Genomic DNA, 47766 nt, shown 5'->3' with positions numbered 1-47766 from the left:
CTGGAAAGACATTACCAATAAGCAAACTTAAAATTTAACCATGAACATCAGTGCCTAACTTTATCTTGCTATCAGGGTGATCAATTTTCGATAATCACAACTGGTCAAATTTCGGTTGTCATATTTCTTTCCACGACCATGACAAAGCGCCGCCAGAGAGCTGAAAAATGCTCCGGCGGCAGGCTGTCTGGGGTTCGCAGTTCCAAGGTGGGACCTTTGAGATTGAGCCTGACATCGGTGAAAATCGTTGTCAGGTGAAGCAAAAAATCGGCAAAGGTAATATTTCTCATCATAAAAAAAGGCTGCCGATAACGCAGGTCCAGAGCCTTAAGGGCGTGCCTGACCATCCCGGCCAGCAGCTCATTCTCATTCGCACAGAGGTTCAGCGGTGGCAGGCCGCAACGACTTTCTTCGGTCGCGTCCCAGATTTTTCGCCGTTCCGGTCCCATCCCGAATGGGGCCTCGGCCGCAAGCTCCGCCAGGAGCCGGTATAAAGGCAACATCTCCGCCAGACAACGAATCCTGACATGAAAATGTATCGAGGCCGTCCCCTTCATCATTTCCCGGCCCCGCCCGCCATTGTCGGAAAACAGGGCATGCATATCCAAATAACGCCGGCTGACAAGGCAAAGCTTCGCCGTTTCCCGACCGGGAAGATAGGCGACACCTCGATATTTAACCCCGCAGAACGCCTCTATGCAGCGATTGGTTTCCCGAAGCTGTTCCAACAGGGCAGCCAGGGCCTCGTCATCGAAGGCAAAAAGAGGAGGAGAACCATACTCCAGCTGCCCGCCCGGCTCAAAGGTAAGATGCAGCCCGTTGAGAGCCAGAAATTCACCCTCCTTCTGGGGCCGGTAACCCAAGCGCAGTAAACATTGGGCGATTTTGTCGATCCCCTTCGGAGTCAGACGCCGCGTAGGCAGCAATTCATACTCAAATCCATAGGTCAAAGGCCCGGGGGAAATTTTCTCCACCAGCACTTTGCGCAGTTCCGTAGTAAAAGCAGAGACCAGGCTTTCAAGTCTTATCTTTCCCTGTTCATTCACGGCCGAACTCCTCAAACCATAAAGTAAAAACCAGCACCGCAAAAAGACGATCCGCCCCCGAAACCAGGGTCGCCGGACCAACGCCGGCGCTGGTGACCTGTTCCGTCAGCTCCCTGACCATGGCCGGATTTAAAATTCCATGACGCCTGATCATCTCTCCGGCCAAAGCTTCCCGAACCACCTCCGGCCACAGCCTGCGATCGGCCAACCAAACGGCCAGCGGACTGGTAAACGGCTGTTTACGCCGCCAGGCGCTCTTTTCATCCAGCAGTCCAAAACGGGAAAAAGCCCGGCGACAGATATCCTTTCCCCGGTTTCCAGACAGGTCGATCTTGTACTCAGGCGGCAGCCGGGCGGCAAACTCGGCCAGACGATAATCTAGAAAAGGGGTCCGCGTTTCCAGAGAATGGCGCATTGCCAGCTTATCAAGACGTAAAATAACGTAGTCCGGCAGGCGGCAACGAGTCTCGACGGCCAGGGCCGCGTGCAGAGGATGTTCGTGGCCGTCAAGCCTGGGCGCCGCCCCCAGAGAAACAAGACCGGCCACCCTTGGTTTCCGGGATTTATTCTGATAACCGAGAAGACGCGCCAGTTCCGCTTCGCTGAAAAGGGCCTCGCTCTGAATGTAACGGCGCAGCGGATCATCGGCCCGCACCGCCAGATAATCCGGCAGTTCAGGATAAAGATGAACCAGCTCCCGGCGCCCGGAAACCCCGAGCTGAGAATACTCGAAAGCCGCCATTTCCAGTAAGAATTTACGATAGCCGGCAAAGATCTCGTCGGCCCCCTCACCCGTGAGCACCGTCTTGACCTTTTGCGCCGCCAGGCGACAGACCTGGTCGGTAGGCAACACCGCTCCAAGAAAAATGGGTTCCTCCAAGGCCCGCAGCAGGGCCGGCAGTTCGGCCAGCTGATCCGGATAACAGAAATCAACATAATGCTTGCTGCCCGCGAAACGACCCGCCGCAGCCTTGAGAAACTCCTCGACCAGCGGCAGTTCATTGTACTGAGGTTCGGAAAAAGCAATCGTGAACAGCGACAAACCTCGCCCACCGCCGGCGGCGGCCGCAGCCACCGCACAGGAATCAATCCCGCCGCTCAAAAAACTGCCCACCTCGACATCGGAGCGTAACCGCAGCCGCACCGCATCCTGAAAAAGTTCAAACAGTTCAGCCTCGGCATCGGCCCGGGAAAGCGCAGAATCTTTTTCGGGAAAAAGATTCTGCCAATAGGAACTTATTTCATAATGACCGTGTTCAAGATCATAGGTCAGCAAGTAACCCGGCGGCAATCTTTTGATCCCGCTGAAAATCGTCTCTTCACCGGGAAGATAGCGATAGGTGAAAAGGGTGGGAAACAACTCCTGCCGAAGGCGGGCCCGATCGGTCACCGCCAGCAGAGGCTTGATCTCGGAGGCAAAGTAAAAATCACCTGCGAACTCTCGGTAGTACAACGGCTTGATGCCGAAACGATCCCGAAAGAGAATCACCTTATTTTCCCGCGGACTGAAGAAAGCGCCAGCGTACATACCGTTGAACGCTTGCAGGGCGACGGCTGGAGAATGGTGGCGGAACATTTGCAGGGCGACTTCCGCATCCCCTCGCGTCAGCCATTCGACCCCGCCCAGCCCGGCTTTCAGTTCAAGATAATTATAGAGCTGGCCGTTGCAGATCAGGGCCGACCGGTCAACCGGAGAAAACACCGGCTGCATTCCGGTTTCCAGATCGAGAATCGCCAGCCGGACAAAACCAAAACCCACCCGCCGAACGCCGTTTTGATAGACCTCGACCCGCTCGTCATCCGGCCCGCGATGACTCTGACAGTCCCCCATCCGACGCAGTTTATACTCCAGATCAGAGGCCGCCAGTCGGGCTGAGATGATTCCCGCAATACCACACATACCACTCATCTACTCGCAAAAGTTACAGCTCCAGCTTATCGGGCCGAATCCAGTAAAGCAGCAGCAGGCCGGGCAAGGCCGCCGCCGTACAGAAGATAAAAAAGAAAGACCAGCCCCCGGCGGCGACCAGATAGCCGGTCGGAGCCGCGGCCAGAACCCTGGGAATCCCCATCAAACTGGAAAGCAGGGCATATTGCGTCGCGGTAAATTTTTTATTGGTCAGCGTCGCCATGTAGGCGACATAGGCCGCCGTGCCCATGCCCGCACTCAGGTTTTCAAAAGCGATCACCCCGGTCAGAAGACAAAGTCCGCCTCCGGCCTGAGCGAGAAGCACAAACCCGGCCGTCGAAAGAGCCTGCAACAGACCAAACCACCACAGAGCCCGATAAATCCCGATTTGTAACAGGGTCAGCCCACCGACCAGGCCACCGGCCAGGGTCGCCCAGAAACCGAAAAGTTTGACCACCGTCCCGATCTCGGTTTTACTGAAACCCAGCTCCAGATAAAACGGCATGGTCAGACTGGAAGCCATCTGATCGCCGATTTTATAAAAAAGAATAAAGGCCAGCAGCAACCAGGCCCCCCGACGACTGAAATAGTCGGCAAACGGCCCCAGCACGGCCTCTCTAAAGGAGCGTGGCCGGCCGGCATCATGTCGCGGTTCCCGGCAGAAAACGGTGGTCAGAACTCCGAGAAGCAGGGATCCGGCCATGACCAGGTAAACCGCGCGAAAAGAAAGATGATCCGCCAGAATCAAGCCGCCGCTGCCGGCCAGAAGCATTCCGAGACGATAGCCGTTGACATACAGGGAAGAGCCCAGCCCCAGTTCGGCATCACTCAGATCTTCTCGTCGGTAAGCATCGACGACAATATCCTGTGAAGCAGAAAAAAAGGTCACCAGACAAGCCAGCAAGGCAACCAGGTGCGGGCTTTCAAGTGGACTGGCCAGTCCCAGACCGGCGATGGTCAGAATCAGAGCAAACTGCGCGACCAGAAGCCAGCCTCGGCGTCGCCCCAGAAACGGCAAACTATAGCGATCCAGAACCGGAGCCCAGAGAAATTTCAGGGTATAGGGCAGGCCAACCAGGGAAAAAAGCCCGATCACGCGAATGTCGACTCCGGACTCCTTCATCCAGGCCTGAAGAATCGTGATCGTCAACAACAAGGGCAGACCGCAGGCAAAACCCATCAGCAAGGCAACCAGCATCCGCGCGGTCAGAGCCAGTTCAAAAAGAGCCCGCACCTTGACGATCAGTCGCAAGAAATTGTCTCGGAAAGGTTATGGGCGGAGGGGGCCGCCGGACAACTATAGTTTTTTCCTCCTGAAGGCTGAACCGACAGCGGACGATTACTCAACATCAGTTCGATTTCATCCTTATGTTTGAGAAACACGGCGACCAGTTCGGGATCAAACTGCCGGCCCGCCCCATTTCTCAACTCGGCCAAGGCCTCATCCAAGCTCAGCGGCAAACGATAGGGACGCTGCGAGGTCATGGCGTCAAAGGCATCGGCCACGGCGATAATTCGCGCCATCAGGGGAATATCAAAACCACTCAGGCCGGCGGGGTAACCTTTGCCGTTCCAATGTTCATGATGATGATAGACCACCGCCGTCACCGTCGCCAACGAACTGATCGGAGCCAGAATATCCCGGCCCTTGCGAGGATGTTCCCGGATTTCCTGAAATTCCCCTTCGGTCAGGGGCCGGGAGAGATTCAAGATGGTATCAGAAACCCCGATTTTACCGATATCATGCAAAATCGCGGCCTGCTGCAAAGCGGCGAGTTTCTCTGAAGAGAAATCCAGTTTACGAGCGATCAAGGCCGCATAACAGGCCACCTGCCGAGAGTGTCCATGGGTATAGGAATCCTTGGTCTCCAGGGCCAGGGCGAAACTTTCGACAGTTTCGACATATTGCCTCTGCAGGTTGTCGTAGAGACGGGTGTTCTCAATGGCGCCTGCCGCCTTGGAAACCAGCATGTAAAGCAGGCGCCGCAGGCGATCGGTAAAAACAATTTCAGGACTGAGGGAAACCAGGACCAGAAAACCGGTCAGACGATTATTGGCCTTCAACGAAAACGTCATGATCGATTCATAATTAAACCTGTTCGAGTCATCCTTGAACAAGCCGCTCAGCGAGGCATCGTTTTTGCTGAATATCCGGCTGCTGCTGCAAAGAAAATATTTTTCCGCCACGACGGCCGGAAAGCGCTTGGGCAATAGATTAAGCAAATATCTATCCGCCGTCGGCAAACGACAAAACAGTTTACGCCGACAGAGACGAAAATCGGAATCGGCTTCAATCCCGCCTGAATCATCAAGATAAAGGGCGATAAAATCAGTCTGGGTAAAATAGGCTACGGAATCAAAGAGAACTTCAAGCACTTCCTTAAAAACAAAACGGGAACTGATCACCTCACTGGCCCGATACAGGGCCATCATTTCCTTCAAATTAACATTTTCGCGCTGAAGAAAATGTTTTTCCAGGGCCCGGCTGACGGCATTTTTAACTTCATCCAGAACAAAAGGCTTGGTCAGATAATCATAAACTCCGCATTTCAGGGCATCGACCGCGGACTGAATTGACGCATAGGCGGTAATCATAATCGTGGTCGGCGCCTTTTCCCGGGTCTTGATCCGTTCGACCAGTTCCATACCGTTCATTTTCGGCATGTTGATATCGGTCAGGAGCAAATCAAAATCTTTCTCGTCAAGCCGTTCCAGAGCTTCAACCCCATTGGCGGCGCAAACCACGCGATAGCCCAATTCCCGAAGATAATCATCCAAAATTTCGACGATACCTTCATCATCGTCAACCACCAGAATATTTACTTCGTGGTTTTGCCAACTATTTTCCATCTGTCATCACGATCTAATTTCGGCGGCGTTAATCTCTAACTGAGAAAACAGATCTTTGCAAACCTGCATAATTCACAAAATCATCCCGCAGTCAAGGGTTCTCAGGGTTATGAATAGGAACAACAAGCTTCCGACAAGGTCGCATTAAACTAAACCATATCAGTACACTCCAGCAGGCGCGCTGTCAAGCAGTAAACCGGGCCGCAAAGCCCCTAAATCCGATCTTTATCCCGGCATGATTACCGGGAGAAAAACTTCGCGGACAAAAAAAAGAGGGTGAAAACCGATGTTCTCACCCTCAGAAAAAAAACAACGATCATGCGCTCTGCCGTCAAACACCCGGTAATCATTCATGATTGCCTCATCGACTCGGATCGAAAGGCAGACAACCTTGCAGTTAACCCTCACAGATACTCACGAATCAGAATTTCCGCGATTTGGACCGCGTTTAACGCTGCGCCTTTACGAATATTGTCAGCGACCACCCATAAGTTGATGCCATTATCAATGGATTCATCCTCCCGAATCCGACCGACCAGGGTGTCATCCTGACCGGCGGCATCAATCGCCATGGGGTAAAGATTATGGGCCAGCTCGTCAACCAGGCGCACCCCCGGCGCCCGTTCCATCAATGCCCGAACCTCCGCCACAGAGATCTTTTCATCGGTCTCGATATTGATTGATTCGGAATGGCTGTAAAAAACCGGAACCCGCACCGCTGTCGCGGTCACCCCGATACTGTCATCGCCAAAAATTTTCTTGGTCTCCCGCACCATTTTCATTTCTTCCCGGGAATAACCGTTTTCAAGAAAGACATCGATATGAGGCAGACAGTTGAAAGCAATCTGATGCGGATAAACCTTAACCGGGAGATCGGCTTCCTGATTAAACAGCGCCAGAACCTGTTTTTCCAGCTCTTCGATCGCCTTCTTGCCGGTGCCGGAAACCGCCTGATAAGTCGAGACCACGATCCGACGAATCCCGACCGCATCATAAATCGGCTTCAAAGCGACCACCATCTGAATAGTCGAGCAATTCGGATTGGCGATAATTCCCCGGTTCCTGAAATCGGCAATCGCCCAGGAATTTACTTCAGGGACCACCAGGGGCACATCCGCCTCCATGCGAAAAGCATTGCTATTGTCGATAACTACCGCGCCGCTACGCACGGCGGCCGGAGCGAATTTTTCACTGATCGAGCCGCCGGCGGAAAACAGAGCGATATCAACTCCGGCAAAGGAGTTTTCCGTAAGCTCCTCGACCGCATATTCAACCCCTTTAAACACATAGGTTTTCCCTGCCGATCTGGCCGAAGCCAGCAATTTCAGTTCGGCAACCGGAAAATCCCGCTCTTCCAGAGTCGCCATCATCTCATTTCCGACCGCGCCGGTGGCCCCGACCACGGCCACATTATAACCTGTTTTCTTCATTTTCCTCTCCGCCTGATTCCTTTTAAAAAATATTTTAACCAGCGCGCCGCCCATGGTTCAAGGCTGCCGGCAAGGACTAGCGCACGCCTACCAAACATCTGCCGATCAATCTGCCGCCAGTCGTCTGCGCCAGTATTCCATCAAACCGCCGTCATCCAGCAGTTTGCGCATGAACTCCGGAATCGGCCGGGCCGCAAAACTTTGGCCGCTGCTCAAATCATCAATCCTTCCGGTCGCCGGATCGACCACAATTTCATGCCCCTCCTGCAGAGCCGCTGCCGCTTCCGTCGACTCCAGAATCAAAAGTCCGGTATTGAAAGCATTGCGATAAAAAATCCGGGCAAAGGTCGGAGCGATGACACAGGCTATTCCGGCGGCTTTAATTGCGATTGGAGCGTGCTCCCGCGAAGAACCGCAACCGAAATTCTTCCCGGCAACCATGATATCCCCCGGCTTCACCTTCGCAGCGAAACCGGGATCGGCGTCTTCCATGCAATGGCGGGCCAACGCCGCCGGCTCGGAGGTATTGAGATAACGGGCCGGAATGATCGCGTCGGTATCGACATCATCGCCGAATTTCCAGGCTTTCCCTTGAATTTTAGTCATGCGAAAACTCCCTTTCTACGCGAGCTCTTCCGGGGCCGCGATGCGACCGAGCACGGCGGAGGCCGCGGCCACAGCCGGGTTACTCAGATAAACTTCACTCTGCGGGTGTCCCATGCGGCCGACAAAATTGCGATTGGTGGTAGCGACCGCCCGTTCTCCGGCCGCCAGGATACCCATGTGTCCACCCAGACAGGGACCGCAGGTCGGCGGCGAAATCACCGCCTCGGCATCGAGAAAAATCTCGGTCAGCCCCTCCAGAATCATCTGGCGATAGACTTCCTGAGTCCCCGGAATAATCAACAGCCGCAAATAAGGGGCTGCTTTGCGGCCCCGCAGGATTTTTGCGGCCAACCGAAAATCCTCAATCCGACCATTGGTACAAGAACCGATAACCACCTGGTCAATCGTGAGACTATCGGCAACCGCCTGATCCACCGAACGACTTTGATCAGGCAATGGCGGATAGGCAACCTGCGGCCGAATAAGCGCGGTATCGATTTCCAGGGTCCGCACGTAACGCGCTTCAGCATCGCTGGCAAAAATCGTATAATCTCGTTTGGCCCGCGGGCGCACGTAATCAAGCGTAATTTCATCGGGAGCGATAATGCCGTTCTTGGCTCCCGCCTCAATCGCCATGTTGGCCATTGACATGCGCCCGTACATGGGCAGCGCCGAGATCGCTTCTCCCGTCATTTCCAGAGCCTGGTAAAGAGCCCCGTCCACCTTGAGCAGACCGATCGTGTATAAAATCAGATCCTTGCCCTCAACCCAGGGACCGGGACGACCATGGTAGATCACCCTGATGGTTTCCGGCACCTTGAACCAGACCCGGCCGGTGGCCATGGCCGCCGCCAGATCAGTACTCCCAACCCCGGTCGCAAACGCGCCGAGGGCGCCGTAGGTACAGGTATGGGAATCAGCCCCGACAATCAGATCTCCAGGCAGAACCAGGCCCTGTTCCGGCAGCAGAACATGTTCAATGCCCACGCGGCCGACCTCAAAATAATGTTCCAGGTTCTGACGCCGGGCAAAATCACGCACGATTTTAGCCTGTTCGGCCGATTGAATATCTTTGTTCGGCGTAAAGTGATCAGGAACCAGGATCACCCGGTCCCGTGCAAAAACCCGTTCCACGCCCAGCTTTTCAAATTCCGCGATGGCAATCGGCGCGGTGACATCGTTGGCAAGTGCAATATCGACCCGGGCCTCAATCAGCTGACCGGCCTCGACCCGATCAAGTCCGGCATGGAAGGCAAGTATCTTTTCGGTAATAGTCTGAGCCATAAAATCTCCTTATCCGGCCGCCTCATGCGACGCAGCCCGTGAAACGACCGGATCTGTACACAGTTGTATAAGGTCGGCAATCCCAACCGCTGACAAACTCACAAAGAATCGGTTTTCTTCCGGATTTCAGACCGTCACCTGGGGACGGTTACGTTTCTTGTATTCAAGCTTGTTCAGCGCATTCAGATAAGCTTTCGCGCTGGCAACCAGTACACAGGTGTGAGCTCCCTGCCCCATAACCGTCAGGCCGTCCTCGCTGATCCGGACCGTAACCTCGCCGAGAGCGTCCGTCCCCCCTGTAATTGACTTGACTTCATAAGTCAAGAGACGGCTCCGGGTGTCGGTAAGCCGCTTGATCGTCTTAAAAACCGCGTCCACCGCGCCATCGCCGAACTCCGCTCCATGCCGGACCTCACCCTCGACCTCAATCTCCAGGGTCGCGCTCGGCATGGCCACCGTACCGCTGTTGATATTAACAAAATTAAGCTTAAAATAAGACGGAATCCGGATGATTTCGTCAGCGATCAGGGCATCGATATCTTCGTCAAAAACCTCTTTTTTCTTGTCCGCCAGCTTCTTGAACGCAAAGAAAGCGGTCTCCACCTGCTGCGCGTCAAGCTCGTAACCGAGGGCATTGATTTTTTCCTGAAAAGCGTGACGCCCGGAGTGTTTGCCCATAACCAGGCTGTTTTGCGGCAGGCCGATTGATTCGGGAGTCATGATCTCGTAAGTCGCCTTGTTTTTAAGAACCCCGTCCTGGTGAATGCCGGCTTCATGAGCAAAGGCGTTGGCGCCGACGATCGCCTTGTTGGGCTGCACCCGTATACCGGTAACCTGACTGACCAAACGACTGGTGGAATAGATCTGGGTCGTGACGATTCCGGTTTCATAAGCCAGATTATCGGGTCGAGTGCGCAAAGCCATGACCAGTTCCTCCAATGAGGAATTTCCGGCCCGCTCGCCGATACCATTGATCGTGCATTCAACCTGGCGGGCCCCGGCTTCAATAGCGGCAATCGAGTTTGCCGTGGCCAGACCGAGGTCGTTGTGGCAGTGAACCGAAATCACCACCCCGTCACCACCATGCGGCAAACGCTCGCGAACCGCCTTGATCAGCGCCGCATATTCCCGGGGCACAGCGTAGCCGACGGTATCCGGAATATTGATGGTGCGCGCCCCGGCCTCTATCACGGCCGTAAAGATCCGCACCAGAAAATCAGGTTCACTGCGAGTTGCGTCCTCAGCTGAAAACTCAATGTTTGAGGTCATCGTCCGGGCATAGCGCACGGCCGCGACGGCCTGTTCCAGAACGGCGTCGGCTTCCATCTGCAGTTTATAGCGCATATGAATCGGTGAGGTTGCAATAAAGGTATGAAGACGCGGGTCGGCGCCCCCCCGTAAAGCCGCCCAGGCCCGGTCAATATCCTGCCGGTTGGCCCGAGCCAACCCAGCGACCTGACAACCGCGAATCTCGTCGCTGACCAGTTTGACCCCGGCGAAATCACCTTCGGATGCAATCGGGAAACCGGCTTCAATTACGTCAACCCCAAGTTTTTCCAATTGTCTGGCCAGCAGCAATTTCTCTTCCACATCCATGCTGGCCCCTGGTGACTGTTCTCCATCCCTTAAAGTCGTATCGAAAATTATAACTCTGTCCATAGTTCCTCTCCCTATCCACGGCTCAGCCGGCCCCGGGGTTTGGTTTTTAGTACCTTACAGGTTATTTTCTTGTTTTTTTCAACAATTTTTTCAACCATAAAAACAAGAAAATGTTCTGATAAGAGTATTTATTTGCGGGCCGTGAAGGCCCCCATTTGGGTTGCGGGATTATTCCCGCATTAGTTTATCCTTCCTACATGCGGACCATGATCAGATCAACCGAACCCCGGAAAAACGGCTCTCACGAGCCTCTTTTTCATGGCCTGCCGGCCACAGAAAAACCCCCTGAATCCGGCCAGCGAACCCAAGGGGTTTTAGTTTGACAAAAAAGGCTTTTTTAATCAGGCTAAGGTGCCACGCCCTCCTCATCGACCCCTTGAGTCCGCCCTCTTAGGAGGCCGGTCAAACCTAGAAGCGCCTTGACCGGACCGGATAAGGTGTAGATTACGGCCAGGGTGAAAAGTGAAATCTGGGGCTCGGCGGCAATCACAATGAAAATCAGGGCGACGATCACCAAGGCTCTGAAAGGGGCGCGACCCTGAAAAAGAGACTCTTTAAACGCCGGATATTTGACATTGCTGACCATCAGAAAGGCAAGTCCGTAACAGAGGAGAAGCAAAAAAACATTCCGTTCGATTCCGGTCGCGCCCAAATGCTCGGCAATCAAGACCGTGGTCGCCGCCATGCTCGCCGCGGCCGGAATCGGCAAGCCATTGAACAAACCCTTCGCCACTGTCTCGACCTGAACGTTGAAACGAGCCAGGCGCAAAGCACCGCAGGCAACAAAAAGGAAGGCCGCCAGCCAGCCGATACGACCGAAAGAGATCAGACTCCACTGAAAAATCAGCAGCGCCGGAGCCACTCCGAAAGAAACCAGGTCGGCAAGAGAGTCGAACTCCATGCCGAAACGGCTGGTGGCCTTCATCATCCGCGCCACCTTGCCATCCAGAATATCAAAGACATTGGCCACCACAATCGCCGCAGCCGCCGTCGGGTAATTGCCTTTAATCGCGGAAATGATGGCGAAAAAACCACAGAAAAGGTTGCCCATGGTAAAAAGATTGGGCAGCAGATAGATGCCGCGAATCACTTGATTATCCCCCTCCAGATTAAATGCAAACAATCTGCCAAGACGCTATAGCTGCTTGATAACACATCAAGCATGGTTTGGCAAGTAACCAATGATGGTTTCCCCGGCCTTGACATGCTGGCCCACCGAGATATCAATTTCCGTCTCCAGAGGAAGATAGAGATCAACCCGTGATCCGAAACGGATCAGACCGAAACGTTCGCCTTTTTCGAGGTGGTCATCGGGGCCGACGAAACAGACAATCCGGCGGGCAATCAGACCGGCGATCTGCATGAAAGCCAGACGATTACCCCGCTCATCCTCCATGACCACAAGATTGCGCTCATTTTCTTCCGCCGCCTTATCCAGGTTGGCGGAAAAAAACTTGCCCGGTGTATAGTGGACCGCCAGTACGCGCCCGGCACTAGGAGAGCGATTGACATGAACATTGAATACCGACATGAAAATACTGACCTTGGTGCTCTCTTCGAGACCTGCCAGTTCGGGCCCATCAACCCGGGTCACGGACAGCACCCGGCCATCCGCAGGCGAAACCAGAGTACCCTCCCGAAACGGCGGAAAACGCTGCGGGTCGCGGAAAAAAGCGCCGCAGAAAACCCCCAGCAACAAACTCAGTTTCCAGAGCCAGCCCCAGCCCAGAAACAGAAAAAAAAGGGTCGCCAGCGCCAGGCCTAAAACCCAGCGATGCCCCTCCGGATGAATTTTGTCTAACAAGGGCAAATTTTTAAAATCCACTCTTTTACTCCTTTCGCTGCGTCAGTCTGCGGACCGGCCTGCCGGCACCTTGCGGTCTGCAACCAGAGCCTCACAGTTCATTTTCGGTCTGAAAAACCAGCCCATGAACCGATGAGAGTCCTTATTTGCGACCCGCGGAAGTGGCGTCAGGTGCGGGCCGCAAACCGCCGTCTGGGTTGCGAAGCTCGCTCCCGCATTAGTTTTTGTTTTTATCGACCAGTCTCGACTGGCCGATCCAGCTCATCATGGAGCGCAACTTTTCACCGACCCGCTCAATCTCATGCTCCTCACCCTGCCGGGTCAGCGCGTTAAAAACCGGGCGATGGGCCTGATTTTCAAGAATCCATTCCCGAGCGAAGGAACCATCCTGAATCTCTTCCAGAATTTCAGCCATGGCTTCGCGACTCTCCTGGTTGATGACCCGAGGGCCCCGGGTCAGATCACCAAACTGGGCCGTATTGCTGACCGAATAGCGCATATTGCTGATCCCGCCTTCGTAGATCAGATCAACAATCAATTTCAGCTCGTGCAGGCATTCAAAATAGGCCATCTCCGGAGCGTAGCCGGCATCGACCAGGGTTTCAAAACCGGCCCGAATCAGCTCCGTCACCCCTCCGCAGAGCACCGCCTGTTCCCCGAAAAGATCGGTTTCGGTCTCCTCCCGGAAAGAGGTCTGAATAATCCCGGCCCGGCCGCCGCCGATCCCGCAGGCATAGGCCAGAGCCAGCTCCCGGGTATTACCGGACGGATCTTGATGCAGGGCAATCAGAGTCGGCACTCCCATGCCCTTGGTGTACTCATGCCGAACCAGATGACCGGGACCTTTGGGAGCCGCCATGAAGACATTGACCCCGGCCGGCGGCACGATCTGACCGTAATGGATATTGAACCCATGCGCAAAGGCCAGATAATCGCCCTTGCTGAGATGGGGGGCGATTTCATCCCGGTAAAGCGCGGCCTGAAGCTCATCGGGAACCAGAATCATGATTACCTGGGCCTGACGCACTGCCTCCACCGTAGGATAAAGCGGCAAACCTCCGGCTTCCGCCTTGCGCCAGGAAGCCCCCCCCGGACGCAAACCGACGACCACATCAAATCCGCTTTCATGCAGATTGTGCGCATGCGCATGCCCCTGACTGCCGTAACCGATAATCGCGATCTTCTTGCCTTGCAACACTGCTAAATCAGCATCTTTCTCATAATAAAGCTGCATGCTTTCCTCACTTTGCCTGAATGATTAAACTGCCTTGCCCGCACGATCGCGTCATCGCCAGGGCGATGCCTGCAGTCGGCCAGAACCTAGATAACTGCGTCATAGACCTCGACGGCCACCGTCACGAGCCAGAGCCACCATTCCGGTCCGAGACATTTCGCTCAGCCCGAAAGGCCTGAGTACCTTGAGCGCGGCCTCGATTTTAACCCGCTCCCCTGTAAGCTCGACAATCATGAAACGGGGACCAAGCTCCAAAACCCGGCCCTGATATACCTCGATCAGGCGCAATAATTCCAGACGCTTGGCGCCGCCGCCGGGGGCGAACTTCAAAAGCACCAGCTCGCGCGCCATCTGCACCGCTTCGGTAAGCTCCACGACCTTGATAACATTGATTAATTTATTGAGCTGTTTGGTTATCTGCTCAATAATCTGATTATCACCCTGGGTGACGATAGTCATGTTGGAAACCGTCGAGTCCTCGGTTTCCGCCACGGTCAGACTTTCAATATTAAAGCCACGTCCACTGAAAAGCGAGGCGATACGGGCCAGAACCCCGAACTCGTTTTCAACCTGCACATTGATGATATGTCTCATGTTCACCAACCTCCCGGTTTTCAGACCAGCAGCATATTGGAGATAGCCTCCCCGGCCGGCACCATGGGATAGACATTCTCCTCGGGAGCCACCACGATATCAACCACCACCGGACCCGAGTGGGCGAAAGCCCGGCGCAACACCGGCTCGACCTCTTCCGGCTTGACGGCCCGCAGGCCTAAAGCCCCGTAGGCCTCGGCCAGTTTGACAAAATCAGGAGCACTTTCCATCCGCGTAGAGGAATAGTTGCCCGCGAAAAAAAGCTCCTGCCACTGGCGTACCATGCCCAGAAAGCCATTGTTCAAAATAACCACCTTGATCGGAAGATTATACTGGACCGCCGTCGCCAGCTCCTGGCTGTTCATCTGGATACTGCCGTCGCCGGCGATATCGATAACCAGACGCCCGGGAAAGGCAACCTGAGCTCCGATCGCCGCCGGCAGACCGTAACCCATGGTTCCCAGTCCCCCCGAGGAGAGCCAGCTGCGAGGATGCAGAAAGGTAAAAAACTGGGCCGCCCACATCTGATTCTGGCCGACTTCGGTAGCGATAATCGGGTTCTGCGCCTGAGCCAAGGCACTGATTTGCTCAACCACAAACTGAGGCTTAATCACTTCTTTCTGTTCGTAGGCAAGTTTATGACTGTCCCGCCAGCGGGCAATTTCTCCAAGCCAATCATCATGACCGGCGGCGAAGACCGCGGCCGCAGCGGCGGCCTTCTCGGTCTGCAACAGCATTTTACGCAAGACATCGCCGACATCACCGACAATCGGAATATCGACCTCAACATTTTTTGAGATGGAGGTCGGATCGATATCGATATGAACAATTCTGGCATCAGCGGCAAATTTATCGATACGACCGGTAACCCGATCATCGAAACGGGCGCCGAAGGCGACCAACACATCGCTGCCGGTAACCGCCATGTTGGCCCGATAAGTTCCATGCATGCCGAGCATTCCCAGAGCCAGCTCGTCATTTTCGGGAAAAGCGCCGAGCCCCATCAAGGTTGTGGTCACGGGTATACGCAGGCGCCGGGCCAGAAGGGTCAGCTCGGCCGCGGCATTGGCCAGGATGACCCCGCCGCCGACATAAAAGAGCGGGCGCCGGGCGGTAAAGAGCATTCCCATGGCCCGTTCGATTTGCCCCGGATGACCGGCATAATTGGGGCTGTAACCTTTCAGGGAAAGCTCAATCCGCTCTTTTTTAACGGCCTTGCCGGCAATCACATCCTTGGGCAAGTCAACCAATACCGGCCCTGGCCGGCCGCTGGCGGCAATATGAAAAGCTTCGTTAACGATTCTTTCCAGGTCTTCGACCTTCTTGACCAGAAAATTATGTTTGGTACAGGAACGGGTGATCCCTACGATATCGGCCTCCTGAAAAGCGTCGTTACCGATCAGGGCGGTGGGAACCTGACCGGTAAACACCACCAATGGAATCGAATCCATACAAGCGGTCGCCAGTCCGGTGACGGTGTTGGTCGCCCCCGGCCCCGAGGTCACCAGGGCCACTCCGACCTTGCCGGTCGCTCGGGCGTAACCATCGGCGGCATGCACGGCGGCCTGTTCATGCCGGACCAGAATATGTCGGCAGGAGTAATCCGGCAGATGATGATAGAGATTGATCACAGCCCCCCCGGGATAGCCGAAGATCACCTCAACCCCCCGCTCCTGTAAAGTTTCAAGGAGTATTTGGGCCCCACTCATTTTTTTCATCCGCGCCTCCATAGTTTTTCATACATCTTCAATTCCACCGTGTCAACCCGCAATTCAACCGGGTTAAAAATCACGGACTCAAGGCACCAACGCGACCGTGCGTAAACCGCTGTCTTCGGGCAGACCCAGCAGCAGATTCATATTCTGCACGGCTTGCCCGGCCGCACCCTTAACCAGATTGTCGATCGCGGAAAAAAGCATCAGCTGTTTCCCATTACCGGGCAGAACGTAGCCGATATCGCAATAGTTACTGCCCCGAACCGCCGCCAGAGAAGGCAGGGCGCCGGTTTCCAGCAGGCGGATGAAGGTTTCTCCGGCATAGGCCTGGTTCAGAATCTCACCCACCTCCGCGACCGTTACAGGCCGGGCCAGAGGCACATAAATCGAGGCCAGAATCCCTCGGTTTACCGGCAGAAGATGAGGCACGAACAAAATTTCGGGCCTGATTCCCGAGGCCCGCTCCAGCTGTTCCTCCATTTCCGGCTGATGGCGGTGCGTGCCGGCCTTGTAGGGCTTGAAATTTTCATTGACCTCGCAGTACAGCGAACCAGGGCTCAGACTGCGCCCGGCACCGCTGGTACCGGATTTGGCATCGACGACGATGGTGGTTCCGGGCGCCACCAGCCCCCGCGACAAGATCGGGGCCAGAGGCAAAATCACGCTGGTCGGATAGCAGCCGGGATTGCCGATGATCCGGGATTCAGGGATCTGCCGGCGAAAAAGTTCAGGTAAACCATACACCGCCTCGGCTAGAAGCTCCGGCTGGGTATGCGTCTGGTACCATTGCTCATAAAGCGAGCGCGCAGAGAACCGATAGTCGGCACTTAAGTCAACCACCCTTTTCCCCGCCGCGCACAGGGCGGCCACGACATCAAGCGCGGTCTGGTGCGGCAAGGCGGTAAAAAAAAGTTCCGCCTGGTCAGCAATCACCTCAACCTGATGGTCAACAAAGGCAAGCTTGACGATTCCGCGCAACGAAGGGAAAAGCTCAGCGACCGGCATTCCGACATGCTGCCGCGAAGTAACCACCTTCAGCTCCACCTGAGGATGCAGAGCCAGAATCCGCATCAGCTCGACTCCGGTATAACCGCTCGCTCCGATAATCGCAACCTTTGTCCTGTTCATCAAATTTTTCCTCCCTCAAAATAAAACAGGGAGGCCGTTTTGCGGCCTCCCTGCGAGTTTCGTCTCTGAATTGCTGCGATTTAACGTTTAGAGAACTGATAGCGTGCCCGGGCACCGCGCTGGCCGTATTTTTTGCGCTCTTTAATTCGCGCATCACGGGTCAGGTAACCCGCCTTCTTCAATACAGCCCGCAGTTCAGGATCATACTCCTGCAAAACCCGACTGATACCATGCTTGATCGCACCAGCCTGACCGGCGAGGCCGCCCCCGGAAACATTGATCATGAAGTCAAATTTATTGTCGGTTCCGGTTGCCGCAAGCGGCTGAAAAACCATTTCCCGCGCATTTTCAAGAGTGAAATAGTCTTCCACCGAATGACCGTTAACCTTGATCTCACCCCGGCCTTCAGCCAGCCAGACCTTAGCTACCGCCGATTTCCGTTTGCCTGTCGCATAATATTTTGTCGCTGCCATATCCGAACCCTAGATTTTTATCGAAAAATTGAATTTTTACGACGTTATTAGTAATGCTTTAATTAACCGCCCCAGGCCCTTAGAGGGCCCTGGCTTCCGGCTGCTGCGCCTCATGCCCATGCTCGGCCCCGGCGTAGACCTTGAGCTTCTTGATAATCTGACGGCTCAGCTTATTTTTGGGCAACATGCCGCGGACCGCATTATTAATTACCTCTTCGGGATTTTTGGCGAGCAGTTCAGCGGCGCCAATGGACTTAATCCCTCCGGGATAACCGGTATAGTGATAATAAGTCTTCTGCTCAAGCTTATTACCAGTCAGACGCACTTTTGCGGCGTTGACCACGATCACATAATCACCAGTATCGACATGGGGAGTAAAGATCGCCTTATCCTTGCCCCGCAGAATGTTGGCCACAGTACTGGCCAGACGCCCCAGAACCTGTCCCCGGGCATCAATTAAATGCCACCTGCGTTCGACATCCGCAGGTTTTGCCACATAGGTTTTCATTATTTCAAGTCTCCAGAAAAAAAGATCCGGTCGCCAAATCCCACCGGACATAAATCCCTCAAAGTTCATTACCCGCTCTTGGGAGCAGCAAAATCGAAGGGCAGATTTCTAATATAAGAGACGGCACTTGTCAAGCCCTTTTTCAAAAAAAGGAGCTGCATTAGCGCCCCTGAAAATCCCGGCGTCGTTCGGCGAAGAGCTCAAGCACTAGGTCAAGATCGGAAAATTCGAGATCGGCGCTGACCGTGACCCGCAGCAAGGACTGTCCGGAAGCCACCGTCGGCGGTCTGATGCCCTGAATGAAAACCCCTCGTTCCAGAAACCAGTTGCTTAAGTCCATCGTCCGGCGCGGGTCGCCGACCGGCACCGGGATAATCGGGGTCGGATCATTGCGCAAAACGATGCCTAAAGTCGTCAGGCCCCGGCGCAGATAAGCGGCCAGCTCCCGCAGACGGGTCACCCTCCAGGGTTCTTCATCCAGAACCTCCAAGGCCGCCAGAGAAGCTCCGAGAACCGCCGGCGGCAAAGCCGTGGTATAAATAAAACTGCGGGCCTTGTTGATCAGATAATCTATCAGCGGCGCAGCGCCGGCGACATAGGCGCCACAGCTGCCCAGAGCTTTACCCAGGGTTCCCATCTGCAGATCCAGAGCACAGGAATCCAGTCCGAAATGCTCCGCCGAACCCCGTCCCCGAGTTCCCAGAACTCCAGTCGCATGGGCATCATCGACCATCACCAGCGCATCATAACGCCGTCCCAGCTCGGCTATTCCGGGCAGATCCGCCAGATCGCCGTCCATACTGAAGACACTGTCGGTAACGATCAGACGCCGCCGGCAGGGAGCGCCTTCCCGGCGAAGGAGCTCCTCAAGATGATCCAGATCATTATGACGATAGACCGCGAGACGGGCCCGACTCAGACGACAGCCGTCGACAATGCTGGCATGATTGAGAGCGTCACTGAAAATCACGTCCCCGGCTTCCGCAAAGGTTGTCAGCAAGGCCAGATTCGCTGCATAACCACTATTGAAGAGCAAAGCCCGGGGAACCTTTTTAAAGCCCGCCAGGGCCTCTTCCAGCTCCTGGTGCAGGCGCATAGTGCCCGAGATCAAACGCGACGCCCCGGCCGAAGCTCCGTCAAGCTCCGTCGCTCTTTGGGCTCCGGCCTTAAGTCGGGGATGACTGGCAAGTGCAAGATAATTATTTGAACAGAGCAATAACACCGGCCGACCGGCGAGCATGATATGGGCCTGCTGAGGCCCGTCGATGGTTCGCAGAAAACGCCGCCGGCCAGCCGCAGCCAAAGATTCCAGCTCCGCGGCAACCGCCGTGATCGCGCTTTTTACTGAAGTTCCTTCACCCATAGCCCCGCCCCTCAAACAAAATCAACCCAAGCCTCCAGCAACCGCCGATCGGCAGACCAGTCCCGACCACTGGTGGTCAGATAATTGCCGACCATCAGGCCATTGGCTCCGGCGGCGAAAATCAATCCCTGAAAATCGCCAAAGGCCTGCTGTCGGCCGCCGCAGATACGAATATCACGGGTGGGGCAAACCAGCCGGAACATGGCGATCGTCAAGAGACTCTGCCAGGGCATCAGGCCGGGTTCATCCGCCAGCGGGGTACCCTGGACCGGCTGCAGAAAATTCAGGGGAATCGAATCCACGCCCAGTTCCCGCAGGGTCAAGGCCAACTCGACCCGCTGTTCCCAGCTTTCACCCAGCCCCATGATACCACCACTGCAGACATATAATCCGGCTTCCTGAGCGATCCTGACCGTGGCCACCGCCTGTTCATAATCGTGAGTGGAGCAAATTTCCGGAAAAAAGCTACGCGCCGTCTCCAGATTATGGTGATAGTGGCGCAGACCGGCCGCCCGATAACGCCGCGCCGTCTCCACTTCGAGAAAACCGAGGGAGGCGCAGGGAGCCATGCCCAGTTCTGAAATGCGGCGCAGCATTTTCTCGATAGCCGCCTGTTCTTTACGGTCCGCAACCGCTGTGCCGCTGGTTACCACGGAAAAATTTTCCACTCCCATCGCCGCCACGATCCGGCCCCGGGCCGCCAATTCCTCGACCTCGATCAGGGGAAAGCTTTCGACTCCGGTATCATAAGAACTCGACTGGGCGCAGAAAGCGCAATCTTCCGGGCATCGTCCCGACTTGGCATTGGTAATCGCGCAGAGCGCAACCTGATCACCGCAATGCTGTTTACACACCCGGCGGCAAAGCGCCAGAAGTTCAAAAAAGGCCGCCCCCCTCAGGCTTCCCAGTCGTCGGGCCGTCTCCTCCGCCAGGCCTTCTCCGGCCAGCAGCCGAGGTAAGGAACTCCGCAGCTCGGCCAACAGCGCTTCCTCTTTCTCATTTTTCTCCAGCAACTTATTTTTCTGCAAAATATCCCTTTCTTTTTTAACTACCGCCATGCTATTTTTCAAAGCATGGCATTTAACCGAAAAGACAGCTATTATCAGAAGGCCAAACGAGAGGGCAAGCGTTCTCGCGCCAACTACAAGATCGAAGAGCTCGATCAGCGCTTTCGAGTCTTCAAAAAAGGCCAGAAAATCCTTGAGCTCGGAGCCGCCCCAGGGGGCTGGATGGAATATATTGCCAGCCGGATCGGCCCCGCCGGCACCATTCTGGGCCTGGATCTGCTACCGATCGCCGAATTGCCTTCACCACCCTGCCAAACCCTGATTGCGGACATCACGGCTCCCGAAACCGGGCCCCGGATAGATGCCCTAGTTCCGGATCGCTTCGCCGGAGCGGTCTCCGATCTGGCCCCCAACCTGACCGGAATCCGGAGCACGGATCAGGCCAACACCCTTGATATCCTGAGCAAGACCCTGAACCTGATCAAACCCCGCCTGCAGCAGAAGGGGTTCTTTATCTGCAAGGTTTTTCATGGCGACGAGCTGAAAGACTTCGAGCTTGAGCTCAAGGCCATTTTCCAGAAGGTCACCCTGGCCAAGCCCAAAGCCAGCCGTAAGACTTCAAGCGAGCTGTATCTCGTGGCCACCGGTTACGCCGGCAGCAGCAACTGCCAGTAAAGTTCAAGCAACCGAGGCCCCCAGAAAAGATAAAGCAACCCCCCGGCCGCAAGAAAGGGGCCGAAGGGAATGGCATAACGACCGTCCCGCTGCCGCCCGATGATCAAAACCAGACCAACCAACGCGCCGCTGACCGAGCTCAGCAGGATAATCGGAAGAAGCGCCCGCCAGCCCAGAAAAGCGCCGAGCAGGGCCAACAGTTTAAGATCGCCCCCACCCATGCCGTCACGGCCGGTACACTGACGGTAGGCGGCAGCCACCGTCCACAGGGAAAGCCAGCCGAAAACGGCGCCCGCGAGCGCCTCCCACCAGAACAGTCCTCCCCACCACCAGGAGCCGAGGAGACCGATAACAATCCCGCTCAGGCTCAGACAATCCGGAATAATCTGGTGATCCAGATCTATAAAGGTAATCGGCACCAGCAGGGAAATCAGCACCAGCGCCCCCAACAGGGCCGGAGAACAACCAAAACGCCAGGCGGCCGCCCCGAAAAGTAAACCGCTCAGGGCCTCAACCAAGGGGTAACGCCAGGCTACGGCCCGGCGGCAGTAAAAACAGCGCCCTCGTAAAAAGAAATAACTGAGCAGCGGCACATTAAGCCACCAGGCCAGCCGGCGACCACAGTCGGGACAATGCGACGGCGGACTGACCACCGATTGCCCTAGAGGAATCCGGTAGATACAGACATTGAAGAAGCTACCGCAGGCTAAACCCAGCAGCCCCGCCGCCAGAACCAGCCCCAAAACCATAAATTTAATCACCTTAAAAAAAATTACAATCCCAGCCGGGCCCGTTCAACCAGCGACCCGGCAAAACAACACAACTGCAAGGGGGATATCAGGCCGTGGCATAACAGGCAGTCGAATAATTAGACAGTTGAATAAATTGCGCCAACATGTTATAAGGGTTCGCAAGCAAGTTTACGCTGAACCTGTCGGCGGAGAAAAGAACCTCCCACCGGACTGGACGACCCGGAAGCGGGCTTGGCCGCCGGGGCATATCACGCCGGCGTTATTTTTGCAAAGGAAAATATATCACCCCTCTTGATAATCCTGCAACCTGCAGTTGCAATAAATCAGGCGCGGCAAACTACGGAATACGGAAAACTATGGGAAAACAGACAAGCGAAGTCTTCAGTATCGGGGACCTGGCGGTCTACCCGGGACATGGTGTCGGCCAGATCAAGTCAATTGAACAGCGTAAAGTTTGCGATGAAACTCAGGATTTCTATATCATGGTGATTCTCGGCAGCAATATCACCATCATGATTCCCAAAAACAACACGACCAATGTCGGCCTGCGGCAACTGGTCAACCATGATGAAATCAAGGAAGTCTACAGCACGCTCAAACGCCGCCGGGTTAAGTTATCCCACCAGACCTGGAACAAACGCTACAAACAATTTCACGACAAGATCAAACGCGGCTCACTTTTCGAGGTGGCCGAGGTCTATCGCGACCTTAACCTGATCAGCGTCAACAAGGAACTTTCTTTCGGCGAAAGAAAGATGATGGAAACCGCTCGCCACCTGATTGTCTCCGAGCTGGCGCGGGCCCGGGCCCTCAAGGAGTGCGAGGTGGAAAAGGAAATCAACGAGATCTTCGCCACGGAAACCAGTGACGACTGACCGGAGGCCCGACCGGAGTTTTCCGGACTTTACCGAGAAATGACGGCCATGTAACGTCGATCCACCCTTAGAAACCAAACCCCAAAACCTCGATCCCGACCGCATCCAACCAAGAGGCTTTCATTGCTCATCTTCCGCACTTTTTTCACCCTGATCACGGCCCTGCTTTCATTTCAGATAGCCCGCGCGGAATTTGGCCGCCTGGATTACGCCTTTGTGGCTTTTTTTATTTCCGCCGCTCTGATGACTTATATATTCTATCTCGTCAGCCGGCTTAAACGGATTCCCCTGCGCACGCTGATGGGGGGCTTTGTCGGCATGATTGTCGGTCTGTTTATCGCCAACCTGCTACTCCGCGGCGCCCCTTTCGTCGACCTTTTCGATAATCCTAGAACCAACTTCTCGCTCTATATCCTGGTTTATTCGCTGCTCGCCTATGTTGCGCTGGAGGTCGGACTTAAGAAAGGTGATGAATTCGACCTGATCCGCGCCCTGATCACCAAAAAACGCGACGAAAGCGAAAAGATAGTCGACACCTCAGTGATTATCGACGGCCGGATCGCCGATGTCTGCGAAACCGGCTTTATCGAAGGCATTCTGATTATTCCTCAGTTCATACTGCATGAGCTACAGATCATCGCCGACTCCCCGGACAGCCTGAAAAGAACCCGAGGACGACGCGGCCTTGACATTCTGAAGCGGATTCAAAACCAGGCTAAGATTCAGATCAACATCACCGATGAGGATTTCCCCCGCATCAAGGAGGTTGACGCCAAGCTGGTCGCCCTGGCCAAGAAAAGAGGGGCGCAGATTCTCACCAATGACTTCAACCTCAACAAGGTTGCCGACCTGCAGGGAATCGAGGTTCTCAACCTGAATCAGCTCGCCGAGGCCCTGAAACCCCTGGTTCTGCCCGGAGAAACCATGGATGTCTTGATCTCCAAGGAAGGCAAGGAATCTATGCAGGGGGTTGCCTATCTGGATGACGGCACGATGGTGGTCGTCGACCACGGACGTGACCTGATCGGCGAAGCCGCTCAGGTCACGGTCACCAGCGTTCTCCAAACCACTGCGGGACGAATGATTTTCGCCAGAAAGAAAAATGACTCCTGATTCAACCAAGGGCTTCGCCATCATTGTCGCGGCCGGCAGCGGCCGGCGTTGTCCGGGGCCCCGGAGCAAGCAGTTTCTCGAACTGGAAAGACGCCCGCTTTATCAATGGAGTCTGGCGACCTTTCAGAACAGTCCGCAAATTGCAGGGATCATCCTGGTCGGTCCAGGCGACGGCCCTCAAACCCTGGAAGATATGCGCCGGGAATGCACCGGCTTCAGCAAGCTGCTCGCGGTCGTCGCGGGCGGCGCCAGCCGCACCGCATCGGTCAGCTGCGGATTCAGCGCCCTGGCCCACCTCAAGCTACCCCCGCAAACTCCGATCCTGGTCCATGATGGCGTTCGGCCTCTGGTCACTCCGGAACTGATCGAGCGGGTTATCCAGAGAGTCGAACCTTACCGAGCGGTCATTCCCTGCACAACCCCCACCGCGACCGTCAAACAACTCTCCGGGGACACGATCACCAAAACCATCGACCGCGATAATCTCGGCCTGGCCCAGACCCCACAGGGAATTTCTTATCAGCTGCTGGGCCAAGCTCTGGACTGGTGGCGCAAGCATCCCCACCCCACGATCACCGACGAAGGTTCGCTGCTGGAAAATCTGGCTCCGGCTCAACGTTGTCGGGTGATCATCACCAAGGTGGACGGCGACCCGGACAACCTTAAAATCACGGTTCCCGGAGATCTTGAACGGGCCCGGATGATCTATCGCCGCCAGTCCGCCGCCCCACCCTACCGACCTCGGATGGCAACCGGATTCGGTTACGATGTCCATGCTTTCGCTGACGGACGCAAGCTCATTCTGGGCGGCATTGAAATAGTAGGACACCCCGGGCTGGCCGGTCATTCCGACGCCGATGTGCTGGTCCACGCTCTCGTCGATGCCCTGCTCGGGGCGGTCGGAGCCGGTGATATCGGTCACCATTTTCCCGACCTCGACCCGGCTTTCAAAAACATGTGTAGTCTTAAGTTTCTGACCCACGCCCTGACCCTGGTCCGAGAACGCGGTTTTTACCTGGAAGCTGCCGATATCACGGTCGTTGCGCAGCGACCTCGGCTGGCCCCACACATTCCCTCCATGCGGGACAACTTACGGGCCTGTATCGGACTCCCCTGCCAGATCAACATCAAGGCCACAACCACTGAAGGGCTTGGCTTTACCGGTCGTGGCGAAGGCATCGCGGCTTACGCGGTGGCCACGGTAAGCGAGCTTCCGCCCTCTACGCCATGACCTTTTTGTGCCATACTTCGCTTATCACCCGGTTTCCTGAACTTTACTCGCGCCTTGCGACCAACTCCGGAAACCGGCTCTGGTATCCGGCTCTCGGACTGTCCCTGGTTTTGCATTTGATCCTGATGCTGCCCCTGCCTGGATTCAAATCCCGGGTTTTTCTTGAACCAGACAATCTGTTCGAAATAAGCCTGATCGACCCCAAGCCAAAAGCCAAACCTGAAACCAAGCCCAAAACGCAACCAGCCCCAGAGCCTGACTTCAAGCGCAAAACCAAAGTCAATATCGATAAAAGTAAGACTCCACCTAAAAAAGAAACAAAGCCGGACAAGGAATCAGCGCTGGCGAAAAAACCGAGCCTCCCCCACAAAAAAACACCGCCGGAAGCCGACCAACTCGCTCCGATCAAAGAACGCCTGGCGCAGCAGCGGGAAGAACAACAACTCCAGCAGATTCGGGAACGCCTGCGCCGTGAGGCCGACCCCAGAAACCAAGCCAGACAAATGACCTTACTCAACGATTACAGCGCCTATCTCACCGCCTGGCTGATGCGGAACTGGCATCTGCCCGAACACCTGCTTAACAGCGGCCTGGAAGCAACCATCAGTCTGACTCTGGATGCTTCCGGTAACCTGCTGCGGCAAAAAGAGGAAAAGCTATCCGGCAACCCGCTTTTTGACTCGGCCATGCGCCAGGCCGTGACCAGGTCCAGCCCTTTTCCTCCTTTTCCAAAGGAACTGCAACTTTTACAGGAAGAATTCAGTGTCAACTTCAACCCTAAAAATCTGAGACCATGACTAGAAAAAATCGAATTCATCAGCTGCGGTCCTGCAAACTGGCTCTATTTTTCGTTTTCGTACTGCTTTGCGCCCTGGTTTTCGACGCGCGGCAAGCGGCGGAAGCCAAGATTTATCTTGAGCTGAACTCTCCCAATCTACGTCGTATTCCCCTGGCGGTCGCCCCGCTGCAACCGCTTTGCGGCTGTGAGCAAGACCAGGAGCTCGCCCACCAGGGTCGCAGGATTCTGCTTGACGACCTCGAATTCTCAACCTTTTTTGAATTGCTTGACGATGCCTCATCCTACCTTGAACCTTCTCAGAGCTGCGGTCTCGTTCCCGGCAGTTTCGATTTCCGTAACTGGTCTTTGATCGGCGCCGAGCTACTGATCAAGACCGGCTATTCTCGCAGCGGCGACCACCTGATTGTTGAATTCCACCTTTACGACACCCTGGCCGGCAAAATGATCATCGGCAAACGTTATCGCGGTCGCGTTCAAGACCTGCGCCTGCTTTTTCACAAGTTCTCCAACCAGACGGTCGAAAGCGTTACCGGCCTGCCCGGCGAGTTTACCTCAAAGATCGCTTTCTGCGGTCGCAATCAGGCAGAGGAGGCCCAGGAACTGTACAGCTGCGACTACGATGGTCATGAACGCCGGCAGATCACGCGCAATCGTTCCATCAATGTTTCCCCGGCCTGGTCCAATGATGCCAACCGCCTGGTTTTCACTTCATACCGACACGGTAATCCTGACCTTTACCTGATTGATTTCATCAAAGGTCGGGAAGAACGCCTGACCAACCGTAAAGGCCTCAACACGGCCGCCGCCTGGTCCACCGACGACCGTCACCTCACCCTGATGCAACGTTATGACGACCACTGCGAGATAACCATTATCGATGCGCTTACCGGAGAAACCCGGCGGCGCCTGACCGAAAGCCCGGCCAATCAGGCGTCTCCCTGTTGGTCCCCGGATAACCGGAAAATCGCCTTTGTCTCTGACCGCGGCGGGTCTCCGCAAATCTATATCACGGCCGTCGAAGGTGAAAATTCCTGGCAACGACTGACCCGCCAGGAGGCTTACAACGCCAGTCCGGACTGGTCGGCTCACAACGACACCATCGTTTTCACCGCCAAGATAGATGGTATCTTCCAAATCTGCACAATCAAACCGGACGGCCGCGCCTACCGACAACTTACTTTCGCCCGAAGTGACTGTGAGGCTCCCAGCTGGTCTCCGAACGGTCGCCATATTCTTTTCACCCAGAAGCTTCAGGGCTTCAGCCAGCTGATGACCATGGACCACCAAGGCCGCGATCTTCGACAACTAACCTTTGACAAGATGGAGAAAAAAAACCCGGCCTGGTCAGCCAACCGCTGAAGTCCGCTCGCCTGCAAACAGAAACCGGAAAAGAGACCACGATCCTCAAAGAAGGAATCTGAGCGGCGGCCATTTTTTTTAAAGAGTTCTCCACAAAACAGCAAATGACCGTCAAATAACCGGGAAAGGATCTTCAAATATCTGTTATTAGCTTGATTTTTTACAATAAAGGCGTTATGAAAAGCATGGATATAATTTAGGCTTGTCCCATAAAGCAACTTAAGAACCCCTATATAAAAAAGGAGTCTCCAAATGAAAGCGGCAAAAGTAGTTCTGGCCCTGGTCCTGACGGCATTTCTAATGTTTGCGGTTACCAGTTGCACCTGTAAGCCCGGCGATCTTGAAGAAGAGAAAATAAGTCAGCCGGAAACGCTCAGTACGCCATCGGTAATTTCGTCGCAAATGGAACAGTCCGAGATTGCCAGGCCAGCAACGATTGCCTCCGCGAGCATCAAGGTCGGCGATCGGGCAGTGGACCTCGGCGATCGGATCTTCCCCATCTATTTTGACTTCGATCGCTCCGAGCTCAGCGGCGAAGCCCGCGAGACCTTGAGTGAACTGGCCCAATGGTTGAAAAACAACCCGAGCATCGTCCTTCGCGTCGACGGCCACTGTGACGAACGTGGCTCGAATGAATACAACCTGGCCCTGGGCGAACGGCGGGCATCCAGCGCGAAAAAATACTTGGTCTATCTCGGCATCGCCCCGGAACGTCTGGAAACCATGAGTTACGGTGAGGAAAAACCTTCCTGCACCGAGGCGAATGAAAGCTGCTGGAGCCGGAATCGGCGCGATGATTTCACTATTATCGCGCGTTAAGCAAGCTCGCTTTGTCAGGTTGTTTTTCGCGCGAAAAACAACCTGACAAAGGCTCTGAAGAGGGCTTAAGCCCCCAAGACACCCCCACCGCATAACATATCAGTGCTGACCTGGTCTTCTCTGTATGAATCCGCCGATCAGTCTGGTTCAGATTCAAGAGCATGGAGCTTGTGCAAAGCCATTAATTTTAGAACCTTACAGGTTATTTTCTTGTTTTTTTCAACATTTTTTTCAACCACAAAAACAAGAAAATGTTAAGTTTCTTCATCGGGTTATCCCCGAAGGGGATGTCCCGATGAAGAAACTTATCCAGCTCTGCTGGGCCTGATAAGAGTACTTATTTGTGACCAAAGGAAATACCTTTAGGTACGGGCCGTGAAGGCCCCCGTTTTGGTTGCGGGATTATACCCGCATTAGATAAACTCGTAACCATACTTGAAAATCGCAACACACAGGATGGCGCAGTAACAGCTCCGCATGCGAGGCGCTCGAAAACTGAGGGCAGGTGGAGTGGTTACGAAGTCGTCAACTTTAGGTGAGCTGGTATGAAATCGTATAGCCGTCACACAGTTTATCTGCTTTTTTTGCTGCCGGCATTTCTCGCCGGTGGATGCGTCAGCACGGATCAGCCCCAGGAACACCAGGCCCTGATCCGACGCCTGACCAACGTAGAACAACAGCAGGCCGCCCTAACCCGGCGAACCTCCAACGAGCTGCAGAAACTTAATGCCGATACCGGTATTCGTCTTGACAACCTCGAAAGGGAGCTGAGGCTTCTGAGCGAAACCGTCGAAGACAGTCTGTCCCGGCCGGTAGAAACCAAAAGCAGTGAACAGATTCAATTTGAAGCTGCTCTCAAAGCCTATGAGGAACGTCTGCAAAAGATCGAAAAAGCTGCAGGTATTTCCACAACGGCAGCGGCCGCGGATTCTCCTCTCCCGGCGAACCCGCAACCCGTTCCCACGATCTTGCCTCAACCCCAGCCCGGAGCCCGGGAAAAGGCCCTCTATGATGATGCCTACGCCAGCTTCAAAAAAGGTGACCTAAAAACCGCACAAGATAAATTCAATAAATTCATCTCCGCCTTTCCGAACAGCAGCTACAAGGTAAACGCCCAATTCTGGATCGGCGAATGTTTCTATAAAGCCAAGGACTATGCCGAAGCGATAATCAAATATGATGAAATCATCGCCAAGCATCCCGATCACCCCAAAGCACCCAGCGCTCTACTGAAGCAGGGTTTTGCTTTTTTAGAATTAGGGGATGCCACTGACGGCAAGCTTATCCTGGAAAAGGTTATCGCCAACTACCCCGAGAGCGAACAGGCCGAAATCGCACGGCGTAAACTGAGCCAATGACGGACGGCAAGAAAACCATCCCCCGGCTTAGACAAGAGACGACCGCTTAATTCAGGCACGGATAATGCTTTCGGAAAATTCGATTCGTGGCTCGGCTTAAGCTCTGAAATGAACGGCCCCACCGGGACGCACCGCCAAGTTACCTAACTGTAACCAACGCCCTGGGAATCATAGCGAAAATGTTATTCAGCAAAAACAAAACCCTGCTGGGTCTGAATATCGGTTCCGGCTACATCAAAATAGTTGAGCTGAAAGACTCCGGCGCAGTCTACACCCTGAAGAATTTCGGCATGGCGGCTTTGCCGGAGGATGCCATCGTTGACGGCACGATCATGGATACCAGCGCCGTCGTCAGCGCCATTAAAAATTTGTCCGCCAACCTCAGAATCAAGAAGAAAAGAGTCTGCACCTCGATCTCAGGCCACGCGGTCATAATAAAAAAGATTTCCCTCCCGAAGGTCGATGAAAACACCATCGAAGAAACCATTTATCAGGAAGCCACCCAGCACATTCCCTACGATATCAGCGACGTCAATCTTGATTTCCAGATTCTCGGCCCCTCCCAGGACAGTCCCGAAAACATGGATATTATCCTGGTCGCCGTCAAAAAAGAGACGATCAACGACTTCTTGCTGCTGGTCGAAGAGGCCGGGTTAGTTCCGGTTGTGGTCGACGTCGATACCTTCGCGCTCGAAAATATCTATGAACATAATTACGAGCACAGTCCCGACAAGTTTGTCGCTCTGGTGGACATCGGCGCCAACCTGACCTGCCTGAACATCGTCGATAACGGCGTCACCCGTTTTTCCCGCAATCTTACCGCTGGCAGCCGCATGATCACAGAACAACTGCAAAAGAAATTTTCTTTGAGCTACGAAAAGGCTGAGCTGCTTAAACTAGGTTGCCCAGATCACTCAATCGGCGACAATCGAGTTGTCATACCGGCCATCACCGAATCATTCTTTCCCCTAATTAACGAAATCACCAAAGTGCTCGACTTTTTTCATAACTCGACCGCCGGAAAACGCATCGACAAAATCATGCTTAGCGGAGGCGGGGTCCGGACCTTTAACCTGCTCGAATCCCTGGAAAAAAGCCTGGGCATCAAAACAGAAATAATCGATCCTTTTCGCAATATAATTATTCCGGAAAAACTTTTCGACCTTGAATACATCAAAGAGATCGCACCGCTGGCGGCAGTGGCTACCGGACTTGCCCTGCGCAAGGATGAGGCCGTACAAAGATGATCAAAATCAACCTTCTTCCTTTCCGGGCCGAGCGCCGCAGAGAATTTGTCCGCAAGCAGCTCTCGATCATGGCGCTGAGTCTGATTTTAGCCCTGGCGGTGATGGGGATCTTGTATTTTCAAATACACAGCCGGGTCACCAGAACCAGGGCGACTCTGACCAAAACCAATCAGCAGATCAAGGCGCTTGAACCGATCGTCAAAAAGATTGAATTCTACAAAAAACAAAAAGAGGACCTCGGCAAAAAAATTTCCGTTATTATCGAGCTTGATCGCAACCGACCCGCTCCGGTGGTTATCCTTGCCGATCTCAATCGTCAGCGGCCGGAAAAACTCTGGTTCATCTCCCTCAAGGAAAACGCTGGGGTCTTGAGCCTAAGCGGGGTTGCAATTGACCATGAAACCATCGTCAGTTTTCTCGAGAACCTGAAGTTGTCCCCCCTTTTAAAAAAGGCCGATCTAGATCTGGTGCGAGCCAGAAAGTTTGAGGGGTTTGAACTAAAGGAGTTTACGATCAATTGCCAGATTGACAGAACTTCCCTGCCTGAAGCTTTGCAGCAAAATAAACCGGAGCCTCAGACTGACGGTTTAAAAATCGAGGGAGTGGATCATGGCTGACCTGAATTTTGCATTCCTGCATAGCTATTCACCCCTCAAGAGATGTTTCATGCTTTTGGGAATACTATTAGTGCTCGCCGCGCTTTTTGTCTATTTCGCCTATCTGCCCAAGCGGAAAGAGGCCGAGAAACTGGAACGCCAACTAAAGGAAGCCCGCGTCAAACTACATCAGACCCAGCAGATCGCAGCTCAATTACCGGATTTTGAAAATGAATTCGCAAACCTGACCATGGCCTTTAAAAAGGCTCTCAATAAACTGCCTGACAACAAGGAAATACCGGCCCTGCTGCTGAAAATCACCAAACTTGGCAAAGACGCGAAACTCAGTTTCAATCTTTTCCAGCCCTTGGCTATCAGGGCCAAGGATTTCTATGCCGAGGTTCCAATCGATATTGAGGTATCCGGAAGCTATCATGCGGTCGGAAATTTTTTCAGTCAGATCTGCGCCATGCCACGCATCGTCAATATTAATAATTTCAGCCTCGGCAACTATCAAGCAGACTCCGATGGCGGTAATATTTTAAAAACTCGTTTTCAGGCCGTAACCTACACTTTTATCGAACAACCGGCGACTCCGGACAGTAAACCGACTAAAAAAAAGAAATAAGCTGATGATGATTTTTTTTCGCCTGCCGCGCCCTTGCCGGTGGCGGCCCATGCTCATAGTGAACGGACTGGCGCTGGTGCTACTGGTCTTCAGTGCGTTCGCAGCACCCCCTGCCAAGCCAACGGCGGGCGACAACCTCTTAAGCCCCGAAAAGCTTGCCTTGCTTGAGGATCATACCTCGGCCTATCAATACGATTCTCTTGGCCGTCCCGATCCGTTTCGCCCTTTCATCGATTTTTCCCAAAGTGAACGATCGATTCCCACAGATACCAGGCTGCCCCTGACTCCCCTAGAAAAATATGCCCTCAATCAGTTCAACCTGGTGGGCATCATCATGGCCGATCCGGGGAACTATGCCCTGGTGGAAGATCCGGAACATGTCGGTTACACGGTCAGAGAAGGCGATAAAATCGGCAATCTGAGCGGCCGCGTGCAGCGGATTCAAGCCAATGAAATCATCATTGAAGAGCCATATCTGGACATTTTTGACCAGGAAAAGCTCCGCACGATCTCAATGAAACTGCACGAGCGCAACAAAGATACTAAAAATTACCTGGTCACCCAGGACTGAAGCAAGCCAGCTAAAGCCCAACACCAACGGAGTTTCCATATGGATTACGCCTTTAATTTAGGCAAAAGAAAGCTTTTATCAATTCTTTTTCTGACCATTGCCGTAATCTGCGCTTTCGCCTTGATTCCTGAACTTGGGGCGGAGGAAAAAGAAGTTATTTCCCTGCAGTCCGGGGCACAGGAGGAAGTTGAATTACGCTTTCAAACCAGCCACCGGAATGAAATTGTCTACGAAATATTCACCCTGGACAATCCGGCCCGCCTGGTTATTGATTTTCCGAACGCCTTTTACAAAGCGCCCGACACCGACGTCGACGCATGGCTACAACATAGCGGATACAAGCGCCTGCGTTTTGTCAACCACCCGGAAAAAGCCAGAATCGTCCTTGATTCCAGCTTTTCCACCCTGTCGCCATTCAGCATACAGTCCCGGGGCAGAGAACTTCGACTGCTGCTGAAACCGGTCGAAACTGAGGAAACCCTCCCTGCTGCTTCCGAAAAATCCGCACGCAACAACCCCGGAAGCAAAGCTTCCGGGGTTGAACACATGCTGTCCAATCCCAACCTGCCGATCACGGTAGATTTCAAAGGAACCGACATTCAGAATGTTTTTCGTTTTCTCGCCGAAATCAACCACCTCAATGTAGTCATGGGAGATGATGTCAACGGGACCGTAACCCTGCGTCTGAAAGACGTCCCCTGGAAACAGGTCATGAATATTGTCCTGAAAACCCGGCAACTGGGCATGGAACAGGATCACAATGTGATCCGCATTGCCCCGCTTGAGGTCTTCAACAAGGAACATCTGGCCAGGGAAGAGCGGAAACGGACTCTGGCAGAAAGCCGTAAAACCGAAGAAGATATTCAGCCAACAACGATGAAAATTCTGAAAGTCAACTTCGCCAGCATTGATGAGGTCGCCGATAAGATCAGAAACACGATCACCAGCGACCGCGGCAAGGTGGAAACCGATCCGCGCACCAACTCGCTGATTATCAACGACATTCAGGATCGAATTATTCGAGCCGAAAACCTGTTGCGCGAGCTTGATGAACCGGTACGGCAAGTCATGATTGAAGCCAAGATCGTAAAAGTCGAGCGCAGATCAGCCCGTGAACTGGGCGTGCAATGGGGTGGGGCCTGGAACAACCGCAGCAATGATCGTTATTACGGCCTTTCTGGCAATAATACCCTGGGCAATACCGGTCTGCCGGCGGTCGGAGACGGCGCCAGTCCAGATTTAGCCAGCTCTTACGCAGTCAATCTGCCGGCCACCAGCCTGAACAGCGGTATCGGTCTAATCTTCGGCAAAATCGACAAATATAATCTTAACGTCAAGCTTTCGGCCATGCAGGGCCGGGGCGACGCCCATATTCTTTCCAGCCCCAAGGTTCTGGCTCTAAACCAACATTCGGCCCGCATCGGACAAGGGCAGGAGATTCCCTATCAGACCACCTCTCAGGAAGGAACCACGACTGAGTTCAAAAAGGCGGAATTAAGCCTTGAAGTAACCCCGACGATCACCAACAACGCCATGGTCTCCATGGAAGTCGTCGTCAGCAAGGACTCCAAGGGTGAAAACACCCCCGACGGACCCGCCATCAATACCCAGACCATTACCACGTCACTGCTGCTTAGCGACGGCGAAACCGCGGTGGTCGGCGGGATTATCGAAAGCAGCAAGAGCAAAGATAATGACAGTGTTCCGGTGCTCGGCCATATTCCTCTGTTTGGCTGGCTGTTCAAACATGACTACAGCGACACCGAGCAAACTGAACTGATGATCTTCATTACACCGAAGATCATCAAATAAAAAACCATATAATTATTGAGCTCCGGGTGCTGCTGAAGCTGATTTTCCTCCCCTTCACTGACGCTAAAATTTCTATTTTACCAGCGGCTCAGCCCCCCCATGGCTGAACACGCGTTCGTGCGCTCAAACACCGGCCGACAGAATAAAAAACAACCCCCGTTTTTATAAAGAAAGGGCCACCGACTCAAAGATGTCGGCGGCCCTTTTTCATTATTAAGAGGTTAAAACAGACAGAATTACTTTGATCATTCACTCAAACAAACCCTGGCTCTGCAACCAGCTGCTTTATTACCGCAACGTCCGGGCTTCCTCTTAACGGCAAGTTTTCCCCGGGGCGGCTTTGCTACCTGTGGACTCCAAGGCCCGATATCAACCGGCTTCAGCCCCGAGGATGACCGTCCGCCTATTTAACCCTGACACCACTGACCAGCTGGTCCTCAAACTGCAACTCACCATTGACATGACAGCTATACGCGCCGCTGAAGCTGTCCGCCGTCAACTGACCGATTTTATACGTATACTGGTATCTCAATCCGCCGGCTGGAATCGTAAATCTGATAATATAGCCGGAGGCGTCAGGATTATAGAGGATCTCCGGCGCATAACCTGTAAATTCCGGCCAGTTCAGACCGAGTCCGCCCTGACCGTCTTCACTCACAATCAGAAGCGTGGGGTGGGTTTTATCTTCCTCGTAATAACGCGAAGTCACCCGCCAGGTACCGGCCAGGGAATGAAGGTTCAGACTCTGCATCTCCAGCAAACCTTTATTGAAATCAAAAGGCCCACTCATTCCGGCATCCTTGATGTAGGTCGCCAGATAAAGCGTTCCGGCCAGGTATTTGAAATCGGAACCGTTGCTGAATGTCTCGCGGTTCGGTGGGGTAAGCACAATACCACCGAAAGAAATATCATTCTGCCCTTCATCGCCGACACCGCCCACGCAGGCGCTGCAACCCAGGGGCCGCAGATCGACCCGGCTCAGATCAAGCTTCAAGCCGGACGAGGCACTATTCATATAGGCAAGACTCTGCCAACCGAAAGAGGCATTATAGGGAAAAGGCTTCAGAGTACCGTTGGCGGTCAGGGCATAAATCCCTCCCGCGGAAAGCGGATCATGCGACAGCAGAATAAAGAGTTGGCCGCCCTGACGAGTTGACGCGCTAACCGCCATTTTATAATCCCGGTCACCGGTAAAACTGTCGTATTCGGTAACCGTGAAATCAGCATTGACCGTAGCTCGCAGCAACACCATGTAGGGAGTGCCCCAGTCAATTTCTTCATAGGGAATCGTAGCCAGATCCTGCACCGGACCGATGCTGATATAAAGACCATCCTCGAAATAACCGGAAGCATCGGGTGTGAACGTTACCTGACAGGTCAGGGAGTGGCCACCGGCATGAAGGACATCACCGGCTCTGATGCCGCTGACACTGAAATCAGCCGTGCCGGTAAGCAGCCCCTTCACCTGCAAATCATGATCTGAAGCGTTGGTGACGGTGACACTTAAAATGGTGCGGCTACCCACCTCGCAGTCGTGGAAACCAAGCTGCTCCGGCGAAAACTCGACCTCAACCCCCTGACCCTGCAGGGGAATCTCCTGCGCTGCCAGATCACGATCAAAAAAAATCCTCAGTCCGGAAGTAAAGGTATAAGCCGCGTCGGGAGTAAAGGTTACCACCGCGACCCGGGTCTGCCCTGCGGCCAAGACTCCGGGGGTCAGACCGTCGACGATAAAACGACTGTCGGGCAAATCCACGGCCACGATATTGACATCGACATCCCCGGTATTCGTCAGAACCAGAGTCTGGCTCCGGCTTGCGCCCAGGGCCGTACGACCGAAATCGAGAGCCTGAGGTGCGAGTGTGACGGCCGGGAGTGAAAGTTTGACTCCACTGCCACTGAAAACAATCTCATCCGTGACAACTCCGTGATCGTACAGCACCCGCATAGTCTGGGTATAGGAACGCACCAGCTGCGGCGAGAAGATGACCATGGCATCCAGCGCGCCCTGGGCCGGAATCGTTCCGGGAATACCGCTGACCGCGAAAGCCCCAGTCGGCAGATCCACCGCCGCGATCTCGATGTCAACGCTGCCGTTATTAAAAAAGCGCAGATTGGCGCTGCGGCTTTCATCAAGGTTGCAGGCCCCGAAATCAAGCTCATCCGCCACCGTAATCACATTATTAACATCAAAGACCCCGGTACCACTGAAGACAATCTCGGCCGGCGGCAAGCCATGATCGTAAATCACCCGCAGGGTAGAACTATAGTTTTGCGGCTCCGCCGGGGTAAAGGAAGCCACCACGGTCAGAGAATCATAGGCTGCGATACTGCCCGGCAGGCCACTGACGCTGAAAACGGTGCCGGGCAGATCAATCCCCAGAACCGAGATATCGACATTGCCGGTATTGACAAAATTGAGTGCGACCGTTCGCGTCGCCCCGACCGCGCAATTACCGAAGCCGGTATTGCCGGGCGCCGTCACCCCGGCGATAACATTACCGACCCCAACACCACTCAGACCGATCTCGCTGGTGGCCAGGCCATAGTTATAGAAAACCCGCAGAGAACCGGAGTAGGAACGCGGCTGCTCCGGCTCGAATTTCACCAGGGCGACCAGATCCTTGCCGGCCAAGATCGTCCCGGAAAGCCCTTCGACACTGAATCCCGGAGAAAGATCGTACCCCTTGATATCGACATCGACGTTACCGGTATTGGAAAAGGTAAAAACCATCGACTTGCTTTCATCGACAAGCACGCTGCCGAAAGCCCCGGAACCCGGAGTCACGCGAATTCCGGCAACCGGCGGCACGGTTGCCACACTGACTCCCTGCAGATTAACCCTCAGGCTGGTACTGTCCGAGGTGATCGTAAAATCATCGATAAAGGTGCCGTCCGTGGTCGGGGCAAAGCGCACATAAAGTTTGTAACTGGCGCCGGGCACCAGGTTAATGCTGGAGCCATCCATTGCCACTAGTTCAGGCGGCAGGGAAACATAGGAAAAAGGGGCCGCCAACGGGGTTACATAGCCGATCTGCATTGTGCTGTCCCCAATGTTTTTCATCTTGATCGACAAGGTCGGGGCTTCACCGGCCTGGACCGCGCCGAAATCAAGCAGCGGCGGCACCAGGGGGGTGTCATCCTCGTTGAGCAGAATCAGCTGAGGCTGCCCCAAGGTAAAGCGCTGCCCATAGATATCGGAATTCGTGGTGTTGAGATTCCGGGCATCCTTCCAGACGGTCAGAAACTGATGATTGCCGGGATTATAGGCGGTGACCGGGTTGTACTGATTGGCGGGTTCAACGCAAACGGCGTAATTATTACCCCGCAAACTGCCCTCGGAATCGACGAACTGCCCGTAAATATCGAGGTTTTCCAGAGAAACTTGGGAATTTCGCCCATCCTGCCAGGTCACGAAGAAACGCTGATTCGAGGAATCCACCGCCACCTGCGGCCGGGTCTGGTTGGCGGCCAGAAGGTTGGCGTCCTGGTTTCCGTCGCCGTTGCTGTCCTGAAAACCGATCGCCAGGTTGGCGCCGTAAAGGCCGCCGCCGGAATAAAGCAGCTGGCCGAAAATCTTGCTGTGCAGCCCATCCCCGACTCCGCCCCAAACGTCCCGGTCCTCCCAGACGACAAGAAACTTGCGATGGATTCCGTCAAAACCGATGGCTGGATAAAAACAACCCTTGGTGGAACTGTCGACCAGCTGGGCATTCACCACGGTCTGGTCGATATATTTATCAAAAAGGGCGTAGATATGAGTCAGGCCGTCGTCACCGTCCCACAGATCCAGCTCCATTTTCGCGGAAAAAAGGTCGTTTGCATCGGCATAGCCTTCCCCCGGATCGGGATTGGGATAATCTTCATAGGTAATGGTCAGGGTCGCCCGGCCCCGCACCCCCTCCCAGACGATCAGGGTTTCAGGCGAGGACTGATCACAGGCCACCTTGACATTATTGATATTACTAAAATACTCGTAGACATAGGCATCCTCCTTGTCGGATCGGCTGTGCGAGATCAGCCGCACCGTCCGAACACCATCCCTGAAATTATCGTCATCATCGAAATCACCGTCACTGTCGCTATCGACCGGAATCAGGCTGGTATTGCGCAGCAGCTCCGGACCCGAGACCGCAGTTTCGACAGCCGCGTCAATGGCGACATAGGCGACCGCGTTGCTGTCGCCGAAGTTCCAGGTCGTGGTAATCGCCACCCGAGGAGTGGTTTCATAGGCCGCCACGCCGAAAGGCTGCTCCTCAATCCTCTGCAGACGGTTTCTGCCCTCGACCCAGACCAGCCAGAACCGATCGCGGGCGCCGTCGTAAGCCAGATCCGGCAGTTTGCGCGAACGCAGTTCATCGCCGTCGATCGAATTATAACCGACCGCCGCCTCCGTCCCCAGCGTCACCCCGGAACAATCCGCCGGCACCAGCAGGGAGACATCCAGCATCCGGTAATACAGATAGCCCCCGGCGGTCGTGCCGCGCACATCCTGCCAGGCGACCATGAGCTTATCGGTGCCGGCCGTCTGGGGACTAGCGTCCGGCAGGTCGCGATAGGCGGCCACCGGCACGGTCTGATTGCCGGGAGCCGTGCAGATCGCGATTTCATCACCGCAATAGGTGCCGTCATCGTTGATGAAGCGACCGTAGATATCGGCCCCACTCACGCTCCAGTTGCGCCAGTCTTCCCAGACCACGAACCATTTGTTCTTGTCCGGCACGGCGATGACATAGGGATTCTGCTGATCATCCGGCAGCAGGGTCGTCGTGGCGTTGATTACCGAGATGGGAATATTATCGCCTTCGTTGGCGGCCTGCAGCGGCGCCGACAACAGCGAGCTCAGGACCAGCCACAACAGGGCCAGACAGAAAAAGTGGGTGGAAAAAGAAATCCCGCCCGACTGCGGCCGATTTTTTACAGTTGCCGTTGCCCTCATACGTTTCTCCCCAAAATCAGAACTCCTGCCTGAAACCGCCGGTTTGGTCAGCAAGCCAGCGGTTTACACAACTACTAAGTAAGCCTGGCGCCTGGATAGCGACATTTATTTGCGAAACTCACGAATATTCCGGGAACACGATCCCGGATCTCCTATGGAAATCAGGTCAATCCCTGTAATCTTCGGCTGGGCTGAAAGCGTCCTCAGACCGCTAACGCGGCCATACTTGTAACTGTAACCGGCTTTTGAGCCGGCTTAATTGAAAATCACCAATCTTTTTATTCAACCGACAATCCCGCAAGCTTAAATCAACGCTTCCACAATCGACCTTAACAACCAGCGGTTTTCAGCCTAGCTGGGATCCGCCGCCACCGCGAGCGGCTCGGTCAGCAGGTCGCGCTCGACCGTGGCGACAAAGCTGCGCACCAAGCTGCCGGTAGCCCGGCGAATGGCCTTGGCCACCAGCCTGCGGTATTCCTGTTCAGCATAAATACTTTCCGGAATGACCTCGACCTCGGAGCGATTGCTCCACAACAGACTCCCGGTCCTGGCATCCTGAATCATGATCCTGACCTGAACCACGGCCCGCGGCACCTTGCCGCCATTGTGAGCCAGATAGGCCGCTCCGGCTCCGGCCGCTCCCCAGAGAGCCGTGTTCAGAGCATGATAGTCCTTGAGACTGGTCACCGTCGGCCCGAAAAGCGGGTGCCCAGACGACACGGTGTCCTTGGTTTCATCAAAAGGAAAATTCTTATTGGCGCTGCCGAGAGCCGTGCCGACCAGCCCGCCGATCGCCATTTTATCCGTCAATTCATAGTTGTCCGACTTGGCCAGTCCGAAAAGAAAACGCTGACTGCTGTTGAAAAAGAACGGCAGAATGCCAACGTGGAAAGGATTAAAATCATCCTTGGCCATCCCTTTTTCAAACTCAATCAAACGGCCCCTGACAATATAGTCGGCGGCAAAACGGTCCCCGATTCTGGCGACTTCAAGGCTGTTCAGGGAAATATGCCTGGAGCTGCCCAGGCCTTCGGACTCGGACTCCTTCTCCCGCCTCAGTTTTTCCAACTCTTCATTACGGGTGATAGCGTAACGCAGTTCCTCAACCATAGCCGTCGACCATTCCCCACTGTCGGCGGCGGAACGCATGTAATTATTATTAGGAGTTTCGACAAAAAAAAGCTCCGGCGGTTCGATGATATGCTCGGCCATGAGATAATCAACCACATCCTCCTCCAAGGCTGTAGCCAGGCCATAACGAGCGAACTCATCCCGCAGGGCTTCCGTCACCAGGAGATTACGCCGCCAATAAAGTTCAGGACTGGAATCCGGGGTGTAATCGGCAAAGGGCATGATCACCACCTTTTTTCCGGAGGCCTGAATTCTGTCCGTCGGCATCGGACTGACCGTCTCTTTGGTCACCTGTCCACAAGCCGCCGACAACAATGTCATCATCGCGACAAAGATAACATATTTCGGTTTCATCGTCCCCGCTCCTTCTCACCCTTTATCCTGAAAACAGTTAGCAAAATCAAGCATCAGCTGAATACAATCAAGTCAATTCATAACAATGAAACCCGTCATTGTCAACTAATTAGTCATTATTACAGTACAATCACAAAGCTGAACCCGGTTTTTTCAAGCCTGTAATCAAAAGCCTGCCCGAGCAAACCGGATCTGAAGACCTGAAGCCCGCCTTTAACAGGGGCAGGTTATAAAGCGACGGCGGAACCTAAGGCGATAAGCAGGAAAATTCCGGCTGAGCAAACGCCCGTCCCTTCCAGAGCCAGCCAACAGCATTGGCGGCATATGCAAACAATGTTCCACAAAAAAAGGCTACCGAAAACCGGTAGCCTTTTTTTTGAAAAAAAATTCATTTAGCCCGCGACTATTCGCCGGCGGGCTTTTCCGATCCCGCGCCGACATTTTCAGCCGCCGGCGCGGCTTCCGCCGGCAGCGGTGCGGGGGTCTCCGCGACAGTCGACGGCGCGGACGCAGCCGGGGTCTCAGTCGGAGCCTGAGCCTCTACAGCCACCGGCGTCTGGTAGTCTTCCATGACGGTGCCTTTGGCGCGATGAGCCGACATCACGGTCAGCGAAATCGAGGTGATCATGAACAAGGCCGCCACGATGGCGGTCAAGCGGGTAAAGAACTTACCTGAGCCGGACCCCCCGAAAAGCGACTGGCTGCCGCCACCACCAAAAGCCGCTCCCATACCGCCGGCACTTCCCGACTGTAAAAGAATGACAACGATCAGAATAAAACTGACGATAACATGAACGGCGATTATCAATGAGGTCAAGACTGGCTCCCGAATATCTGGTCAAAGAGATTAAGCAAAAGGCGAAAAAGCTGAAAGCTGGAGCTTTTACCAAGCCGAGCCGGCAAAGTCAAGTAAAAGAAATTATAACGGCTTATCCCCGCCGGTAAAAGCCATCCTCAGAAAGGAGTCGGGATCCAGCGATGCCCCTCCGACCAAAAGCCCGTCCACCTCGGGCTGAGCCAGCAGGGCCGCCGCATTTTCCGGCTTGGCACTGCCCCCGTAAAGGATCGGCAGAGCCACTCCTTGCGCAAACCGTCCGACCAGAAACTTCCGAATCCGCGCATGCATGAGCCGGGCGTCATCCGGAGTCGCGGTTTGTCCGGTACCGATGGCCCAGACCGGTTCATAGGCTATCATCAAGGATGCGCCCGGAAAATCCGCAAGCCCCAGTTCGAGCTGACGTAAAACCACGGCGTCGGCCCGACCGGCCCGACGCTCGGCTTGACTTTCCCCGACACAGAAAATCGGCGTTAGTCCGGCCTCGGCGACAAGCTTCAGTTTACAGGCCAGCAAAGCATCATTTTCGGCAAAATAGTGCCGCCGCTCGGAATGACCGACCAACACGTATTCAACCCCGATATCGCGCAACATCGCCACCGAGGTTTCCCCGGTCAGGGAGCCTTCGGCCTGGGCGGCGCAGTTCTGCGCCGCCAATCCGATACCGGCAGCGGCGCAAGGTCCGGCAAGTTCGGCGAGCAGGGTGAAATTGGGTGCCAGAATGAGTTTACAGAAGGGCTTTTTACCCTCCAGACCGGAGCGCAACGCTTCCATAAAACGCCGACCCTGAGACAGGGTCAAATTCATTTTCCAGTTACCGGCAAGGATCTGAAGAACCATCAGAGACTCTCCACAGATCCGTTCCGGCATTCCTCCAGCACCTTGACCGCCGGCAGAATCTTTCCTTCCATCAATTCAAGAAAAGCGCCCCCCCCGGTGGAAATATAGGAAATGCGGTCAACCTCGCCGGCCTTGTGCACGGCGACATCGGTATCACCGCCGCCGACAATCGTCAGGGCATAGGTACTGGCAATATTATGCACCATACCAAGGGTACCGCGACTGAAAATCGGCACTTCGAAAACCCCCATCGGGCCATTCCAGACAATCGTTTTGGAATCCTGAATCACCTCGTTGAACAGGGTTGCCGAGGCGGGTCCGATATCGAGCCCCATCCAGTCCTTGGGAATCTCCTGCACCGGCACGACCCGGGTTTCGGCATAGGAATCCATCGACGGAGCCGCGACACAGTCAACCGGCAGATAGAAACGGATGCCGCGGGCGATAGCCTGGTCAAAAATCTCCCGGGCCTGATCAACCATGTCGAGTTCGACCATTGACTTCCCGAGACCGAAACCGTGGGCCTTGAGAAAGGTAAAAGCCATGGCGCCGCCCACGATGATCCGGTCAACCGAGTTGAGAAGGTTGCGAATCGCCAGAATCTTACTTGAAACCTTGGCGCCGCCGATAATCGCGGTCAGGGGTCGCAGTGGATTTTTCAAGGCGCGGGCAAAATATTCAAGCTCCTCCCGCATCAGGAAACCACCCAGACAAACCGGAATAAAATTGGTCACGCCGACCACGGAGGCGTGGGCCCGATGCGCGGTCGCGAAAGCGTTATTGACATAAATATCGATACCGGTCGCCAGGGAGCGGGCGAACTCGGCGTCATTCTTGGTCTCCCCTTTGTAAAAACGCAGATTTTCCAGCATGAAGACCGCGCCCGGCGCCGCCGCCGCGACTGCCGCCGCAACTTTCTCACCGATGCAATCGTCAAGAAAAACCACTTCTTTATTGAGCAACCGGCTCAGCCTTTTGGCTACCGGCTCCAGCGAATATCTGGCATCAAATACACCTTTGGGACGGCCCATGTGGGTTGCCAGAACAATCACCGCGTTTTCATCAAGAAGATAGTTGATACTTTTCAGCACGCGACGGATGCGAACATCATCGGTAATATTGCCGCCGTCATCCATGGGCACATTGAAATCAACCCGCATGAGAACCTTTTTACCGTTATAAAAACCCTCCGGAACCTGATCAATATAGCGAACTCCCATTGCTCCTCCTGATAATTGGCAAAGGTCGCTTGTACGCGACGGCTAGGTTGGCGGCTTGTCCGCAACGATCAAGCCGGAATCCAAAAGCCTCCGGAAAACCAGGTTTTCCGGAGGCTTTAAACATTCACGTTCCGATCAGAACAGGCCCGTCCGTTGAGCGACATAGGCCGTCAGATCATTGAGACGGCAGGCATAACCCCATTCGTTGTCATACCAGGCCATCACCTTGATCATGGTCCCGTCGATAACATTGGTCAGCGGAGCGTCAATAATCGAGGAGTTGGAGTTATGATTGAAATCAATCGACACCAAAGGTTCATCGGAAACCGCCAGAATACCTTTCAAGGAACCCGAGGCCGCCACGCGAAAAGCTTCATTGACCGCCTCGACGCTGGTCGCTTTTTCACTCTCGAAAACCAGGTCGACCATGGAAACATTGGGGGTCGGCACACGCACCGCCAAACCATCAATCCGACCTTTCAAGGCCGGCAGGACCATTCCCACCGCCGCCGCCGCCCCGGTGGTCGTCGGAATCATCGACATGGCCGCGGCCCGGGCCCGACGCAGATCCTTATGCCGGGAATCAAGAATTTCCTGGTCCCGGGTATAGGAGTGAATCGTGGTCATCAGGCCTCGTTTGAAGCCAAAGTTCTCAAGCATGACCTTGGCCGCCGGCGCCAGGCAGTTAGTGGTACAGGAGGCATTGGAAACCACGAAATCCTTTTCCGGGGTAAAGCTTTTCTCATTGACCCCGAGAACAATGGTGGCGTCGGCCTTTTTTACCGGCGCGGAAACCACGACCCGCTTCACGCCAAGATCAAGGAAAACGGCCGCCGCCGCCCGATCGCGATACAAGCCGGAACATTCCATGACGATATCAATCCCCAGATCCGTCCAGGGCACCTGCCGAGGATCGCGACTGGCCACCAACTTAATCCGGCGACCATTGACAATAATGCATTTATCTCCGGCTTCGACCTCGGCCGCCAGCCGGCCGGAAACGGAATCATATTTAAGCAGATGGGCCATCGTCCGGGCGTCATCGGTGGTACTGACGATCGCCTCGAAGTTAAAGCGGTCATCATCAACCGCGGCCCGCAGACAATCCCTGCCGATTCTGCCAAAACCGTTTAACGCTACGTTCACAGCCATAATCCACTCCTTTAAAAAAGATCCGAAAAGCATTCAAAACGGCTTCGCCGCTTCCGCTAGGCCCGGTCTCGGCGAAGCCTTTCGGGCTGTACATTTACAGACTTTAGTAATTACACAAAAAAACACATTAGTCAATCGGTGAAAAAGGGAAAACGCGGAAAAACCCGCTCGCCGACAAAGTAATCACCAATCCCTCGCCGGCCTCTCCGGGCGCGGATCAACTACCACCGTAGCTGTGCAGACCGGAAAGCAGCAGGTTGACCCCCAAATAGGTAAACAAAACCGCCAGAAATCCGACAATCGAAAGGGTTGCGGCCTTGATCCCGCGCCAGCCGCGAGTAATTCTGGCGTGCAGAAAGGCGGCGTAGATAAACCAGGTAATCAAGGACCAGGTCTCCTTGGGATCCCAGCTCCAGTAAGTACCCCAGGCATAATTGGCCCAGGCCGCACCGGTCACGATACCGATGGTCAGCAGGGGAAAACCGATGGCGATGGTTTTGTAAACCAGCTCATCCAGAACCAAGGAGCTGGGAAAGGCCCCGAGTGGACCGCCACGCCGCCGACTTTCTTCGTAGCGTTTTTTGAGAATAAAGGTAATACTCAGACCGCAGGACACGGCAAAGGCGGCATAGCCGAGGAAACAGGTCACAACATGGGAAATCAGCCAGTTGCTCTGTAACGCCGGCACCAGCGGTTGAATGGTCTCATTGACCGCCGGCGAGATCGATGCGTAAGCCATTCCAAGAAACGCGAAAGGAGTAACGAAAGCCCCCAGAACCGAAATTTTATATTTATACTCGATGAAGAGATAGAGCATAATGATCGTCCAGGAAAAAAACACCAGCGATTCGTAGAGGTTGGACATCGGAGCATGGCCGATGCCGAGTTCGTAGGACTCATACCAGCGCAGGCCGATCGCCACGGTCTGCGCCAGCCAGCCGGCCAGCAGAATAACCGTCGCCGACCGGGCCACCAGAGGATGGCGAAAGGCAAGATAAACGACGTAGACGACCATCGCCGCCAGATAAACAAAGGTCACGATACTGAAAATAAAAGTGTTCATTACATTTCCCTAAAAAAAATTATCGGCGAGTCCCCGCAGGACTCGCGATTCAGCTCCAGCCCTTGATTTTTTCAACCAGCGCCTGAAATTCAAGTTCAAAGGAAGGCTGGTTCTTGTTGCTGTCACCGACCAGTACCAGGCACAGACGACCGGGTTTTTCCGGATTTGCGGCCAGACGCAGCCAGAGCCGCTTGTGGGACATGAAAAAAGCGACGTAAAGACCGAGAATCATCATCAGGCACCCCAACCAGACGATCCAGACCCCCGGATCCCGGTTAACCTGAAGCCCGGTATAATAACGCTGCTGAATCTTCTTAAAAACCCCGAATTCCGAGGTTTGACGATTTTCTTCCCCAAATTTGGGAAAACGCAGAAAGGCCCAGAACTGATAGGGTTCCCCCCCCGATCCCGGATCCCGCAGCACCAGCACGGCCGGACCCATCCGCATATAGTTTTCTTCGTAACGCAGAACTTCTACCCAGCCCCATCTTTCCGGCAGGCGCACGGGCCGGCCAACTTCCAGTTTGAGCGGCAGAATCAGCCCGCTGTCGCGAAAATGCAGCTCCAGATCTACCAGGCCGCCATAGGCCCCGTAGCTGGACTGATAGAAGGTAAAACCCTGATAGGAAACCGGGTGATTAACCTTAATAATCTTTTCCTTGACGATCTTTCCTTGATCGAGAATCACCAGATCGCTGGCGTACTCCTTAGGAGCGCCGTTCTCGTAAAAATCGACCGTAAAAGCTCGGCACTCAACCTCGAAATCGAGCCCGATCGGAACCCGTTGGTCGCCGTAGGTAAAAAAGGTAGCGACCTTTTCGCCTTCCGGAATATTGACAAAACCCTTGACCCCGAAAACCGAACCGATAATCCCGCCGGCAAAAATCACCAGAACGCTTAGATGCACAAAATAGACCCCGAGCCGGCTCCAGCGTCCTTTTTCCGCTCGAAAATGAAGCTCCGGGCCAAGGACTCCGGCGTGCTCGACCCAGGACCAGGAGGCCGGCCATAAATCCTGCAGGGAAGCTCGCAGACTCGCCGGATCGGCGGGCAGGGCCGGCCAGGATCGATTCCAGACATTGGCCGCGGCCCGTTCAAGCTCCTTATCCAGCAAGCAGGTGGGCTGGGAAAAGAAACGCCAGGTGCGGGGAAAATGCTTCCAGGAACAAGCCATGAGATTTACGGTCAACAAAAGAAGAATCAGAACAAACCACCAGGAATGATACATATCCAGAAATCCCACCCCGAGCAGGATCCTGTAGGTCGATTCCTGATAAAGCTTGAGATAGTCCTCACGCAGCAGGTTCTGGGGGATAACGGTCCCGATAATCGACACCAGGGCCAGGGTGATCAGGAGAAAGATCGTCAGTTTCAGAGACGATAAAACCGCCCCGATTCCGGCCAACCATGACTTCTTACGGGAATAATCTTTTTTGACGGCCACTTTCAATACCTATTTAGTATGGTTTCAGAAAAACTATCACGGCAGACCTCGCCAGTCAAGCGGAAAAGATACCTCAGTCCGCCAGTCGGTCGAGGGCATACCGGATAAACAAAAGGGGCACCCCCCGGGGCACCCCTTTATATACATTCTCACTCTCTTGATCAACTATTTTTTGTGACAGCCGGTACAAGGGGTGGGACCGGTCTTTTTGCCGGCGTCCTTCATATTCTTATGGCAACCGCGGCAGGTTTTATGCGCAGCATCCTTACTGCTCAGCTTCTTGCCATCCTTTTCCGCCTTGTGACAGGCACTGCATTTCTCGATCGCGCCACCAACTTTAGAG

At 54.4% G+C, this 47766-nt stretch carries 41 protein-coding genes; 13 read left to right on the top strand and 28 right to left on the bottom strand.

Translation table 11 applies throughout. The features are described from left to right. Positions 1–104: 104 nt before the first annotated feature. The 18 genes from ENN66_03695 to bioB all read right to left on the bottom strand — a co-directional run bounded on the left by ENN66_03695 (position 105) and on the right by bioB (position 20661). On the bottom strand, positions 105–1127 hold the full coding sequence (locus tag ENN66_03695) for a hypothetical protein (protein HDS15710.1): 1023 nt from the start codon (positions 1125–1127) through the stop codon (positions 105–107). Further along, entirely contained in the window at positions 1039–2955 is a 1917-nt protein-coding gene (asnB, locus tag ENN66_03690; GenBank protein ID HDS15709.1) for an asparagine synthase (glutamine-hydrolyzing), read from the bottom strand. The genes ENN66_03695 and asnB overlap by 89 nt, the downstream gene beginning before the upstream one ends. Positions 2956–2968: 13 nt before the next feature. Further along, positions 2969–4153, bottom strand: a complete 1185-nt coding sequence (locus tag ENN66_03685) for an MFS transporter (GenBank protein ID HDS15708.1) — start codon at positions 4151–4153, stop codon at positions 2969–2971. Between the two features lie 44 nt (positions 4154–4197). Next, a complete protein-coding gene (locus ENN66_03680) occupies positions 4198–5805 on the bottom strand; it encodes a response regulator (protein ID HDS15707.1) in 1608 nt (535 codons plus the stop codon). Positions 5806–6209: 404 nt separating this feature from the next. After that, positions 6210–7235, bottom strand: a complete 1026-nt coding sequence (locus tag ENN66_03675; protein HDS15706.1) for an aspartate-semialdehyde dehydrogenase — start codon at positions 7233–7235, stop codon at positions 6210–6212. Positions 7236–7340: 105 nt separating this feature from the next. Continuing rightward, positions 7341–7841 (bottom strand): 3-isopropylmalate dehydratase small subunit, encoded by a 501-nt coding sequence (locus tag ENN66_03670; GenBank protein HDS15705.1) that lies wholly within the window; start codon positions 7839–7841, stop codon positions 7341–7343. 15 nt (positions 7842–7856) lie between these two features. Continuing rightward, positions 7857–9125, bottom strand: coding sequence for a 3-isopropylmalate dehydratase large subunit (leuC, locus tag ENN66_03665; GenBank protein ID HDS15704.1), 1269 nt, complete (start codon positions 9123–9125; stop codon positions 7857–7859). A gap of 126 nt (positions 9126–9251) precedes the next feature. Next, positions 9252–10784: a 2-isopropylmalate synthase gene (locus ENN66_03660; protein HDS15703.1), complete on the bottom strand. Its 1533-nt coding sequence runs from the start codon at positions 10782–10784 to the stop codon at positions 9252–9254. Positions 10785–11130: 346 nt separating this feature from the next. Then, positions 11131–11835, bottom strand: coding sequence for a CDP-diacylglycerol--serine O-phosphatidyltransferase (gene pssA, locus ENN66_03655; protein HDS15702.1), 705 nt, complete (start codon positions 11833–11835; stop codon positions 11131–11133). 105 nt (positions 11836–11940) lie between these two features. Next, the gene (locus tag ENN66_03650) at positions 11941–12609 is read right to left on the bottom strand and encodes a phosphatidylserine decarboxylase (protein HDS15701.1); all 669 of its coding nucleotides are present in this window, start codon (positions 12607–12609) and stop codon (positions 11941–11943) included. 196 nt (positions 12610–12805) lie between these two features. Further along, a complete protein-coding gene (gene ilvC, locus ENN66_03645; protein HDS15700.1) occupies positions 12806–13822 on the bottom strand; it encodes a ketol-acid reductoisomerase in 1017 nt (338 codons plus the stop codon). A gap of 99 nt (positions 13823–13921) precedes the next feature. Then, on the bottom strand, positions 13922–14416 hold the full coding sequence (gene ilvN, locus ENN66_03640; GenBank protein HDS15699.1) for an acetolactate synthase small subunit: 495 nt from the start codon (positions 14414–14416) through the stop codon (positions 13922–13924). Between the two features lie 20 nt (positions 14417–14436). Beyond that, on the bottom strand, positions 14437–16134 hold the full coding sequence (ilvB, locus tag ENN66_03635) for a biosynthetic-type acetolactate synthase large subunit (protein HDS15698.1): 1698 nt from the start codon (positions 16132–16134) through the stop codon (positions 14437–14439). 78 nt (positions 16135–16212) lie between these two features. After that, positions 16213–17259 (bottom strand): N-acetyl-gamma-glutamyl-phosphate reductase, encoded by a 1047-nt coding sequence (locus ENN66_03630; protein HDS15697.1) that lies wholly within the window; start codon positions 17257–17259, stop codon positions 16213–16215. An 80-nt stretch (positions 17260–17339) separates the two neighbouring features. Continuing rightward, complete coding sequence (locus ENN66_03625; GenBank protein ID HDS15696.1) at positions 17340–17732, bottom strand: 30S ribosomal protein S9; 393 nt, start codon at positions 17730–17732, stop codon at positions 17340–17342. Between the two features lie 79 nt (positions 17733–17811). Continuing rightward, the gene (locus tag ENN66_03620) at positions 17812–18240 is read right to left on the bottom strand and encodes a 50S ribosomal protein L13 (protein HDS15695.1); all 429 of its coding nucleotides are present in this window, start codon (positions 18238–18240) and stop codon (positions 17812–17814) included. 160 nt (positions 18241–18400) lie between these two features. Continuing rightward, positions 18401–19603 (bottom strand): 8-amino-7-oxononanoate synthase, encoded by a 1203-nt coding sequence (bioF, locus tag ENN66_03615; protein HDS15694.1) that lies wholly within the window; start codon positions 19601–19603, stop codon positions 18401–18403. An 11-nt stretch (positions 19604–19614) separates the two neighbouring features. Further along, positions 19615–20661, bottom strand: a complete 1047-nt coding sequence (gene bioB / locus ENN66_03610) for a biotin synthase BioB (GenBank protein ID HDS15693.1) — start codon at positions 20659–20661, stop codon at positions 19615–19617. A 15-nt stretch (positions 20662–20676) separates the two neighbouring features. Between bioB and ENN66_03605 the strand changes: the two genes are divergently transcribed. Beyond that, entirely contained in the window at positions 20677–21285 is a 609-nt protein-coding gene (locus tag ENN66_03605; protein ID HDS15692.1) for an RlmE family RNA methyltransferase, read from the top strand. Here ENN66_03605 and ENN66_03600 read toward each other — a convergent pair. Further along, positions 21258–22034, bottom strand: a complete 777-nt coding sequence (locus ENN66_03600) for a prepilin peptidase (GenBank protein ID HDS15691.1) — start codon at positions 22032–22034, stop codon at positions 21258–21260. The genes ENN66_03605 and ENN66_03600 overlap by 28 nt on opposite strands. Positions 22035–22393: 359 nt before the next feature. On the opposite strand from ENN66_03600, the gene ENN66_03595 reads away from it, so the two are divergent. The 12 genes from ENN66_03595 (at position 22394) to ENN66_03540 (ending at position 34445) form a co-directional block, all read left to right on the top strand. Next, positions 22394–22912: a CarD family transcriptional regulator gene (locus tag ENN66_03595; GenBank protein HDS15690.1), complete on the top strand. Its 519-nt coding sequence runs from the start codon at positions 22394–22396 to the stop codon at positions 22910–22912. 243 nt (positions 22913–23155) lie between these two features. Further along, positions 23156–24025 carry a TRAM domain-containing protein gene (locus ENN66_03590; GenBank protein HDS15689.1) on the top strand — a complete coding sequence of 290 codons (870 nt, stop codon included), beginning with the start codon at positions 23156–23158 and terminating at the stop codon, positions 24023–24025. Next, positions 24015–25256, top strand: a complete 1242-nt coding sequence (locus ENN66_03585) for a 2-C-methyl-D-erythritol 2,4-cyclodiphosphate synthase (GenBank protein ID HDS15688.1) — start codon at positions 24015–24017, stop codon at positions 25254–25256. The genes ENN66_03590 and ENN66_03585 overlap by 11 nt, the downstream gene beginning before the upstream one ends. Further along, positions 25253–26053: a hypothetical protein gene (locus tag ENN66_03580; GenBank protein ID HDS15687.1), complete on the top strand. Its 801-nt coding sequence runs from the start codon at positions 25253–25255 to the stop codon at positions 26051–26053. The genes ENN66_03585 and ENN66_03580 overlap by 4 nt, the downstream gene beginning before the upstream one ends. Beyond that, on the top strand, positions 26050–27414 hold the full coding sequence (locus ENN66_03575; GenBank protein HDS15686.1) for a hypothetical protein: 1365 nt from the start codon (positions 26050–26052) through the stop codon (positions 27412–27414). The genes ENN66_03580 and ENN66_03575 overlap by 4 nt, the downstream gene beginning before the upstream one ends. A 252-nt stretch (positions 27415–27666) precedes the next feature. After that, positions 27667–28233, top strand: a complete 567-nt coding sequence (pal, locus tag ENN66_03570; protein ID HDS15685.1) for a peptidoglycan-associated lipoprotein Pal — start codon at positions 27667–27669, stop codon at positions 28231–28233. Positions 28234–28778: 545 nt separating this feature from the next. Continuing rightward, positions 28779–29591, top strand: a complete 813-nt coding sequence (gene ybgF / locus ENN66_03565; GenBank protein HDS15684.1) for a tol-pal system protein YbgF — start codon at positions 28779–28781, stop codon at positions 29589–29591. Positions 29592–29770: 179 nt separating this feature from the next. Continuing rightward, on the top strand, positions 29771–30838 hold the full coding sequence (pilM, locus tag ENN66_03560) for a type IV pilus assembly protein PilM (protein HDS15683.1): 1068 nt from the start codon (positions 29771–29773) through the stop codon (positions 30836–30838). Next, a complete protein-coding gene (locus tag ENN66_03555; GenBank protein ID HDS15682.1) occupies positions 30835–31455 on the top strand; it encodes a hypothetical protein in 621 nt (206 codons plus the stop codon). The genes pilM and ENN66_03555 overlap by 4 nt, the downstream gene beginning before the upstream one ends. Further along, positions 31448–32062: a pilus assembly protein PilO gene (locus ENN66_03550; protein HDS15681.1), complete on the top strand. Its 615-nt coding sequence runs from the start codon at positions 31448–31450 to the stop codon at positions 32060–32062. Before ENN66_03555 ends, ENN66_03550 begins: the two co-directional genes overlap by 8 nt. Before the next feature lie 4 nt (positions 32063–32066). After that, positions 32067–32633, top strand: coding sequence for a hypothetical protein (locus ENN66_03545; protein ID HDS15680.1), 567 nt, complete (start codon positions 32067–32069; stop codon positions 32631–32633). A gap of 39 nt (positions 32634–32672) precedes the next feature. Beyond that, positions 32673–34445, top strand: coding sequence for a type IV pilus secretin family protein (locus ENN66_03540; protein HDS15679.1), 1773 nt, complete (start codon positions 32673–32675; stop codon positions 34443–34445). 403 nt (positions 34446–34848) lie between these two features. Here the strand turns inward: ENN66_03540 and ENN66_03535 are convergent, their stop codons facing one another. From ENN66_03535 to ENN66_03495, 9 genes are all read right to left on the bottom strand, one after another. Next, positions 34849–39384 carry a choice-of-anchor D domain-containing protein gene (locus ENN66_03535; GenBank protein HDS15678.1) on the bottom strand — a complete coding sequence of 1512 codons (4536 nt, stop codon included), beginning with the start codon at positions 39382–39384 and terminating at the stop codon, positions 34849–34851. A gap of 351 nt (positions 39385–39735) precedes the next feature. Further along, entirely contained in the window at positions 39736–40869 is a 1134-nt protein-coding gene (locus tag ENN66_03530) for a hypothetical protein (protein ID HDS15677.1), read from the bottom strand. Positions 40870–41272: 403 nt separating this feature from the next. Then, the gene (gene secG, locus ENN66_03525; GenBank protein ID HDS15676.1) at positions 41273–41701 is read right to left on the bottom strand and encodes a preprotein translocase subunit SecG; all 429 of its coding nucleotides are present in this window, start codon (positions 41699–41701) and stop codon (positions 41273–41275) included. Positions 41702–41788: 87 nt separating this feature from the next. Next, entirely contained in the window at positions 41789–42544 is a 756-nt protein-coding gene (locus ENN66_03520; GenBank protein ID HDS15675.1) for a triose-phosphate isomerase, read from the bottom strand. Further along, positions 42544–43764: a phosphoglycerate kinase gene (locus ENN66_03515; GenBank protein HDS15674.1), complete on the bottom strand. Its 1221-nt coding sequence runs from the start codon at positions 43762–43764 to the stop codon at positions 42544–42546. The genes ENN66_03520 and ENN66_03515 overlap by 1 nt, the downstream gene beginning before the upstream one ends. Positions 43765–43899: 135 nt before the next feature. Beyond that, the gene (gene gap, locus ENN66_03510; GenBank protein HDS15673.1) at positions 43900–44916 is read right to left on the bottom strand and encodes a type I glyceraldehyde-3-phosphate dehydrogenase; all 1017 of its coding nucleotides are present in this window, start codon (positions 44914–44916) and stop codon (positions 43900–43902) included. 217 nt (positions 44917–45133) lie between these two features. Then, positions 45134–45979, bottom strand: coding sequence for a c-type cytochrome biogenesis protein CcsB (ccsB, locus tag ENN66_03505; GenBank protein HDS15672.1), 846 nt, complete (start codon positions 45977–45979; stop codon positions 45134–45136). A 49-nt stretch (positions 45980–46028) separates the two neighbouring features. Beyond that, entirely contained in the window at positions 46029–47429 is a 1401-nt protein-coding gene (locus ENN66_03500; protein ID HDS15671.1) for a cytochrome c biogenesis protein ResB, read from the bottom strand. Positions 47430–47588: 159 nt separating this feature from the next. Next, positions 47589–47766, bottom strand: a 178-nt coding sequence (locus tag ENN66_03495; protein HDS15670.1) for a hypothetical protein, incomplete at its 5' end; no start/stop codon positions are given.

It is taken from the genome of Pseudomonadota bacterium, from assembly GCA_011049115.1.
Lineage (GTDB): Bacteria > Desulfobacterota > Anaeroferrophillalia > Anaeroferrophillales > Tharpellaceae > DSCM01.
This window is presented reverse-complemented; position numbering and strand designations above follow the sequence as displayed.

What these genes read in the sequence shown, in the direction of transcription:
- asnB (HDS15709.1), bottom strand. Translation starts at nt 2,955, where the DNA reads ATGAGTGGTATGTGTGGTATTGCGGGAATCATCTCAGCCCGACTGGCG.
- ENN66_03685 (HDS15708.1), bottom strand. Translation starts at nt 4,153, where the DNA reads ATGCTGGTTGCCTTGCTGATGGGTTTTGCCTGCGGTCTGCCCTTGTTG.
- ENN66_03680 (HDS15707.1), bottom strand. Translation starts at nt 5,805, where the DNA reads ATGGAAAATAGTTGGCAAAACCACGAAGTAAATATTCTGGTGGTTGAC.
- ENN66_03675 (HDS15706.1), bottom strand. Translation starts at nt 7,235, where the DNA reads ATGAAGAAAACAGGTTATAATGTGGCCGTGGTCGGGGCCACCGGCGCG.
- ENN66_03670 (HDS15705.1), bottom strand. Translation starts at nt 7,841, where the DNA reads ATGACTAAAATTCAAGGGAAAGCCTGGAAATTCGGCGATGATGTCGAT.
- leuC (HDS15704.1), bottom strand. Translation starts at nt 9,125, where the DNA reads ATGGCTCAGACTATTACCGAAAAGATACTTGCCTTCCATGCCGGACTT.
- ENN66_03660 (HDS15703.1), bottom strand. Translation starts at nt 10,784, where the DNA reads ATGGACAGAGTTATAATTTTCGATACGACTTTAAGGGATGGAGAACAG.
- pssA (HDS15702.1), bottom strand. Translation starts at nt 11,835, where the DNA reads ATGGGCAACCTTTTCTGTGGTTTTTTCGCCATCATTTCCGCGATTAAA.
- ilvC (HDS15700.1), bottom strand. Translation starts at nt 13,822, where the DNA reads ATGCAGCTTTATTATGAGAAAGATGCTGATTTAGCAGTGTTGCAAGGC.
- ilvN (HDS15699.1), bottom strand. Translation starts at nt 14,416, where the DNA reads ATGAGACATATCATCAATGTGCAGGTTGAAAACGAGTTCGGGGTTCTG.
- ilvB (HDS15698.1), bottom strand. Translation starts at nt 16,134, where the DNA reads ATGAAAAAAATGAGTGGGGCCCAAATACTCCTTGAAACTTTACAGGAG.
- ENN66_03630 (HDS15697.1), bottom strand. Translation starts at nt 17,259, where the DNA reads ATGAACAGGACAAAGGTTGCGATTATCGGAGCGAGCGGTTATACCGGA.
- ENN66_03625 (HDS15696.1), bottom strand. Translation starts at nt 17,732, where the DNA reads ATGGCAGCGACAAAATATTATGCGACAGGCAAACGGAAATCGGCGGTA.
- ENN66_03620 (HDS15695.1), bottom strand. Translation starts at nt 18,240, where the DNA reads ATGAAAACCTATGTGGCAAAACCTGCGGATGTCGAACGCAGGTGGCAT.
- bioF (HDS15694.1), bottom strand. Translation starts at nt 19,603, where the DNA reads ATGGGTGAAGGAACTTCAGTAAAAAGCGCGATCACGGCGGTTGCCGCG.
- bioB (HDS15693.1), bottom strand. Translation starts at nt 20,661, where the DNA reads ATGGCGGTAGTTAAAAAAGAAAGGGATATTTTGCAGAAAAATAAGTTG.
- ENN66_03605 (HDS15692.1), top strand. Translation starts at nt 20,677, where the DNA reads ATGGCATTTAACCGAAAAGACAGCTATTATCAGAAGGCCAAACGAGAG.
- ENN66_03600 (HDS15691.1), bottom strand. Translation starts at nt 22,034, where the DNA reads ATGGTTTTGGGGCTGGTTCTGGCGGCGGGGCTGCTGGGTTTAGCCTGC.
- ENN66_03595 (HDS15690.1), top strand. Translation starts at nt 22,394, where the DNA reads ATGGGAAAACAGACAAGCGAAGTCTTCAGTATCGGGGACCTGGCGGTC.
- ENN66_03590 (HDS15689.1), top strand. Translation starts at nt 23,156, where the DNA reads ATGACTTATATATTCTATCTCGTCAGCCGGCTTAAACGGATTCCCCTG.
- ENN66_03585 (HDS15688.1), top strand. Translation starts at nt 24,015, where the DNA reads ATGACTCCTGATTCAACCAAGGGCTTCGCCATCATTGTCGCGGCCGGC.
- ENN66_03580 (HDS15687.1), top strand. Translation starts at nt 25,253, where the DNA reads ATGACCTTTTTGTGCCATACTTCGCTTATCACCCGGTTTCCTGAACTT.
- ENN66_03575 (HDS15686.1), top strand. Translation starts at nt 26,050, where the DNA reads ATGACTAGAAAAAATCGAATTCATCAGCTGCGGTCCTGCAAACTGGCT.
- pal (HDS15685.1), top strand. Translation starts at nt 27,667, where the DNA reads ATGAAAGCGGCAAAAGTAGTTCTGGCCCTGGTCCTGACGGCATTTCTA.
- ybgF (HDS15684.1), top strand. Translation starts at nt 28,779, where the DNA reads ATGAAATCGTATAGCCGTCACACAGTTTATCTGCTTTTTTTGCTGCCG.
- pilM (HDS15683.1), top strand. Translation starts at nt 29,771, where the DNA reads ATGTTATTCAGCAAAAACAAAACCCTGCTGGGTCTGAATATCGGTTCC.
- ENN66_03555 (HDS15682.1), top strand. Translation starts at nt 30,835, where the DNA reads ATGATCAAAATCAACCTTCTTCCTTTCCGGGCCGAGCGCCGCAGAGAA.
- ENN66_03550 (HDS15681.1), top strand. Translation starts at nt 31,448, where the DNA reads ATGGCTGACCTGAATTTTGCATTCCTGCATAGCTATTCACCCCTCAAG.
- ENN66_03545 (HDS15680.1), top strand. Translation starts at nt 32,067, where the DNA reads ATGATGATTTTTTTTCGCCTGCCGCGCCCTTGCCGGTGGCGGCCCATG.
- ENN66_03540 (HDS15679.1), top strand. Translation starts at nt 32,673, where the DNA reads ATGGATTACGCCTTTAATTTAGGCAAAAGAAAGCTTTTATCAATTCTT.
- ENN66_03535 (HDS15678.1), bottom strand. Translation starts at nt 39,384, where the DNA reads ATGAGGGCAACGGCAACTGTAAAAAATCGGCCGCAGTCGGGCGGGATT.
- ENN66_03530 (HDS15677.1), bottom strand. Translation starts at nt 40,869, where the DNA reads ATGAAACCGAAATATGTTATCTTTGTCGCGATGATGACATTGTTGTCG.
- ENN66_03520 (HDS15675.1), bottom strand. Translation starts at nt 42,544, where the DNA reads ATGGTTCTTCAGATCCTTGCCGGTAACTGGAAAATGAATTTGACCCTG.
- ENN66_03515 (HDS15674.1), bottom strand. Translation starts at nt 43,764, where the DNA reads ATGGGAGTTCGCTATATTGATCAGGTTCCGGAGGGTTTTTATAACGGT.
- gap (HDS15673.1), bottom strand. Translation starts at nt 44,916, where the DNA reads ATGGCTGTGAACGTAGCGTTAAACGGTTTTGGCAGAATCGGCAGGGAT.
- ccsB (HDS15672.1), bottom strand. Translation starts at nt 45,979, where the DNA reads ATGAACACTTTTATTTTCAGTATCGTGACCTTTGTTTATCTGGCGGCG.